Below are 46,859 nucleotides of genomic sequence, written 5' to 3' on the forward strand. Positions count from 1 at the left end.
CGCCGTATTTGGCAAGAAGAGCAACGAATTCCGGCACCTTGAAGGAATCATGCCGCACTTCGACCACGTGACGGAGCGCTAGCCCATCCTGTTTCGCCGGCAGCAGCTTCAGGAAAGCCTCGAAATCGTCCGGATCGAATTTCTTCGTAGGCGCGAATTGCCAGAGCAGCGGCCCGAGGTGATCGCCGAGCTCGCTGATTCCGGATGTGAGGAACCGCTCCATCGATTCACCGGCTTCCGCGAGCACCCGCCGATTGGTGACGAAGCGAGTGGCCTTCAGCGAAAAGATGAAACCCTCTGGCACGTCAGCCGCCCATTTGGCAAAGACCGCCGGTTTCTGTGTGCTGTAATAGGTGCCGTTGACCTCGATGACCTTCAACTGACGGCTGGCATAGTGCAGCTCGTCCTTCTGTTTCAGGTCGGCGGGAAAGAAATGCCCGCGCCAGGGCTCGAAGGTCCAGCCGCCGATGCCGGTGCGGATAGTGCCGGATTTAGTCATGTCGTCCTCCCAGTTCGCAGCGGTCAGGCCGCATGAATCTCTTTCGTCATGTCGATGAGCGTCCATCCTGGCCGATAAGGGTTCGGTCGGCGACCCGTTTTCCGGAACCCGAAGACACTATAAAGCGCGATAGTCCGTTTGGAGATCGTCGGGCGACGCCAACCTCATCGTCATTCCGCCGCGACCGCCTTCTTCGTCGGCCGCCGCTCCAGCAATTCCTTCAGGAACTGGCCGGTATAGGAGCGCTTTTCCCTGACGATCGCTTCCGGTGTGCCGGTCGCGACGATCTCGCCGCCGCCATCGCCGCCCTCGGGGCCGAAATCGAGCACCCAGTCTGCTGTCTTGATGACTTCAAGATTGTGCTCGATCACCACGACGGAGTTGCCCTGGTTGACGAGCTCGTGCAGCATTTCCAGGAGCTTGGCGACGTCATGGAAATGCAGGCCGGTCGTTGGCTCGTCGAGAATATAGAGCGTGCGTCCGGTCGAGCGTTTCGACAGCTCCTTGGCGAGCTTGACGCGCTGCGCTTCGCCGCCAGAGAGCGTATTGGCCTGTTGGCCGACCTTGATGTAACCGAGGCCGACATCCTTCAGCGATTGCAGCTTGTCGCGCACGGCAGGTACCGCCGCAAAGAAATCGACGCCTTCCTCTACCGTCATGTCGAGCACGTCGGCGATCGACTTCTGCTTGAAGGTGACGTCGAGCGTCTCTCTGTTATAGCGCTTGCCGTGGCAGACGTCGCAGGTGACATAGACATCGGGCAGGAAGTGCATCTCGATCTTGATGACGCCGTCGCCCTGACAGGCCTCGCAGCGGCCGCCCTTGACGTTGAAGGAGAAGCGGCCCGGCTGGTAGCCGCGCGCCTTGGCTTCCGGCAGGCCGGCGAACCAGTCGCGGATCGGCGTGAAGGCGCCGGTATAGGTCGCCGGATTCGAGCGCGGTGTGCGGCCGATCGGCGACTGGTCGATATCGATCACCTTGTCGATATGCTCGAAACCGTCGATGCGGTCGTGGTCGGCCGGAATTTCGCGCGCGCCCATGACGCGGCGCGCCGCTGATTTATACAGCGTCTCGATCAGGAAGGTGGACTTGCCGCCGCCGGAAACGCCGGTCACCGCCGTAAAGACGCCGAGCGGGATCGAGGCGGTGACGTTCTTCAGATTGTTGCCGCGCGCGCCGACGACCTTGATCTCGCGACCCTTCTTCGGCTTGCGGCGCTGGTCCGGAACCGGAACGCCGAGTTCGCCCGAGAGATATTTGCCGGTCAGCGACTTCGGATTGTCCATGATATCCCGCGGCGTGCCATGGGCGATGACCTGCCCCCCATGGATACCAGCCGCGGGGCCGATGTCGACGACGTCATCGGCCGTCAAGATGGCATCCTCGTCATGCTCGACGACGATCACGGTGTTGCCGATATCGCGCAGGTGCTTCAGCGTGTCGAGCAATCGGGCATTGTCGCGCTGATGCAGGCCAATCGACGGCTCGTCGAGCACGTAAAGTACGCCCGTCAAGCCCGAGCCGATCTGCGAGGCGAGGCGGATGCGCTGGCTTTCGCCGCCCGACAGCGTGCCTGAATTGCGCGACAGGCTGAGATATTCCAGGCCGACATCGTTGAGGAATCGCAGCCGGTCGCGGATCTCCTTGAGGATCCGCACGGCAATCTCGTTCTGCTTGGCGTTGAAGGTCGCCGGCAGCGTTTCGAACCAGTCGCGGGCGACGCGGATCGACATCTCGGTCACTTCGCCGATATGCAGCCTGTTGATCTTCACCGCCAGCGCTTCCGGCTTCAGGCGATAGCCGTTGCAGGCCGGGCAGGGGGCGGCCGACATGAAGCGCTCGATATCCTCGCGCGCCCAGGCGGAATCCGTCTCCTTCCAGCGGCGCTCGAGATTGGTGATGATGCCCTCGAAGTTCTTGTGCGTCGTATAGGAACGGGCGCCGTCGGCGTAATGGAATTCGATCTTGTCGTCGGTGCCGTTGAGGATCACATCCTTGGCCTCGTCGGAAAGATCGTTCCAGCGGGTGCCGAGCTTGAAGCCGTAATGTTTGCCGAGCGCCTCCAGCGTCTGATTATAATAGGGCGAGGTCGACTTGGCCCAGGGGGCGATCGCCCCGTCGCGCAAGGTGCGCTCCGGTTCGGGCACGATCAGATCCGGGTCGATCTTCTGCTGGGCGCCGAGACCATCGCAGGTCGGGCAGGCGCCGAAGGGGTTGTTGAACGAGAAGAGGCGGGGCTCGATTTCCGGAATGGTAAAGCCCGAGACCGGGCAGGCGAACTTCTCCGAAAACAACACGCGCTCATGCGTTTCGTTCAGCGACTTGTTGGCCGAGCCGCCGGCCGACGTTTCCTCCGGCGGCAGCGGCTTGTCGGCGAATTCGGCGACTGCCAGCCCGTCGGCGAGCTTCAGGCAGGTCTCCAGGCTGTCGGCCAGGCGCGCCGACACATCGGGGCGCACGACGATGCGGTCGACGACCACGTCGATGTCGTGCTTGTATTTCTTGTCGAGAACAGGCGCCTCGGCGATTTCGTAGAACTGGCCGTCGATCTTGACGCGCTGGAAGCCCTTCTTCATCAGTTCCGCCAGTTCCTTCTTGTATTCGCCCTTGCGGCCGCGCACGAGCGGCGCGAGAATATAAAGACGGGTGCCTTCGCCAAAAGCGAGGATGCGGTCGACCATCTGGCTGACGGTCTGGCTCTCGATCGGCAGGCCGGTCGCCGGCGAATAGGGAACGCCGACGCGGGCAAAGAGCAGGCGCATATAGTCATAGATCTCGGTGACGGTGCCGACCGTCGAGCGCGGGTTACGCGACGTGGTCTTCTGCTCGATCGAGATGGCAGGCGACAGCCCGTCGATCTGGTCGACATCGGGCTTCTGCATCATTTCGAGGAACTGCCGGGCATAGGCCGACAGGCTTTCGACATAGCGCCGCTGGCCCTCGGCATAGATAGTGTCGAAGGCGAGCGAGGATTTGCCCGAGCCCGACAGACCGGTCATGACGATCAGCTTGTTGCGCGGCAGATCGAGATCGATGCTCTTCAGATTATGCTCGCGCGCGCCGCGGATGGAGATCGTCTTCAGTTCGCTCATCGTCTCTGCTTTGGTTTTCTGGGTAACAGCCCTTATTTAGTGATGCCGACGGGCGAGTCGAGGCTGAATATCCGGGAAGCTTCAAGGTTTTCGATTCTGTTGACAGGATCATACGGATAAACTAGAACAAATAAAGAACAAAATTCCTGATGAATGCATGCGGCTTTCTGATGGATAAACATGTGGATGAACGACCGTTTACGCGCATTGGCGGTCCGCGATGGTTTAAGGTGCGCTGATCGATTAACGCCGCCGGGCAGGGCGGCAGGCAGGGTGAGAAGCATGGCTGGTAGCGTGAACAAGGTAATTCTGGTTGGAAACGTGGGTGCAGATCCCGAAATCCGCCGCACTCAGGATGGCCGGCCGATCGCCAATCTCCGTATCGCGACCTCGGAGACCTGGCGCGACCGCAATTCCGGCGAACGCCGCGAAAAGACCGAATGGCACACTGTCGTCGTCTTCAACGAAGGCCTCTGCAAGGTCGTCGAGCAATATGTGAAGAAGGGCGCCAAGCTCTATATCGAAGGCCAGCTGCAGACCCGCAAATGGCAGGACCAGCAGGGCCAGGACCGTTATTCGACGGAAGTGGTGCTGCAGGGCTTCAATTCGACGCTGACCATGCTGGATGGACGCGGCGAGGGCGGCGGTGCGAGCTCCGGCTTCGGCGGCGGCCGCGGCGGCAGCAGCAACAATGATTACGGCGACGATTACGGCGCCCCGGCGTCGTCCTCATCGTCGAACCGCGGCGGTGGCGGAGGCAACTTCTCGCGCGATCTCGACGACGACATCCCGTTCTGATCGATCGCGGTTCCTGACTTTATAAGCAGCTGAGAGCATGGTGTCCTGAGCGGCACCATGCTCTCTCTGCTTTCCGACTGCAATTGCTTCGGTCGGCGCCTTGTCAGTGCGGCGTCGCGCTGATCAGATTGAGCGCCGATTTTGCCCCGTCGACGACGAATTGCGCCGCAAGCGCGGCGAGGATGACGCCGAGCAGCCGTGTCAGGATTGCCCGGCCGGTGACGCCAAGGAAACGGTCGAGCCGTTCGGCGACGAGCAGCATGACGAAGGTCAGCAGCAGATTGGCGGCAAGGACGCCGATCAGTTGCAACTTTCCGATCGAGGTCGCGAGCGTCCCGGCAAGCAGGATCGTCGCCGAAATCGCGCCGGGGCCGGCGATCAGCGGCAAGGCGAGGGGAAAGACGGCGACATTTTCGATATGATCCTTGGTGATCGCCACCTCGGTCGCCTTCTCCTTGCGGTCCTGCCGCTTCTCGAAGACCATTTCGAAGGCAATCCAGAAGAGCAGCAGCCCGCCGGCGATGCGGAAGGCCCCGATCGAGATGCCGAGCACGCCGAGCACGCCGGCGCCGAACAGCGCAAAGACCGCGAGGATGATGAAGGCGATCGTCGAACCGCGCAGCGCCACCTGCGTGCGCTGGGCTCTGCTCATGCCGGTTGTCAACCCCAGGAACAGCGGCGCCAGCCCTGGGGGATCGATGGTGACGAGAAGCGTCGTGAAGGCGTTGATCAATTGGTCGGCGCTTGCCATCGTCTCTCCCAAAGCCCATATGGGTGTGTGATTTACTGCGATTGTGAAGCGGGGATTTGGATTTGGCAAATGTGCCGCGGCGGCCTGCGGCGGATTTGTCCGGTCCGGCCGCACAACTCCGGTGCTTTACCCTTTTTCGGCCGCAAAAGCCTGTTCAAAACGCGCTCAGAAATTGGCGCGGGAACAGGCTTTCCGCTATAAATCTTCAAGTGATTCTAGAAGAGATCGTGATCTGTTTTGACTGAGCAAACACCCCCCGGCGGCGGGAAGCTCCCGCCAGGCATCGAGCCCATCTCCATCATGGAGGAAATGCAGCGGTCGTATCTCGATTACGCCATGAGCGTCATCGTCAGCCGCGCGTTGCCCGACGTGCGCGACGGCCTGAAGCCCGTGCACCGGCGCATCCTCTACGGCATGTCCGAGCTCGGCATCGACTGGAACAAGAAATACGTCAAATGCGCCCGCGTTACCGGCGACGTGATGGGTAAATACCATCCGCACGGCAACGCTGCGATCTATGATGCGCTCGCCCGCATGGCGCAGCCCTGGTCGCTCAGGCTGCCGCTGATCGACGGTCAGGGCAATTTCGGCTCCGTCGACGGCGATCCGCCGGCGGCCGAACGATACACCGAGTGCCGCCTGGAAAAGGCTGCTCATTCGCTGCTCGACGATCTCGACAAGGAAACCGTCGATTTCCGCGACAACTATGACGGCACGCTCTCTGAGCCGGTCGTGGTTCCCGCCAAGTTCCCGAACCTGCTCGTCAACGGCGCCGGCGGCATCGCCGTCGGCATGGCCACCAATATTCCGCCGCACAACCTCTCCGAAGTGATCGACGGCTGCATCGCGCTGATCAACGATCCGGCGATCGAGCTGCCGGAACTGATGCAGATCATTCCCGGCCCTGACTTCCCCACGGGCGCCAAGATCCTCGGCCGTGCCGGTATCCGCTCGGCCTACGAGACCGGCCGTGGCTCCGTCATCATGCGTGGCGTCGCCACCATCGAGCCGATGCGCGGCGACCGCGAGCAGATCATCATCACCGAAATTCCCTACCAGGTGAACAAGGCGACGATGATCGAGAAGATGGCCGAGTTGGTGCGTGAAAAGCGCATCGAGGGCATCTCCGACCTGCGCGACGAATCCGACCGCCAAGGCTATCGCGTCGTCATCGAATTGAAGCGCGACGCCAATGCCGAGGTTATCCTCAATCAGCTTTATCGCTACACGCCGCTGCAGACCTCCTTCGGCTGCAACATGGTGGCGCTGAACGGCGGCAAGCCGGAGCAGCTGACCCTGCTCGACATGCTGCGCGCCTTCGTCTCCTTCCGCGAGGAAGTCGTTAGCCGGAGAACGAAGTTCCTGCTGCGCAAGGCGCGCGAGCGCGCGCACGTCTTGGTTGGCCTCGCGATCGCCGTCGCCAATATCGACGAAGTCATCCGCGTCATTCGCCAGGCGCCCGATCCGCAGTCGGCCCGCGAAGAGCTGATGACGCGCCGCTGGCCGGCCGAAGATGTCGAAAGCCTGATCCGTCTGATCGACGATCCGCGCCACCGCATCAACGACGACCTCACCTACAACCTCTCCGAGGAGCAGGCGCGCGCCATTCTCGAGCTGCGCCTTGCCCGCCTGACTGCACTCGGCCGTGACGAAATCGGTGATGAACTCAATAAGATAGGCGAGGAAATCCGGGATTACCTCGATATTCTTTCCTCGCGTGTGCGCATCCAGACCATCGTCAAGGACGAACTGTCAGCCGTCCGCGACGAGTTCGGCACGCCACGCCGCACCGAGATCGTCGATGGCGGCCTCGAAATGGACGACGAGGATCTGATCGCCCGCGAGGATATGGTCGTCACCGTCTCGCATCTTGGTTACATCAAGCGCGTGCCGCTGACCACCTACCGTGCCCAGCGCCGCGGCGGCAAGGGCCGCTCCGGCATGACCACCCGCGACGAAGATTTCGTTAGCCGGCTATTCGTGGTCAACACCCATACGCCAGTCCTGTTCTTCTCCTCCCGCGGCATCGTCTATAAGGAGAAGGTCTGGCGACTGCCGATCGGCACGCCGACCTCGCGCGGCAAGGCGCTGATCAACATGCTGCCGCTCGAACCCGGCGAGCGCATCACCACCATCCTGCCCTTGCCCGAGGACGAGGCGAGCTGGGATAATCTCGACGTCATGTTCTCGACGACGCGCGGTACGGTTCGCCGCAACAAGCTGTCGGACTTCGTTCAGGTCAACCGCAACGGCAAGATCGCCATGAAGCTGGAAGAGGAGGGCGATGAAATCCTCTCCGTCGAGACTTGCACCGAGCGGGACGACGTTCTTTTGACCACGGCGCTCGGCCAGTGCATCCGCTTCTCGGTCGACGATGTCCGCGTCTTTGCCGGCCGCAACTCGATCGGGGTGCGCGGCATCAATCTCGGCGAGGGCGACCGCATCATCTCGATGACGATCGTCGGCCATGTCGATGCCGAGCCATGGGAACGGGCCGCCTACCTCAAGCGCTCTGCCGCCGAACGCCGGGCGATAGGCGTTGATGAAGAGGATATCGCTCTCGTCGGAGAGGAGGTCACCGAGGAGGGACAGCTCTCCGACGAACGCTACGAGGAGCTGAAGGCACGCGAACAGTTCGTGCTCACCGTCTCCGAAAAGGGCTTCGGCAAGCGTTCGTCCTCTTACGATTTCCGTATCTCCGGCCGCGGCGGTAAGGGCATCCGCGCTACCGATACGTCGAAAACCGGCGAGATCGGCGAACTGGTTGCAGCCTTCCCGGTCGATGACGGCGATCAGATCATGCTCGTCTCTGATGGCGGTCAGCTCATCCGTGTGCCGGTCGGCGGCATCCGCATCGCCAGCCGCGCCACCAAGGGCGTCACCATCTTCTCGACGGCCAAGGACGAGAAGGTCGTCTCGGTCGAGCGCATCAGTGAGCCGGAGGAGGATGAGACGGAAGGGGCCGTCGAAGGCGCCGATGAGACGCCGGTCGCCGATGGTGATCCGGGCGGTGCTGCCGAAGAATAATCGAATGAACGGGGCGGCTTCGAGCCGCCCTTTTCTGTTAGAGCCCGGCTTTCAGGCTGAAGCATTCAGTTGGCTCACTCACTGGCCAAGAAAAAAAGCCGGACGCTGGGTGCATCCGGCTTTGAAAGCACCAGGAGCGGAACGGTGCCGCTCATGGGAGGGAAAGAGAGGAATGTCAGAACGCGCTATGCTTTTCGTTCAGCGCCTTCACCTCTTCGCCTTCACGCCGCAGCGCTGATATCGTCGAGGCCACAGACACGATGAACATGACGCTGATGAGGGCGGTGAGCACTGTCAAGATCGTGAACATAGGCATTCCTTTCCTGGGGAGTTGCGTACTCGCTCCTCAGTACTGGCCCAGTACGGCCGTGCGAGCCGAAGCATAAGGGCCATAAACTTTGGAGGCATCGACCTTCTGGTCATAAAGAGCGACAGTTGCGGTGAGCATGCCCGTGACCATGACCATCCAGAGCACGTTAATCATCGTAATCTTGCCGGGCATTATTAGTCCTTCCTGCCGCGCTTTGACGCATTTCTGTGTCGGTTGAGTGAACGCATCCGTTTAAAAATGGTTCCGCCGGATGTTGAGCGGGTGTTTACCAATGGCGATCTGAAGCATCCTTGAATGTCTCGTTCATCTGGCGTTCAGATTCGAAATCCGATTTTTTCTCGCAGCCGACCCTCATTTCCGCGCAGGCGGCCTTGGGCGCGTACAATCGCCGCATGTTCGGCAAGCTCCGGCCGCACCCAGTTCACCTCGTAGCGATCGGCGAAGTAGCCATACGCCATCTCGGCGGCGAGGGAGAAAACAATGGCAAGCGCAACGAGCACGATCAGCATGGATTTCGATCTTTTGGGAGCGCCGGCTGCCGGAATGGCATCGGCTTTGTTGATGATCCGAGTTAAACAGATCCCGCCTGAAACGGCCTTGAATGGCATGTTCATCCGTTGTTCAGCCGAGCGGCGCGGCCGGGTAAATCACTTGCGACAAGTCCGCATCCGTGACAAAAGGCGTCAAACCAATGGCCGGGCCAGATGACGACAGCTTTTTATCCTGGGTCCTTCGACCCGATCACCAACGGACATGTGGATGTTCTGGTCCAGGCGCTGAACGTCGCCGAAAAAGTCATCGTCGCGATCGGCATCCACCCCGGCAAGGCGCCGCTCTTTTCTTTCGAAGAGCGAGCCGAGCTGATCCGCCTGTCGCTGGCCGAAGCCTTGCCCGGCAAGACCGGCGACATCACCGTCGTCGCCTTCGACAATCTGGTCGTCCATGCCGCCCGCGCCCATGGCGCCACACTTCTGATCCGCGGCCTTCGCGATGGCACGGATCTCGACTACGAAATGCAGATGGCCGGCATGAACAGAACGATGGCGCCAGATATCCAGACCATCTTTTTGCCGGCCGGCACGGCGTCGCGGCCCATTACCGCCACATTGGTCCGCCAGATCGCCGCCATGGGCGGCGATGTCAGCGCTTTCGTCCCGGCCGCGGTCTTGCAAGCCCTCACATCCAAGCGCCCAAACTAGCAAGCGCAAAGCCTAGGCGGATAACGCCGCAACGGAGCTCACATGAAACTCTTTTATCTCGCATTTGCCGGCGTGCTATATCTTGCCTCCTTCGCGGGGGATGCCTTGGCCCAGTCGGCCGATCATTATCTCACCATTCAGCTGAAGAACGGCCCGGTGGTGATCCAGCTGATGCCGGATGTGGCGCCGAAGCATGTCGACCAGATCGAGGCGCTCGCCAAGAAGGGCGAATATGACAACGTCGCCTTCCACCGCGTCATCGACGGCTTCATGGCCCAGACCGGCGACGTCAAATACGGCAACATGGAAAAGGGCTTCGATGCCAGCCTTGCCGGCACCGGCTTCTCCGACATGCCCGACATCCCGGCTGAATTCTCTAAGACCCCGTTCGTGCGCGGCACTGTCGGCATGGCTCGTTCGCAGGATCCGAATTCCGCCAATTCGCAGTTCTTCATCATGTTTGCCGACGGTTCTTTCCTGAACGGCCAGTATACCGTCGTCGGCAAGGTCGTTTCCGGCATGGAAAATGTCGACAAGATCAAGCGTGGCGAAGGCCAGAACGGCGAAGTCAAAAATCCCGACCGGATGATCAAGGTCACCCTGGGCAAGAAGTAAGTTACAAGAGAAACAAGAGGAGAAGACAATGGCCGAGATCAAGGATCCCGAAAACACCATCATTCTGGAAACCACCAAGGGCAAGGTTGTCATTCAGCTGCTGCCGCAGGTCGCTCCGGAGCACGTTGCCCGCATCAAGGAACTCGCCCGCGAGAAGGCCTATGACGGCGTCGTTTTCCACCGCGTCATTCAGGATTTCATGGCCCAGACTGGCGACGTCGAATATGGCAAGAAGGGTTCTGAAACCTTCAATCCCGGCCGGGCCGGCATGGGCGGCTCCTCCAAGCCGGACCTGAAGGCTGAATTCTCCGCGACCTCGCATGTTCGCGGCACCTGCTCGATGGCCCGTTCGCAGAACCCGAACTCGGCCAACTCGCAGTTCTTCATCTGCTTCACCGACGCGCCGTGGCTGAACAAGCAGTATTCCGTCTGGGGCCAAGTGATCGAAGGCATGGACAATGTCGACAAGATCAAGCGCGGCGAACCGGTCTCCGATCCGGACTCGATCGTCTCGATGCGGGTTGCCGCCGACGTCTGATTGTGATGTTTGCTGAAACCCGCCCTTGCGCGAGAGCGCGGGGCGGGTTTCGCTTTGCCTGAAAGTACACTTATGCGCGTTGACCTTTTCGATTTCGATCTGCCCGAGGAGCGCATCGCCCTGCGGCCCGCCGAGCCGCGTGACAGCGCACGGCTGCTCGTCGTGAATGCAAATGCGGCAAGCGCACTATCGGATCATCGTGTTTCCGATCTGCCGTCATTTCTGCGCGCCGGGGACGCGCTTGTCTTCAACGACACGAAGGTCATTCCCGCCCAGCTCGAGGGCATCCGTCATCGCGACGGCGCTGGCGGGCAGCAGGTCTCAGCGACGCTGCACATGCGCGTCGGTCCCAGCCGCTGGAAGGCCTTCGCCAAGCCGGGCAAGCGCATCAGGGAGGGCGATCGCATCGCCTTTGGCCACAGTGGCGAAAGCTGCATGATCGGCTCGCTCGATGCGACGGTGGAGGAAAAGGGCGAAGCCGGCGAAGTGACCCTCGCCTTCGATCTTTCCGGTCCGGCGCTCGACGAGGCGATTGGCGCCGTCGGCCATATTCCGCTGCCGCCCTATATCGCCGCCAAACGCCCCGAGGACGAGCGCGACCGCATCGACTACCAGACGATCTATGCCCGCGAGGAGGGCGCCGTTGCAGCCCCCACCGCCGGCCTGCACTTCACGCCTGGCCTGTTTGAGACCCTCGACAAGGCCGGTATCGAACGCCATTTCGTCACTCTGCATGTCGGCGCCGGAACTTTCCTGCCTGTGAAGGCTGACGATACCGCCGATCACAAGATGCATCTCGAAAGCGGTTACGTCAGCGCAGAAACTGCTGCCCGGCTGAACGCGGTAAAGCAAAGAGGCGGGCGTATCGTCTGTGTCGGCACCACCTCGCTGCGGCTGATCGAGAGCGCCGCCGAGGAAAGTGGAGAGATCAAGCCCTGGGCCGGCGCCACGGGGATCTTCATCACGCCCGGCTACCGTTTCAAGGCGGTCGACATGCTGATGACCAATTTCCACCTGCCGCGCTCGACCCTGTTCATGCTGGTCTCGGCCTTCGCCGGCTTCGAAACCATGCATGCGGCCTATGAACACGCTATTTCCATGGGCTACCGCTTCTACTCCTACGGCGACGCGAGCCTTCTTTTCCGGAAAGACTAGATGACAGAGAACTTCCAATTCACGCTCGAGAAGACCGATGCCGGCGCCCGTCTCGGTGAGATTTCCATGCCGCGCGGCGAAATCCGCACACCGGCCTTCATGCCGGTCGGGACGGTCGGAACCGTCAAGGCCATGTATCTCGACCAGGTGCGCGAGACCGGCGCTGACATCATTCTCGGCAATACCTATCACCTGATGCTGCGCCCGACAGCGGAGCGCGTCGCCCGCCTCGGCGGCCTGCACAAGCTGATCCGCTGGGAACATCCTATCCTGACGGATTCGGGCGGCTTCCAGGTCATGTCGCTGTCCGGCCTGCGCAAGCTCGACGAGCAGGGTGTCACCTTCAAGTCGCATGTCGACGGCAGCCTGCACCACATGTCGCCGGAGCGCTCGATCGAAATCCAGGGCCTGCTCGGCTCCGACATCCAGATGCAGCTCGACGAATGCGTGGCGCTGCCGGCCGAGCCGAAGGAGATCGAGCGCGCCATGGAAATGTCGCTGCGCTGGGCCGAGCGCTGCAAGGTGGCCTTCGGCGAGCAGCCCGGCAAGGCCATGTTCGGCATCGTCCAGGGCGGCGACATCCCGGCGCTGCGCGTCCGTTCGGCCGAGGAGCTGACCAAGCTCGACCTCAAGGGATACGCTGTCGGCGGTCTTGCCGTCGGCGAGCCGCAGGATGTCATGCTGCGGATGCTGGAAACGACGTTGCCCGTGCTTCCGGGTGAGAAGCCCCGTTACCTCATGGGCGTCGGCACGCCTGACGATATCCTCAAATCTGTCGCCCGTGGCATCGACATGTTCGACTGCGTCATGCCGACCCGCTCCGGCCGCCATGGCCTGGCCTTCACCCGCCGCGGCAAGGTCAATATCCGCAACGCCCGTCATGCCGAGGACATGCGTCCGCTCGACGAACAGTCGAACTGCCCGGCCTCGCGCGATTATTCCCGCGCCTATCTGCACCATCTCGTCCGCGCCAATGAGGCGCTCGGCGGCATGCTGCTCTCCTGGCACAATCTCGCCTATTACCAGGAACTGATGCAGGGCATCCGCAAGGCGATCGCCGAAGGCCGCTTCGCCGACTTCATGGCGGAGACCATGGAGGAATGGGCAAGGGGCGATCTCGACCCGGTTTGAGGCTAGCTCGCCCCCGCGGGAAGCTCAGATGCTGGTCTTGGCGCAGTCATTGTCTTGAGCTTTTTGCGCACTGGCTCGTCGAAGTGAATGGCGACGATGCCCGCCATGATGATAATCGCTATCACGACGACCATCCCAGCTGCCGGAGAGGCCGGGAGGTCAAAGCCCTTTTGCCGCAGTAAATGCAGCAACTCGAAGATGGGGGCGTGCAGTATATAAATCGGATAGGAAACGATCCCCAGCCAACGGAATGCCAGCCCGATTAGGCCGGTCTGCCTCGTGCGCATTGCGACCCAGACAATGGCCGGGAAAATCACGAAGCATACGAAAAGATCAAAATAGGGAAAACCGTAGAATGTGCTCGCGGGTATATTCGTGATCACAATCAGCAAACCACAGAGGAAAATGCCGATGGTATTGCCTCTATTGACCGCATTCGGCCTCCGAAGTTCGTGCAACCTCCGAAGGCAGATCCCGAGCGAGAACGAGAACAAAATTCTCGAGAAGCCAAATCCGAAATAGCCCGCCTGATGGCCAATGTCGAAATTGCCCCCAAGGGCACCGTACAAGGTGATAGCCGCTGTTGCGAGGGCGATGGCGAGCAAGATTCTGGACGATAGTCGCACCAGAAGAACGGAAAACAGCACTCCGGCCCAGAGTTCGAAGAAGAGCGACCAACTGGGCCCGTTCAGAGGAAAGGCGCCGCCCGTGCCTGCGTTTGGAATGAACAGAACCGCCTTCAGAAGAAGTCCGGCCAGGGTGAGGCAATCGAAGCCGAATTGAATTCCATAGCTGACAAGGCCAACAGGCAGAGAAAGCAGATATACAGGATAAAGCCGAATGATACGCTGCAGCAGAAATCCTGCAGGCGAAATCTGTCCCGTTGCCAGTTGCCATTCGTATGAATTCGCAAGCACGACGCCGCTCAAAAGAAAGAAAAGGTCAACGGCAAGGTAGCTGATGTTGACAGGTATCGGACCAAGCGTGCCGCCAGTGTGTAGGAACATGACCACGATGGCCGCGATTCCTCGCAACGCTTCAAGTGCCGTGAAAAACTGCTTGCCTGTATTCAACCCGCCAATCCCCCGCTGACGGATTTTTACTCCAGCACGATTTCAAAATGGTTAGTGCAACGAATCCAAGTGCCGGGCAGTGTTTCATCCAGCCAAGAACAGCGCTTCAAATGCCTTTGCTGTCGGCATCCGGCATCATCTGCACGCCGTTGATCCGGTAGCTGCCGTCCGGCTGTCGGGTCATCTGATAGATCGCCGTCCAATCCCTGCCGTCGCGGCCCGATATCAGCACCTCGTGGTAGATCAGAGCGCCGTTATCGATCGAGCGGCTGCGGCCAAAGGCGTAATTGCCGGGATGATAGACCGGCTCGTAGCTCTTCTTCACCATGGCGAAGAACAGGTTCTTGTCGGGATACATCGCCTTAATGGCGGGAGCGGCGAAGGAATAGGCGGTCTCGGCATCCTCGTTGAGGAAGGCTTTGATCTGCTCCTCGATCATCGTCCGTGTCGTGTCGATCGGGTCTTCGGCGCGGGTTGAGACGGTGGAGACGAGGGACGCGGCACACAGGATGAGAACTGCGAAGAAGGCGCGCATGGATGATCTCCGGCTCTGTCGGAGAAAGATCCCCGACAGTGCGGAAGTGTAGGCGATTTCCGGCGCAATTCCAGCAAAACTGCGCAGCCGTGTTACGACCAGCGCCGGAACAGGGCGCTGGCATTGACGCCGCCGAAACCGAAGCCGTTGGTGATGGCATAGTCCATCGCCAGCGGCCGCGCCGTCTTGCCGACGATATCGATGCCGTCGGCGGCCGGATCGACTTCATTGAGGTTGCGGGTCGGCGGCGCGAGTTGATCGCGCAGCGCAAGAATGGTGAAGATTGCTTCCAACCCGCCGGCCGCGCCGAGCAGATGGCCGGTCGCCGACTTCGTCGCGCTGACGGCAATGGCGCCGTTGCGGCCGAAGACCGTGCCGATCGCAGCGATTTCGCCTTTGTCTCCGACCGGTGTCGACGTCGCGTGCGCATTGAGGTGCCGGACCTCCGAGGCCGGAATCTTCGCCTGCCTGAGTGCTGCCTCCATCGCCCGGCGCGCGCCATTGCCATCTTCTGGGCCTGCGGTCATGTGGTAGGCATCCGCCGCCGTGGCGTAGCCGACGAGTTCTGCAAGCGGTGTGGCCCCGCGGGCCAGCGCATGGTTCAGCGTTTCGATCACCAGGATGCCGGCGCCTTCGCCCATGACGAAACCGTCGCGCGCTGTGTCGAAGGGCCGCGAGGCCAGTTCCGGCGTCTCGTTGAAGCCGGTGGAAAGCGCACGCGCGGCGGCAAAGCCGCCGAGGCTTACCTTGTCGATGCAGGCCTCGGCACCGCCGCAGATCGCCACATCGGCTTCGCCGGAGCGGATCAACCGCGCCGCATCACCAATAGCCTGGACGCTGGCGGCACAGGCCGTCACCGGCGCGCCGAGCGGACCCTTGAACCCATAGCGGATGCTGACCTGGCCGGCGGCGAGGTTGACGAGGAAGGAGGGCACGGTGAAGGGCGATAGCCGCCGCACGCCTCGCGTCTCGCCGATCCGCACTGCTTCGGCGATCGCAGGAAAGCCGCCGACGCCCGAAGCGATGATCGTTGCGGTGCGTTCACGGCTGCCTTCATCGGTCGGCATCCAGCCTGCCTGCTTCACCGCCTCCTCCGTCGCCGCCATGGCGAACTGGATGAAGCGATCCATTTTTTTCTGGTCCTTCGGCGTGATGGAGCGGTCGGGGTCGAAACCAGCCTCGACATCCTCGATGAGGCCGGGGACGACACCGCCAACCTTGGCCGAAAGCTCGCCGACGACATCGGCCGGCAGCACCCTCAGACCGGAGGCGCCGTCGACGAGACGTTTCCAGGCAGGCTCGACGCCGGTGCCGAGGGGCGAGACAAGTCCCATGCCGGTGACAACGATGCGATCCATGGTATTTTCCTCTCTATGCGTCGATGCCGAGATACCAGGCGCGCATGCGGGCGATCCGCGCACGCACCTCGTCGTCGGCGGCTGGTCCAGCGAGCAGGCTGGTGTTTTGGGGCGTTACTTCTTCGCCGGTTCGTGCGTCCACAAGGACCGTCTCGCGCGCTTTGCCGGAGGCGGCGTCGCTGAGTAGAAAGGCGAGATCCTCTTCCGGAATGTGCCGACTTCCCCAGGAAAACAGCGCCATCAGCACCGGAAAGAAATCGCGCCCCTTTTCTGTCAGCAGATATTCGTAGCGGGCAGGGCGCTGCTGGTAGAGCCGTCGTTCGAACAGCCCTTCATCCGTCAGGTGTTTCAGCCGTCGCGTCAGGATGTTCGGGGCCACGCCGAGGCTTTTTTGGAAGTCGTCGAAGCGCGACAGCCCCTGGAAGGCGTCGCGCAGGATCAGGATGCTCCACCAGTCGCCGACGCTGTCCAGCGCGCGCGCCGCCGGGCATTTGAATTGGCTGAAACTTGTCCGCTGCATGGCAGATGTCAGTACAGGAGTGACTATCATCATGCAAGTAACATATGCGTAGGAAAGCTCTATATCCCGTCACCTCCGAAGAAGCGGGCGAGCAGGATGCCGGTGACGAGCATGCCAGCCGCGGCGAAGATCGTATCGCCCGGAGTGCCGATATAGAGCGGCCCGATATTGGCAAAGAGCAGGAAGGCGATGAGGAAGTTCGCCCAGCCCCATATGACATTCACCGTCGGCGAACTTGGATTGGCGAACGGGGTGCGGAAGCGCCGGCCGCTGGCGCCGTTGACGAAATGCGGGATGCCGTTGACCAGAAAGGCCGCGGCGATGAAATGGGCGATGTAGGCGATCCAGGGCAAAGGGTTCTCCTGACCTGCGCGAGTGGCGTCACAGGAGAATGTGGCCGGGATCATCCGGCCGGCAAGAGGAGGTTATGGCCTTCCGCAGGCTGCTTAGACGAAGCCGAGCGGCAGTTTTTCCAGTTTTCTGTCGGCGCCGTAATCGCGTTCATGTGGGGAACGACGGCGGCCGTCACCGCGCGACGAAAGGTCGATGCGGTTTTCGGCGAAGATCCCGTCGGAATAGGTGCCGGTATCATGGCAATCGGCGTCGATCTTGGGAGCAAGGATTTTCAGGATCATCGAGGTTCCTCCACGGCGCAGCAACAACATGCGGAAAGGCCGCCTGGTTCCAATATAAACTCCGAATTATTAATAAATTAACCATAAAAGCCAGCCGAGTTTCAGCGGATCTGACCCTCGGCGCAGCATGCACAGCATGGAAATGGCGTCGTTGTGGAACTCCTGCTGCTGATCGCCGTTGGTTTGGCATGAACACAGGAGGCTCCCATGCAGTTGATCGATACGCGCGTGACACAGTCCGGCAACTTCTTCATTGTGGAATTCCTGGGCGAGGGAGGAGAGTCGATTGCCGTCAAAATCAACAATTCCCATGGCGAGCTCGACAGTTCGACGGCGCTCGACCACGCCAAGGTGATGATGGTTCAGCTGACCGCCTTTCCGGGCCGCAACGCGGACGGCAGCATCAACCGGTACGACGCCCTGAGCAACGGCAATTTTGACGAAGGCAGCAAGGGCCTCGTCGGCCAGCCGAGCGCGCGTTCCACCCACGATAGCGAAACGCTGGAAGAGGAGCTTAACGAAGGTCTCGAGGACACCTTTCCGGCAAGCGACCCCGTTTCGGCGACGGTATCGTCCATTCCCGCCAACGCGCCGCGGCATTGATCTCCATCCGATCCCGCAGGTTAGCCGGCTCCCGATGCGGGAGCGGCCTGCGCCTGTGTGACGGATTGACGTCAAAACTGAAAAACAGCTGAAAACCGCAGCTGTCTGATTGACATGGGAGCCCTCTAGAGAGGGGCCGAGAAGGGAGCGTCCAGGAGACGCTTCCGAGGTTCTCGGAGACGCGCGCGCCCCATGAAAATCATTCAGATCACCGACACGCATTTCAGCCCCGGCAAGCCGCATTTCAACGGCAACTGGGCACCACTTTTAAGCTGGATCGAAGAGACCGGCGCCGATCTGATCGTCCATACCGGTGATCTCACCGTCGACGGCGCCGACAAGGACGAGGACATCGTCTTCTCGATGGATCTCATGCGCCAGGTATCGATCCCGATGCTAATCGTTCCCGGCAATCACGATGTCGGCCACCTCAAGGGTTCGGACCAGCCCGTCAATGCCGAGCGGCTGGCCCGCTGGCGCAGCGTCGCCGGCCCCGATCGCTGGCTGGAAGATGGAGCCGGCTGGCGCTTCATCGGCTTGAACGCGCTGCTTCTCGGTCATGAGGACGATGAGGAGCAGGCGCAGTTCGAATGGCTCGAGCGGGCGCTTGCCGACAGGGCCGGGCGGCGCGTGGCCCTGTTCGCGCATAAGCCGCTGTTCGTGGATGCACCCGACGAAGGCGATACCGGCTATTGGAGCGTCCGGCCGGCTCAGCGCCAGCAGCTCTACGAGCTGATCGCCGCCCATGACGTGGCTCTTTTCGCCAGCGGCCACCTCCATTGGGCCTGGCAGGGCGGCTTCGGCAACACCCAGCTGACATGGGGGCCGTCGGCGGCCTTCATCATCGATAAGATGGAGCGGGAAATGCCGGGCGAGCGCCTGATCGGCGCCGTCGTCCACGAGTTCGATACGTCGGTCGCAAGCGCGATCGTCGCCGTGCCCGGCATGACCGCGCATGTGCTCGATGACGTCGTTCACGAGGTCTATCCCCAGGCGGTCAAGCAGCGGGAACCGGTGGAATGAGCGCGCTCTCGCTTCGCGGCATCACCAAGTCCTTCGCCGGTAACCAGATCCTGAATGGCGTCAGCCTCGATGTCGGCGGCGGCGAATTCATCGCGCTGGTGGGTCCCTCCGGCTGCGGCAAGAGCACGCTCCTGCGCGTGCTTGCCGGCCTCGACCACGCCAACGGGGGCGAGATCCTGATCGGCGGGAAAGATATGTCGGGCGTGGCAGCCGCCGACCGCAACATCGCCATGGTCTTTCAGTCCTACGCCCTCTATCCGCATCTGACGGCGTCGCAGAATATCGCCGTGCCGTTGGCGATGCGCCGGCTGTCGAACATGCAACGGCTGCCCTTCATCGGTTCGTTGATGCCGAGCCAGCGCGCCATCCGCGCAGCGATCGCCCGCGACGTCAGGGAAATGGCGACATCACTCAAGATCGAACACCTGCTCGACCGCAAGCCCGGCCAGATGTCCGGCGGTCAGCGCCAGCGCGTGGCGCTCGCCCGCGCCATGGTGCGCCGGCCGAGCATCTTCCTGATGGACGAGCCGCTGTCCAACCTCGACGCCAACCTGCGCGTCCACGCCCGGGGCGAGATCGTCGACCTGCATCGCCGCGCCGGCGTGCCGACGCTCTACGTCACCCATGATCAGGCGGAAGCGCTGTCGATGGCGGATCGCGTCGCCGTGATGATGGGCGGCCGGTTGCTGCAGATCGCAAGCCCCGAGGTCATCTATGACGATCCCGCCCATATCGAGGTCGCCCGTTTCATCGGCCAGCCGCGCATCAATCAACTGCCGGCGGAAGCCGAAGACGGTGTGGTTGCCTTTGGCGACCTGCGCCTGACGCTGGAAAACTCGCCCGCCGGCAAGATGCCGGTCACGCTCGCCATTCGCCCCGAGTTCGTCTCTCTCGACCGGAACCGCCAGGACGGGCTTGCCGCCCGGATCGAGCGCGTCGAGTTCCTGGGATCGGAGGTCATCCTCCATTGCCGTCTCGATGCGATCGGCGAGACCGTGATCGCCAAGGTTCAGCCGCCGGAGGCTGCAGGCCTCGCCGCCGGCGATCCGGTCGGGCTGCGGCTTGCCACAGGCCGGACGATGGCTTTCGCCAAGGATGGCAGCCGGCTGGCCGCTCGCGCGGAGGCCGGCAATGAGCTCGCCGCAGGCGATATCGCGCGGGAGAGGGCGCATGGCTAACGTCGTTTCCATGGGCGTAGTTGGCAATCCCGCCGTTGCACATCGGAGCAGCGAGGCCCGCATCGCCTGGATGCTGGTGCTGCCGGCGATCGTGCTGCTGTTCCTCTTCGTGCTTTTGCCGGTCGCGGCTGTCATCTTCCTCGGCTTTACCGATTTCGAACTCGGCTACGGCAAGTTCCGCTTCGTCGGCTTCGAGAATTACGCGCATCTGATCACCGACCGCACGTTCCGCAAGTCGCTCTGGAATACGACGGTCTATACGGCGATCGTCGCGCCCGTCTCGATCCTTCTCGGCCTCGGTATCGCCATGCTGATCGAGAGCGAGACGGCGGCGCGCAGCTTCTTCCGCACCGCTTATTTCCTGCCGGTCGCCTCACTGATCGTCGCTATGGCGACCGTCTGGCAATATATGTTTCATCCGACCATCGGACCCATCAACGCGCTTCTGGCATTGGCGGGATTGCCAGGGCCGAACTGGCTGGGCAGTTCCGGCACGGTGCTCTACAGCCTCTCGATCATCGGCGTCTGGCAGTCGGCCGGCTTCAACATGGTGTTGTTCCTGGCCGGGCTGACGGCGATCCCGCGCGAACTTTACGCGGCAGCCGAAGTGGACGGCGCCAAATCCGCCCTCGATCGCTTCCTGCTCGTCACCTGGCCAATGCTCGGGCCGACGACGCTCTTCGTCATCACGATCAGCATCACCAACGCGGTGAAGGTCTTCGAGACGGTCAAGACGCTGACGGAAGGCGGGCCGAACAAGGCGTCGGAGGTGCTGCTCTTTACCATCTACCAGGAAGGTTTCGTCTACCTGCGCGTCGGCTACGCCTCGGCGATGACCGTTGTCTTTCTCCTGATCCTCGTGGTGCTGATGTTCCTGCAGTTCCGCATCCTCGATCGGCGGGTGCATTACACATGACGCGCGCTTTTTCCCTCGGCCGGATCATCCGCCTGACGCTGCTTTCCCTGGGCGCGATCATCTTCCTTTCGCCCTACGTCTTCATGATTTCGGCGGCAGGCAAGGCGCAGAGCGATATTTTTACCTCGTCGCTGTCGTTGATCCCGGCGCACCTCACCTATGCGGAGAATTTTGCCAGGGCCCTGAGCCGGGTGCCGATGGCGCGGCTCCTGTGGAACGGCGTCGTCGTCTGTGGGCTGATCTTCTTCTTCCAGGTGCTGGTGGCGATCCCTTGCGCCTATGCGATGGCGAAGCTGCGCTTTGGGGCCGCACGTGCCATGATAGTGCTGGTCATGCTCGGCCTGCTGGTGCCGATCCATGCGACCGCCTTGCCGCTCTATGTCGCCTTCGACCACGCCTCGCTGCTCAACGGCTACGCCGCCCTCGTTGCGCCCTTCACCATTTCGGTCTTCGCGATCTTCATGTTTCTGCAGTTCTTTCGCGCCATGCCGGATGATCTCATCCATGCTGCGCGTCTCGACGGCATGTCCGAGCTCGGCATCGTCGCTCGCGTCATCGTGCCGAATGCCTGGCCTGCAGTCACTGCCTTCGCCATCTTCTCGGTCGTCGCGCACTGGAATGACCTCTACTGGCCGCTGGTCGTCATCAGCAGGCAGGACTACGCCACGCCGCCGCTCGGGCTGATGTATTTTCGCGCCGCCGAAGCCGGCGACGACTACGGCGCGCTAATGGCCGCCACCCTCATGATTACCCTTCCCCTCGTCATCGCCTTCCTGCTTGCGCAGAAGCGTTTCGTCGAGGGCATCACCATGACCGGTCTCAAAGGCTGATCGGTTCAACTCAGGAGAACGAGCGATGAAACATATCACCCAGCTTCTCGCCGCAGCGGCCGTATCCCTTGCAATCGCGCTTCCGGCGCATGCCGAGACGACGCTGACGGTTCATTACCCGATGCCGGGCTTCTTCAAGGACGTGATGGACACGATCTCGAAGAAATTCATGGCTGAGAACCCCGACATCAAGATTCAGTTCGCCAGCCCGTCCGCGACCTATGAGGAAGGCATCCAGACGATCCTTCGTCAGGCCGGCACCAGCGAAATGCCCGACATCACCTTTATCGGCCTGAACCGCCTGCGCATGCTCGACGAGCGCGACGTCGCCATCGATCTCGGCCCGCTCGTCCAGAAGGACGGCAACATGGCCGAGCAGGGCTTCTCTGACACGATCCTCAAGCTCGCCCAGGTCAAGGGCAAGCAGGTCGGTCTCGCTTTCGCCACTTCCAACCCGATCATGTATTACAACGCCGATCTCGTGAAGGCGGCCGGCGGCAATCCCGATAATCCGCCGAAGACCTGGGACGAGGTCATCGCGCTCGGTGGTAAGATCAAAGCGCTCGGCAACGGCGTCGACGGCATCGATTTCCGCTGGCAGGGCGATGACTGGATGTTTTCCGCGCTCCTCTTCGGCGCCGGCGGCAAGATGCTGAGCGACGACGAAAGCAAGGTCGCCTTCAACGGTCCGGAGGGCAAGAAGGCCGTCGAAGTCCTGCATCGCCTCGTCACCGAAGGCGGCATGCCGGTTTTCACCAAGCCCGCCGGCGAACAGGCTTTCGCGGCCGGCAAGGTCGGTTTCGAATTCCAGACGACGGGCGCCTTGCGCAATACGATCAAGAACGTTGGTAACAAGTTCGATCTGCGCACCGCCAAGATCCCGCTGATCGATCCGCTAAGCGGCCGCTTGCCGACGGGCGGTAACGCCGTCGTCATCGTAACGCATGACGCCGCCAAGCAGGACGCCGCCTGGAAGTTCGCCAAATTCGCTGCCGGCCCTTGCGGCGCCTCGGTCGTCGTGCCCGGCACCGGTTATGTCCCGAACAACGAGCTCGCCGCCAAGTCGCCCGAATATCTCGGCGATTTCTACAAGCAGAACCCGCTGTTCCAGGCTGGCCTCAGCCAGATGCCGGTGATGATCCCCTGGTATGCCTTCCCCGGCTCGAACGGCGTCAAGGTCACCCAGACGATCGTCGACAACCTCTCGCGCATCGTCGACCAGTCGGCCGAGCCGAAGGAAGCGCTCGACGACGCGGCCGCTGATGTCGAGGGCATGCTGCCGCGCAGTTGATCGCTTTTCCGATAAGGAAAGAGTTGGGCCGCTACGCCGAGCGCAGGGCGGCCCTTCTTGTTTTCAAGCGTCTCAGATGGGCCGCACCGTGCCGCCGCGGCGCAGCGTAAAGGCGACATCGAGATGGCGGGCAGGGGCGGCATTCTCCGCCATGTCGAGAAGCAGCGAGGCCGCCGTCGCCCCCATGCTGGCATCCGGCATTTCAATGGTCGTCAGCGGCGGATCGATCAGCCGGCCGATGGCGATGCCGTCGAAGCCGGCGACCGAAATATCCCCAGGCACCGAAAGCCCCTCACGCTTCAGCGCGCCAATGACGCCGAGCGCCAGAAGATCGTTGGAGGCGATGATCGCCGTCGGCGCAAGCGCGGTCATGATGGTGCTGAGATCGAGCTGGTCGTAACTGCCGACGAAGGGGATCTGCACGGCATCGAGTGGTGCCAGCCCGGCCTCGGCCAGCGCGTCGAGATAACCCTGGTAGCGAAGCCGCGCCCGGTCGGAGGCGGCGAAATTGCCGGAGAGGAAGAGAATGCGGCGATGGCCCCTGCCGATCAGGAAGGTGGCGATCTCCCGGCCGGCGCCGCGATTGTCGGCGGTGACCGCCGCCGGAAACTGTGCCGTCGGCCGGTTGTGGAGCAGCACGGTCGGCGGCAGCCTGGCAAGCAGCGCCTCGCTGGTCGACGGATCGCAAACAGTCAGGATCAGCCCTGTCGGTCGGTCGTTCAGCAGCGCCGCGACGGCATCGGCCTCGCGTGCCGGATCGTAATTCGACTGGGCGATCAACACGCCATGGCCGGCGACCAGCATGCGGTTCTGGATGCTTGACAGCGACGAGGCAAAGACCGGATTGGTGATGCTTGGAATTAAGACGCCGACCACCGGCCTGCGGCCGAGCCGTCCGGCCGCATGATAGCCGAGTTCTGCGGCGGCGCGGCGCACCCTGCGCACCATCAGATCGCTGGCTGGTCCGTTGCGGCTGAGAACTCTGCTTGCGGTCGCCAGCGAACATCCTGCCCGGAACGCGACCTGCTGCAATGTCGCCATCAAAAGCACCTCGCATCAATCCAATTCATTGCGGGGAGCTTTAAAGGGTTTCGATGACATTGATCTGACACTTCACTGCGGCGATCGGGGAGGGCGCCGGTCAGAGGCGGCGCCGCGCCGTTTCTCACCCCAAAGAAGCAATGCCAGGACACCGCTGAGCAGACCGAGAGATAGTGGCAGACCCTGAGGCCCGATCAGCTGCATCGCCAGTCCGGCCGCCGGCGAGCCCGCCATGCCGCCGATGCCCCATGCGAAGGCGAAGGCTGCATTGCCGGCGAGCAGGGTCCGGCCGTTGAAACGCTCGCCGAGCTCGATCAGCGATGTGGTGTAGAGCCCGAAGGAGACACCGCCCCAGACAAAAACCAGCGGCCAGACGAGCCAGGTGTTGAAGATGAACGCCAGCAGCAGGCAGCCGGTGAGGCAAGCCAGCACACAGAACAACATGGTCCGCGGCGCGCCGAACCGCTCGGCCGCCCGCCCGAGCAGGATCTGCAGTATGGCATTGCCGGCGACGAAACAAGTGATGAGCGAAGCGATACGCTCCTCGGCGCTGCCGAGTACCGTTCCATAAACGGTGAACAGGGAAAGCAGGATCTGCTCGAAGGCGGCGGCGGTGAAAACCGCAAACAGCAGCAGCGGCGCCAGCGCGAAGAAGCCGCCGACCGACGTTGCCTTGCCTTCGTCGGGCATGTCAGGCAGGTGTGGGGCAACGGCAAGCACGATCAGGCCGCAGGCAAGGAAGGCCGTGATGCCGATCGTGAAGGGGGGCCAGCCTTCCGTGCCGGCGAGGCCCAGGGATAGTGGGCCGATGCCGAAACCAGCCGAAACGATCGATGAATAGAGGCCGAGGATTCGGCCGCGGCGCGGTGCCGGCGTGATCGTGATCAGCCAGGTTTCGCTGATCACGTAGAGCGGATTGGCAAAGAAGCCGAGCAGGAAACGCAGCGGCATCCAGGCCCAGACCTGCTGGGTCCCGGCAATCGCGACCAGGGTAAGGGCAGCCAGGATCGAACAGAGGATGGCCAGCCGCGCCCCGCCTACGCCTCGCGAAAGCGCCGGAATGAGGGGCGCCGATATGATGAAACCCAGTGGCGTCATCGCTGCCGAGAGGCCGATCAGACCTGATGTTATTCCCTGTCGCTCCAGGATGAAACTCAGCAGCGGGTAGGTCAGTCCCTGCGCCGCGGCAAACACCGTCACCGTCGCGATAATGCCGGCCATCGCAATCCATGGAATCCGATCCTCGCTCTGTGATGTCGTGCTTGCGGTGGTCATGCAGATCTCCTCCTTGATCAATGGTGGGTCGAGCCCATGAGTTGAAAGAGGATGGAATTCTGCAGGATAGGGGGAGCGGCGTAATTAAGCCTCGCCAAAACGTTCTCAAAAACTTCCAAACGGACTATAGATACGCTTTATGCAGGGATCGCGCTTTGCCTTTGGTCCGTTCGTGCTTGATCCGGATGCGGGAACGCTGCTTCGGAACGATGATCCCGTTGCCATCAGCCACCGCGGGCTGAAGCTGCTTGCGGCGCTCGTCGGGCGAACGGGAGAAATCCTCGCGAAGACCGATCTGATGGACGCGGCCTGGCAAGGCATGGCGGTCGAGGAAGGCAACCTCACCGTCCAGATCGCGCGGCTGCGCAAGCTGCTCGGCTCGTCCGCCGGCGGCGGTGAATGGATTGCAACGGTTCCGCGCGTCGGTTACCGCTTCACGGGAGCCGTGCATCGGCTGAGCGGCATGAGGCGAAAAACCTTGCCGCTGCCTGATAAACCGTCGATCGCCGTGCTGCCCTTCCTGAATATCGGCAACGATCCCGAACAGGAATCCTTCGCGGACGGGCTGACGGAAGACCTTATCACCGACCTCTCCAGGATGCCCGGGCTGTTCGTCATCGCCCGCAACTCGGTCTTCGCCTACAAGGGCCGAGCCACGCACGTGCGAGAAATCGCCGAGGAGCTCGGTGTGCGCTACCTGCTCGAGGGCAGCGCAAGGCGTGCCGCCGGGCGCGTGCGCATCAACGCCAAGCTGATCGACGCGGCGAGCGGCGATCATCTCTGGGCGGATCGCATCGATCGCAGCCTGGACGATATCTTCGCGGTTCAGGACGAGGTGACGGCCAGGATCGTCGAAGCGCTGCTCGGTCGGCTGCGCGCGCCGCCGCCGCGAAATCGGCCGAAGAACCTCGATGCCTACGACCTTTGCGTGCGGGCGCGCAAGCTGATGGACGATTCCCCGCAGGCAGCCGAGGAAGCGCATCTGATGCTGACGCGCGCCGTCACCCTCGAGCCCGACTATGCCGAAGCCTATCGCTGGCTTGCCATGAACCACTGGATGGGCTGGGTCCATAGCGGCGGACCGACGGAATCGAACCGCGACGCTGCTCTGGAACTGGCGCGCAAGGCTGTTGCGATCGATCCGAACGATGCCGGCTGCCGTTGGGTTCTCGCCTATCTGCTTGCTTATGCACGCGATTTCGTCGAGGCGGATGCTCAATTCGCCAAGGCAATCGAACTCGATCCGAATGAGGCGGACACCTTTGCCGCATTATCCGATATCTCGGTCCTCGCCGGACGGATCGACGAGGGGCTGGAGCATATCGGCAAGGCATTCCGGCTGAACCCCTTTCCGGCAAGCTGGTATTATCTGGCGCTCGGCCAAGCGCAGTATGCGGCGGGGAAATACGAGGCCGCTATCGAGACGCTGCGGCGGGATGAGACCTATCGCACAAGCTCACGCCGGTTCCTGGCGGCCAGCCTGGCCCAGCTCGGCCGGCTCGACGAGGCGCGTGCCGAAGCCGAACTGTTCCTCGTCGCCAACCCCCATTTTTCAACCAGTCACTGGGCGACGATGGAGCCTTTCCGCGAGGCGGCTACGCTTGAGCATTTCGTCGATGGTTACCGCAAAGCTGGGCTCCCCTGACCGCATCTCGCGTACAAGCGGCATTCGAAGGCGCCGGGCGAGCCTTAGCGTCGGGCGGCTTCCGTATTTGATTTGAATCAAGGAAGTTTGCGACGAGCGGGCAGATGATTGCGCTGTCGTCACGGCTGCAACCGCGGCCGGTCGGAGGATCGTTCGATGGCAAACACTGTTCTTCATGCTCAACCTGCAAGTTCCCCGGCGATGCCGGGGCATGTCTCCGTGCCGGTGCTCGGCGCGACGCTCGCCGCCTTCGCCACCTTCTCATTCCTGCTGTGCATGCTGCTCGGTTTCATCTCCCCGGAATGGGGTCTGCATAGGCCATGGCTGCAGTTCTACCTGGGGCTGACCGGTTTCGATGTTCGAAGCTTGGCGCTCGGCATCGTTCAAAGCCTTATCTTCGGCGGCTATGCGGGTGCGCTGATTGCCACTATCTTCAATTTCATCAGCCGACGTTTCGGCTGAGGGGGAACGGAGCCGGACAGATGGCCGCCGACCGCTGCTGTTTCGATTGGATGAGCGCATTGCAGGCCGTCCTGATCGCGCTGGCGCTTCTTTTCGTTCCGGCGTCCGGCTTGCAAGCGATGCAATGCCATGACGGTTCGGTTCATGACCCTTCGGTCCAAGAGCAGTTCGAACGCTCCCCCCTCCACAGCGATGCCCATACCTGGCGTCATACCGGCTCTCAAGCACCCGACCATAAAGCCTGCTGCTCCGCGCCATGCGGTTTTTGCATTGCCGCGGTCTTGATCGACCGTCTCGAAGCTCCGGCAGCCCAAAGTTCTTTTCTTCCTTTTGCGTGGCGCAATCAGACCGGCAGCGGCCTGGCGTCTCCTCCCACGCTAGGCCCTCCTCGTTTCCCAGTCTGAGGATGCCGGATTGCGCCTCGGCGCTATCCGGTCGTTCCGCGGGCCTCCTTGCGGACACCCAGACCAATGGTCGGCACCGCCGATCCGGATAAAGGACCAACTGCAATGAATCGCCGTAATTTCTTGAATGGTCTGATGGCCGGCGCTGCAGCGCTCGGCACATCGACCGGCCTTCGACCCCTCTGCGCCTTCGCGCAGGCCGGACCCTCATCCGCACCACAGATGACACCTCATGCACTCTCGATCGGCTATCGAACCATTGAGGTGAAGGGCAAGTCCGCCCGCGTCTTCGGCCTCGTCCGACCGGACGGAACGCCGGGACTCGCGTTGGACGCCGGAACGGAATTCGACGTCGTGCTGTCGAGCGCCATCGACCAGCCGACGCTGATCCACTGGCACGGTCTGACCCCGCCCTGGGCTGCAGATGGCGTCCCAGACAATCCGGCCGCACTGCTGAAGCCATCGGAAAGTCGCCACTACACCTTCCCGGTTGGCGCGGGCGGTACGCACTGGATGCACGCCCATACGCTACAGGAGCAGAACCTGCTCGCGGCTCCGCTGATCGTGCAGGCGGCAGATGACAAGCTGCGCGACGAACAGGAGGTGATCGTGCTGCTCCACGATTTCTCGTTTCTGTCGGCGGAGGAATTGCTGGCAAAGCTGAAAGGGAACGGCGCCTCCGGCGGCATGCCGGCTCACCTCGGCTCGATGCAAGGTATGGCCGGCATGCAGCATATGATGTCCGGCGACAACATGGCGGGCATGGCGACGCCGGCAATGGCCATGGATGTCAACGACATCGACTATGACGCCTATCTCGCCAACGACCAAACGCTCGACGATCCCGAGATCGTAAAGGTCGAGAAAGGCGGCCGAATCCGCCTGCGCATCATCAACGGCGCCACCGCCACCGCATTCACCATCGACACGGGGAGCCTCTCCGGGGAACTGTTTGCCGTCGACGGGCAGGGCGTGCAGCCGGTCGCCGGGACGTCCTTCCCGGTGTCGATGGGACAGCGCCTCGACATTCGCCTCAGCATTCCGAAGGATGGCGGCGCGTTTCCCGTCCTTGCTCTGCGCGAAGGAGCATTGGAACGCACAGGCGTGATCCTTGCCACGGCTGGCGCGGACGTTCGTAGGGTCGCGGACGCGGGTGACGCCAAGGGGCCAGTCCTCGGGCTCGGTCTGGAACAGCGACTACTTTCCCTGAGACCGCTGGCTGCTCGCGCCACAGACCGCCTCTTCAAGCTGTCGCTGGGCGGCGACATGGCCTCCTACGCCTGGGGCATCGACGGCGCGGACGGTCTGGTGGTCAAACGCGGCGAGCGGATCGAGATCGCCATCACCAATTCCTCGATGATGGCGCATCCGATGCACCTGCACGGGCATCATTTCCAGGTGGTCGGCATCAACGGAACCCCCGTCGCCGGCGCGGTCAGGGACACGGTTCTGCTGCCGCCGATGGCGAGCGTCGTCCTGGCGTTCGACGCCGACAATCCCGGCCGCTGGCCGCTGCACTGCCATCACCTCTACCACATGGCGTCGGGCATGATGGCCTTCGTCACCTACGACGGCATCGGTTGACGCGGCTCCGAGAACCGCGAAGCCTCCTGCGAATTCATTAGAACGAGGCATCCTCATGAACGACAATCATCCTCCGTCGGCCTGGAGCAGCTACAGCCGAACCGTCTTCATCGCCTTCGCCGCGATCGCGCTGGCCCTCATCGCATACGAACACCGTGTGCATGTCCTCGGCATCCTGCCATGGCTCCTCATCCTGGCCTGCCCGCTGATGCATCTCTTCATGCATCACGGCCACGGCGGTCATGGCGGCCATTCCGGCCAGGACCATGCCAACTATCGGGCTGGCATGAGCAAGCAGGACCGGAAGGAGGCCGACGATGTCTGACACCCCTGCCTACGGGCTCTGGAGCCTGGTGATGATCAATTCCGTGGTGTTCATCGTCTTTGCCGCGAGCTTCACGAAGCTCGGGACGAATCGGGACTGGCGGTCGCTCGGTCCTTTCTCCGCCTTCGTCGTCGCGCTCTTCACGGAGATGTACGGCTTCCCCCTGACGATCTACCTGCTGTCCGGCTGGCTCGGGCGCCAGTTCCCGGGCGTCGACTTCTGGTCGCACGACGCCGGCCACCTTCTCGAGATGATGTTCGGCTGGCGGGTCAATCCGCATTTCGGGCCGTTTCACCTCGCCAGCAATGTGCTGATCATCGCCGGCTTCTGGCTGCTCGCCTCGAGCTGGCACGTGCTCTATGCCGCTCAGCGCGAGAATCGCCTGGCGACCACAGGTCCGTACGCTCGCGTCCGGCATCCGCAATACGACGCTTTCGTTGTGATCATGATTGGATTCCTGCTGCAGTGGCCGACGCTCGTGACGCTCGCGATGTTCCCGGTGCTGGTGTGGGTGTACGTGCGACTTGCGAGGCGGGAGGAGGAGGCCTCCAGAGCGGAGTTTGGAGCTGCGTGGGACGCGTATGCCAGAACCGTTCCGCCATTTATTCCGAGGCTTGGTCATGGCGCGGATGCAGCCGGAAGCAGTCGAGGAGGAGCGGTCCATGACTGATCATCACTCGCATGAAGCCCACGCGCACGCCCATAACGATCATTATCGTCATCAGGAAGACAAGAAGCCTGTCGTGCAGGTGGGCACTGCTCCGAGGCCTCTGGAAGGCGTTATCTATACCTGCCCGATGCATCCGCAGATCCGGCAGGTCGGACCCGGCACCTGCCCGATCTGCGGCATGACGCTGGAGCCCGAGGTCGCGACCGAAGCGGCAGGACCGAGCGCCGAGCTCGTCGACATGACCTGGCGGTTCTGGATCGGTCTCGTGCTGACCTTACCGGTCCTAGCCCTGGAGATGGGAGGTCATCTCACCAACCTGCACATGCTGCTCGGCGCGCAGCTTTCCAACTGGATCCAGCTCGTGCTGGCAACGCCGGTCGTGCTCTGGGCGGGATCGCCGTTCTTCAAGCGGGCCTGGGCCTCGCTCGTCAACCGCAGCCTCAACATGTTCACGCTGATCGCGATGGGAACGGGCGTCGCGTGGGTCTACAGCGTCGTCGCAACGGCGGCACCGGACATCTTTCCTGCCACGTTCCGCGCCGCCGACGGTTCGGTTGCGATCTATTTCGAGGCGGCCGCAGTCATCACCGTGCTGGTGTTGCTGGGCCAGGTGCTTGAGCTCAGGGCGCGGGAGCAGACCGGCGGCGCGATCCGGGCGCTGCTTGATCTTGCCCCGAAGACCGCCCGCCGCATTCGGGACGATGGTACGGACGAGGACGTCGTGCTCGATGTTGTCGCAGTTGGCGACCGCCTGCGCGTCCGTCCGGGCGAGAAGGTCCCGGTCGACGGGGAGCTGCTAGAGGGGCGTAGCTCCGTAGACGAATCCATGATCACCGGCGAATCCATGCCGGTCACGAAGGAGGTAGGCGCCAGGCTGATCGGCGGCACGATGAACCAGAGCGGTGGTTTTGTCATGAAGGCGGGCAAAGTTGGACGCGACACGATGCTCTCGCAGATCGTCCGCATGGTAGCCGAGGCCCAGCGCTCCCGCGCGCCGATCCAGCGGCTCGCCGACCAGGTGTCGGGCTGGTTCGTCCCAGCGGTGATTTTGGTCGCAGTCGCTGCCTTCGTGGCCTGGGGCGTCTGGGGGCCGGAGCCGCGCTTCGCCCACGGCCTCGTCGCCGCCGTCGCCGTGCTGATCATCGCCTGTCCGTGCGCGCTGGGGCTGGCGACGCCGATGTCGATCATGGTCGGGGTCGGACGTGGCGCGAGGATGGGTGTGCTGATCAAGAACGCCGAGGCGCTGGAACGCTTCGAGAAGATCGATACGCTCGTCGTCGACAAGACCGGCACGCTGACGGAAGGCAGGCCGAAGGCGACTGCATTGAAGGCCGTCCAAGGATTCGACGAATCCGAACTCCTGCGGCTGGCCGCAACGCTCGAACGTGCCAGCGAACACCCACTCGCCGCGGCCATCGTCGCCGCGGCGCAGGAGAGGAGCCTTGCCCTGGGCGAGGCCCGCGAGTTCGACAGTCCCGTCGGCAAGGGCGTCACCGGTACGGTCGACGGGCGGAATCTCGTCATCGGCAGCCATCGGATCATGGCCGAGGCCGGCGTCGACTTGTCGTCGCTCGCGGCCGAGGCCGAGACGCTGCGCGGCGAGGGTGCGACGGTGATCTACGTAGCCATTGACGGCAAGGTGGGCGGTCTCATCGCCATTGCCGATCCAGTCAAGACGACCACGCCCGCCGCGCTGCGTTCGCTGAAGGAGGAGAACATCCGCGTCGTCATGCTGACCGGAGACAACAGGACGACGGCGCAGGCCGTGGCGAGAAAGCTCGGCATCGACGAGGTCGAGGCCGAGATCCTGCCGGAGGACAAGGGCAAGGTGGTCGCGCGGCTCCGAAGCGAAGGACGCGTCGTCGCCATGGCAGGAGACGGGGTCAATGACGCCCCTGCACTTGCCGCCGCCGACGTGGGCATCGCCATGGGAACGGGGACCGACGTGGCGATCGAGAGCGCGGGCGTCACGCTGCTGAAGGGCGACTTGCAGGGGATCGCAAAGGCCCGCAAGCTCAGCCATGCGACCATGAGCAACATTCGCCAGAACCTGTTCTTCGCCTTCATCTACAACGCGGCGGGCGTGCCCATCGCTGCAGGCGTACTCTATCCCGCCTTCGGGCTGCTGCTCTCGCCGATCATCGCGGCCGCGGCCATGGCGCTGTCATCGGTCAGCGTCATCGGCAACTCGCTCAGGCTGCGCCGTTCGGCCATCGACTAGGTGACCTGCGGCTCGCCCGCTGGACACGGCATTCGCATCCATCCTGTTCCCGGCAAGCGGGCGCGGATAGAACCAGCCAAAGGAGAAACGACATGGGAATGACAATGCCAAATGTTATCCTGCTGGCCGCGGCGATTGCCGTCGGCAGTGCAGAGCTCGCCCTTGCGCAGACGAGCGGGGCGGATCCCCATCATCCTGCGGACCCGGCGCAGGCGACTCAGCCGTCGGGAATGGAGGACACGACCGTGCAAGGCCAGGGCGCGATGCCGGGCGGATCAGGCATGATGCAGTCCGGCATGATGGGACAAGGCAAAGGCAATACGATGCCAATGCAGTGCATGATGATGCAGCCTGGCGCGGCCGGGGGCATGCCGATGCAGCCCGGCATGATGGGGGCGATGCCAACGATGGCTATGCGCGGACCCATGATGAAGATCATGTTCGCGATCGCCGACACCGACGGGGATGGCGCGCTGTCCTTCGAGGAGGTGACGGCGATCCACAAGCGGATCTTCGGTAGCGTAGACGCCAACAAGGACGGCAAGGTCACACCCGAAGAGATGCAGACGTTCTGGAGGCCATAGCGGAGGCGACCCCGAAGGCCCTGTCGCGAAGCCTCCAAGGATATGATAGGATCGAAATGCATTCACCACGGGAGGGGTAAATGCGCCGTGTCCTTCTGACTTTGCTCCTTTGCGCGCAGTCCGCATCGATGCCGGCGGCGGCCGAGCTTGCCGTATTCCACACCGCTTCGTTCGGCGGCAGCCGGTCGGTCAGCCTCAGTCTAGCGGAGGGAACTGCGTCCCGCGATCACGCCTTCGACTTCGACGTCGTCATCACGCTGTCGGAATTCGACGGTGGCGGGGCTGTGCTCTATCAAGACGGAGGAAGACACAAGGCGAGGGTGCGATGCGTTTCGCCCGCCATGGTCCGGATCAATTCCGCCGACTATGCGGTTGACGTTTCGGCGCGGCCGGGAACCGACTGGAAACACGATCTCTGGTCAGCGCTCTGCAACGCCCCGCTCTCCTGATCGGCATTGCGGCATGCTTTGTTCAATCGACGCGTTAACCCTTCGGCGGGCGGATTTCCATGAACACGTATGAGGCACCGATCCCCGACGGGATCGCATAAACGTCGTAGGACGCCTGCGGCTCGTCGCCCATTCCCAACGAACCGGACGGCATGCCCGGCACGGCCAGTCCCCGGAGCGGCGGCCGCTCCCGCAGCAGTCGCTGGACGGCCTCGAGTGGCACGTGTCCCTCGAGGTAGTATTCCTCGACGACGGCGGTGTGGCATCCCACCAAGTCGGCGGGAACGCCCAGCCGAGCCTTTACCGCGGCGAGGTCGTCGGTGTTGTGGGCATCGACGGAATATCCCGCCGCAGCCATAGCCTTCAACCATTCGTGACAGCAACCGCAGTTCGGATCCTTGTAGACCGTCATTCTCGCCGTTGTGGCGGCGAAGGCCCCTCCGCCACGAAGCGCAAGGGCGGACGCCGCCATTGCGATGAAGCTTCTCCTGTGCATCGTCTCCACTCCTCGATGCCCTGTCGCCCGGATGTATCCGAGCGACAGGGAGTGCGTTATTTTACTTCGGTGACGGTCAGCTTGCCATTCACGCGTTCGGCAACGAACTCGATGCTCGATCCTTCCTTCAGCTTTTCGAGCAGAGCCGGGTCCTCGACGCGGAAGACCATCGTCATCGCCGGCATGTCGAGGTTCTTCAGGTCCTCGTGCTTGATGGTGACCTTCTTCGCCTTGGCGTCGACCTTGTTGACCACGCCCTTGGTGAACTCCGCAGCAAACGCACCGAAGGCTGCACTGAAAGAGAGCAGGGCGGCTAGGCTGATTTTAATCATTGCAGTTTTCATTTCATGGCTCCTTTTGCGCGTTACTTCCCGGCGACGGTGACGTCGCCGTGCATGCCGGCTTCGTAGTGGCCGGGAATCAGGCAGGCGAACTTGAACTCGCCGTCGGTGGTGAACTTCCAGACGATCTCGCCGGATTGACCGGCCGGAAGGCGGATGGAGTTGGCGTCGGCATGTTCCATTTCCGGGAACTTTTCCATCACCTTCTTGTGCTCCAGGATCTTTTCCTCCTGATCGAGCACGAATTCGTGGTCGACGGTGCCGGCGTTCTTGATCGCGATCTTGATGGTCTGTCCCTTGCGAACGTTGAAGACCGCGGGCGTGAACAACATCCTGCCGTCGTCGGTTTCCTTCATCGTGACGCGGATCGTCTGTGTCGCCTTGGCCTTGTCGCCAGGCTCTCCGACAGCCATTTTCTCGCCGTGACCGCCGGCGTGATTGCCGGAGGCGAGGGCAGGGGTTGCAAGCGCGGCGAGTGCCAGTGCCATTACATAATTCTTCATGCGTAGATCCTTTTTGATGTGGGATACTGAATCTCAGCCGTTCGTCGGCTTCGGCGTGATTTGCGTCTTCGCGTCTTTGGCCCTGGCGGCGTCCGGCAGCTCGCCAGTCCACTCCCAGGCCTGCGTTCCGGGCGGGTTCTCGTACCAGCCCGGATCGGAGTAATCGTCCGCCGAGATGCCCTCGCGGACCTTCACGACCGAGAACATGCCGCCCATCTCGATCGGGCCATGCGGCCCCCAGCCGGTCATCATCGGAACAGTGTTCTCGGGAATGGGCATTTCCATTTCGCCCATATCGGCCATGCCCTTGGTGCCCATTGGCATGTAATCCGGTTGCAGCTTCCTGATCTTCTCGGCGAGCTTCGACTTATCCGCGCCGATGAAGGTCGGGATGTCGTGGCCCATCGCGTTCATCGTGTGATGCGACTTGTGGCAGTGGATCGCCCAGTCGCCGAGGTATTTGGCGTCGAACTCATAGGCGCGCATGGCGCCGACGGGGATATCGATGCTCACCTCCGGCCATCGAGCCTCGGGCCGCACCCATCCGCCATCCGTGCATGTCACCTCGAAGTCATAACCATGCATGTGAACCGGGTGGTTCGTCATCGTAAGGTTGCCGACCCGCACTCGCACGCGGTCGTTCCTGGAAACGACCAGCGGGCTGATGTCCGGAAACACGCGGCTGTTCCAGCACCACATGTTGAAGTCGGTCATCTCCATGACCCTCGGCACATACGAGCCGGGATCGATGTCATAGGCGTTGAGCAGGAAGACGAAGTCGCGGTCGACGCGCATGAACGCGGGGTCCTTGGGATGGACAACGAAGAAGCCCATCATGCCCATGGCCATCTGCACCATCTCGTCGGAATGCGGGTGGTACATGAAGGTGCCCGACTTCACGAGATCGAACTCGTAGACATAGGTCTTGCCGACCGGAATGTGCGGCTGCGTCAACCCGCCGACGCCATCCATGCCTGACGGCAGAATCATGCCGTGCCAGTGAATCGTCGTGTGTTCCGGCAGCTTGTTGGTGACGAAGATGCGCACCCGGTCGCCTTCGACCGCCTCGATGGTCGGACCCGGAGACTGGCCGTTATAGCCCCAGAGATATGCGGTCATGCCGTCGGCCATCTCGCGTTCGACCGGCTCTGCGACGAGGTGGAACTCCTTGACGCCGTTGTTCGTCCGGTGGGGCAGGGTCCAGCCGTTGAGGGTGACGACCGGCTGGTAATCCGGGCCGGAAGTCGGATGGAGCGGCGGCTGCATGTCCGCCGACTCCATTGTCGCGGCGTCGGGCAGACCCATCGCCGAGGTTTTCGTCCAGGCGCCGGCCGCCAACAGGGATGCGCTCGCACCGAACAGTTGTCGTCTGTTGAACATGGTGGGTTCCTTTCTCAATGGCCGCCGCCGCTGCTGCCGGAAGCAGCGGCGACTTCGGTCTCTGCCGGCGCGCTGGTCGCACCGCCGCCGTAAATCGCAGGCGCAAGGTTGGCTTCGGCGAGCCAGAAATCGCGCTTGGCGTTGACGGAGAGCAGGATGGAGTTGATCTTGTCGCGCGTGTCGGTGAGCAGCTCGAAGGTGTTGGAGATCATGCCGTTGTAGGTCAGGAGGGATTCCTCCTCGACCTTGGTGCGCAGCGGCACGACATTGTTGCTGTAGTGCCGCGCGATGTCGTAGTTCGAGCGATAGGCCTCGTATGCCGAGCGTGCTTCCGAGCGGACGTTGACGGCCTTCTCCGCGAGCTGGTTTGCCGCCCGCATATAGGCCAGCTCGGCCTTGCGCATCCGCGCCTTGCCGGTGTCGAAGATCGGGATCGCGAACTCCAGCTCGACCTGGCCGGTGGTTCTGGTGATCTTCTCCTCGTCCTCGATTTCCCGTTCCGTTTCGAAGCCAGTCAGGATCTCGAGATCGGTGACATAACGCGTCGCTTTGGTGAGCCCGTACGACCTTGCGGTTGCCTCCAGCTCAAGCTTCGCCACCTGAAGATCGATGCGGTTCCTCAGAGCCTCGGCCTCGATCGTATCGCGTCGGGCGACGGCCTTGGGCAGCGGCGGCAGGCTGTTCGGAATCTGGTAGTCCAGGTCGGCCCCCCAGAGACCCATCAGCCGTGTCAGTTCCTCCTTGGCGAGACGAGCTGCGAGGCGCGCCTTCGCGGTCTCGCCGGCGAGCTCGGCGACGAACACATGTTCGCGCGCCTGGGCGCCCTTGGTCATCGCGCCAGTCTCGCCAAGTTTCTCCGCAAGTTCGGAAGCAGCGTCCGCCGTCGCCTGGGCGCGTTGCAGCTGCCCGACATTCTCCCAGGCGGCCACCGCCCCGATCCAGGCGCCCCGCGTCTCGGCGGCGACCTGTAGCGTTCTTACGGCAGCGGTCAGTTGCGCCTGGCGGAAGCGGGTGTCGGCGATCGCCACGTCACGGTTCCTCGTCGCAAGCGCCAGGATGTTCGTCGTGATCATCCCCTCGATGGTCTTGAAGGCCTCCAATCCAGGTGTGCCGAAGCCTGTCGTGCCGATGGAGACTGTCGGGTTGATGAGCATGGTCGACTGCCAGGCATCGGCCGCACTGTCGCCGAGATCGGCGTAGGCAGCCTGAAGGCCCTTATTGTTGAGCAGGGCGATCTGAACCGCCGTCTCGACGTCGAGGATTCTCCGTCGCGCGAGCAGATTTTTGACCTCTGCGGCGACAGAGCGCGCCTGAACCTGGTTCTGGATCCAAACCGTTTGCTTTGCCGTCGCTATTGCGGTCTTGTCGGCAACGGAAGCGAACCCTGCTTGCTTGCTGGAATATTCGGCGCCCGTGACGCAACCGCTCAGCACCAGCGGGACCGCCAGCACGGACGTTAATTTTCTGAGGCCGATCATGAGGCGTCTCCTTTCGCGGGAGACTGCAGATCGTTCTGTCTACGCCACGGCTTGGGATCGACGGGCTGCCTGCCAACATAGCCCGAAACCGGCGACCGATATGCGATAGGGCGCGGCGAGGGCTGTTCGATCGCGGCGGAAGATGCCACCACGTCGGGAGGAAGCGTGGATGCGCAGCCGCCGATGACAAGCGGCAGCCCCACCACGAAAAACGAGCGTTTCATTATGAAATTTCCGAATAAGAGATAACCTACGGGCGCTCGCCCGAAGCCAGGCGGCGACCGAATGGACCCGATCGAGCGGGCGCGTCTCTATTCAGATATTCGGAGGGCGGTGGAGCGGCGGCTGTTCGCCGAAGGTCGTGCGGTCGTCCAGGAACTGCCGGATCGAGGTTACAACTGGCCCACCGACGTAGGGGCTTTCACAAATGATGCCGAGGCCGCCGCAGAAATCCTTGCAGCATTCCTGCTTGACGAGCTTCGATGGACCTCCATCGTCATCGGGCATATCGATGCGCGAATGGTCGTGGTGGCCCGCTTCCGCCAAGTCGTGGCCTTCATGGGACGGCATCATCTCTGCGGCGGCGACGCGCAGTTCCGGGAATGCTGAGCCATGCATCGCCGCACTGGCGTTCGCCAACGAGTACCCGGCCAGTGATACAACGATCACCAGCCGCATCATAACGAGCAACATGCTCACTGTGATTCGGTACATCTTTGCCATTCCCGAAGAGCTACAGGTAATGCAGCCCGTTTTCAATCGCGGACCTAGCTATTGCCGACATGAGTCCTTAATATGACGCATCCCGCGGGGTTGAGGTTGGCCACTTAGACGTTTTTTTGCTGGCCGCGGCAGCAGCATCCGGTCCACTGTCTCGTCACGGGCGACCAGCGTGTGCCAGGCCGCTGCGGCAAGATGCAATGCCACCATCGCCAGGATGATCTTCGAGCCCACGACATGGTAGTGTGCGATTCCGAACCAGAAATAGCTGGCGACGCCCCCCATGCAGGCCTGTCCGATGATTGCGGCGTAGAAGACGTGATGAAGCGCCGTGGCGATCCGTCCGGTCCATGTGCCGGGCGCGGCAGGCTCGGGCGGCTGAAATATGCGGAGAACGAGCCGCACGCCCATCAGCAGGCCAATGCCGATCCCCGCGTAGTTGTGGAGCTGATGCTGGACGACGTCCCACGCAGACGGCGTCATCCCCATGTGGACTGCATGATGAATTCTCTCGATGCTGCCGCCAGTCAGATACTGCACCGGCACCATGAAGGCGACCAGCCAGTGAAGCCCTATCTGAACGAGCGAATAGCCGCCTCTCATTAATCCACTCCGAGCCAGAGCCGCAGATTATTCGGCGGCGGTTAACGCTTCGTCATCGGCCCATTGCCGAGAACATCGGGGAGGGTATCCGCCCTCTTGCTGCCCAGATGAGAAGGGATATGCGTGGAAGCGGGATCACGTCGGCTTGGGAAATAACTCTATGAGACGGACCTTTTTCGTGACGACTTTTGGACTGCTCCTTGCCATGGGAGCCGCTCTCTTGACGACAGTCCCGTCGCCGGCCGCCGAGGATGTCGTGGCGCTTCGGCAGGCGGACATGAAGGCCATGGCCGCCGCGGCAAAGACAATTTCCGGCATGTTTAAGGATCCGGCGAGCTACAAGGCAGCCGAGTTCCGATGGGCAGCAGACACCATCCGCGACAGATCCGGCGTCGTTCTTTCCGAACACTTCGTATCCGAGGCGACCAGCCCGCAATCAAAGGCCAGGCCGAACATTCTTGAGGAGCGCGAGCGGTTCGACCGCATCGCAAACGACCTGCGCGACTACGCCATCGCGCTCGACGCCGCTGCGCAGAATAATCCGGGACCGATGCCTGCCGACATGCGCATGAAGCCTGGAGAGGCCATGGGCAGCGGCCCGCTCGGCACTCACGTCCGAAGCGAGCAGGAGCTGTCGGCAATGCCGGCGGAGCACGCCTTTCACCTCATGCTGCAGACCTGCACGACGTGCCACGCCCGCTTCAGGGCGCAATAAGCACAACTGGTGTCAAGCAGCCATATTCGAAGCCGCCGACATCACATCCCGAGGCGCGGGACCGCCGAACAAGTTGCGCCCACCTTCCTCGACTTCCGTGAAACACCAGCGCACGACGCCATCGCGGTCGAGCAGGAATTCGCCGACAAGCTGGCCATGGCCGGTGGCGATCATCCGCGTATCGTCCTCCGTGAATTCGTAGCCGTCGGCCTTGTCGAGATAGTCGATCGCCGCCATCACATCCATGGGCTCCGGCAGCTCGCCCGGCATGTCGATCCGCATTGAGGACATCGTGCTCATGCTGACCTTGTGCGGCCATTCGTTCTCGGATTCGGTGAACTCGATATTCGGCAGGCCGAAGGCTCTGTGCGATACCCGTTCGGGGTCGGAGGCGGCCAGTAAATTGGGAAGCGGGTGGTAGCGGAAATAGAGGCGCGCTCGCTCGATTGGCGTATTGACGACTGTCAGGCTGTCGATGCCTTTCTCCTGCAACGCACCGGTGAGTTCGGCCATGGCGGCGATCTGCCGGCGGCAGAAGGGGCAGTGTAGGCCACGAAACAAGCCGACGAGCACCGGCTTCTGACCGCGGAAATCATCGATGGCGATCTTGCCATGGCGGGTGATCGCATCCAGCACCACGTTGGGCGCGCGATCTCCAGGCTGTAATGGTTTATCGGCGTGGTTCTCCTGCATTGTTAGTTCCTCCCTGTATGTTTCTGAATTATCTGGTCTAATTGATGCAGAGCTAGATACGAATCCTTCAGTCGAGAAACGGCAAGACGACGAATGTGCCGGGGTCGAGCTTGTGGCGGATGCACACATCCTGCGCCAGCGCGAAATACCGTTCCGCTTCATCCATGTCGTCGTGTTCAAGGCTCAGTGTCGCCAAGCCATCATAACACGGAAAGAGCAGTTGCGGCTCGTCAATTTCCTTCGCAACCTCAAGGGCTTCCTCGTAATACTTACGAGCTAGCTTCGGCTGCCCATGACATTGGTGTATCTGACCGAGCACGATCAGCGGTACGGAGAGATGGTCGCGCTGATCGAGCGCCCGGTCGATCTCCACCGCCTTTTCCGCCGCCGGCACGCCCTCCGCTCCGCAGCGATCTGTGAAGGTGCAGCAGGAGACCGCGAGATTGGCGAGAAGACGCGCCTGGAAGCCGAGATCGCCGATACGAGTGGCGACCTCCAACCCGCGCCGGCAGATTCTGATGGCGTTGGCCGGATCGACGATTGTGTAGAGAACGCCGAGGTTGGAATAGGCGCGGCAGGCGGCACTTTGCAGATCGGCCTTTTCGGCGACCGAAAGGCTGCGCTCCACTTCCTGCACGGCATCACGGCGGCGTCCGAGCCGCGCCAGCGCTGCACCCTTGGTGTTCAGCGCCTCTGCCATCGCCCGCGCCGCCTCCCGTCCGGCCTCCGTCGTTCCATCGATCGGCAGCGTTTGCAGGCATTGCAGCGCCTGTGTCGCCCATTCGGCGGCAGCAGCCTGGTCGCCGGTGCGGAAGGCGAGGTGGCCGCGTTCCTGCAGGAGATGCGCATGTTCGACCGGCGCATCGATCGGCGCGATCATCGCTTCGGCTTCGGCGCAATGGGCCTCCGCCTGATCGCGACGTCCCGCATCGAGATGCAGGCGGCTGATCTTGCGCAAGATTCTCGCCACGGAGATCCGATCATCTTTCACGCGGTGGGTCGCAAGTGCTCGCTGATAATGGTTCAGGGCGGCCTCACGCCGGCCGGCAGGACCGCAGAGATCGCCAAGGCGCTCCAGCAGCGCCGATTGCTCCGGCGTCACCTCCGGCTCGTCGGCAAAGGCAGCAAGAGCCTGACGGTAGAGACGCATGGCATCGTCATTGGCGTAAATCTTGCGGGCCATATCGCCCGCCGCCATGAGATAGCTGGCGCCCTTGGCCTTTTCGGTGGTCAGGCTAAAATGATGGCCGAGCTGCGCCAGATGCTCCGCCCGATCCGGCGCCACGCCATATTGGCGTTCCAGCGCCCGGCCGATCCGTCGGTGAAGCTCCATGCGCCGTTGCAGCAGCAGATTGTGGTAGATGACATCGTGCATCAGCGTCTGGCTGAAGCGATAGCCCGGCGCTATCTCGGCGTCCGGCCCGCGCAATTCCTCGATGATATTGGCATCGCAGAGATAATCCAGCGCCGCATCGATGCCGCCCGGGTCGGTCGCGACGGTGCGGAGCAGGGCGGTATCGAACTTCGGGCCGACGACCGCCGCCTCTTGCGCCAGACGCCTGATCTCCTGCGGCAGCCGGTCGACGCGGGCAAGCAACAGGGCCTGCAGATTGACCGGTATATCGACATCCGCGTCTTCGGCCGCGACATGCCAGCGCTGGCCGTCATTGTGCAGCGTGCCCATGTCGATCAGCCCGCGCAGGATTTCTTCGATGAACAGCGGATTGCCGCCGGCGCGATCGAGGATGCGCTTGCGCATCGGCGCCGGCAGCTTGCCGTGACCCTCGCCAAAAAAGGCGGCAAGCAGCGTCTGCCCATCGGCAGCGAGGAGGGGGCCGAGACGCTGGACGGTGACGCTGACGCGATTGGAGTCCAGCGGGTCCGTCTGCGACGTCGGCCGATAGATCGCGAGCAGCATCAGCCGGCTGCGCTCCAGCCGGTCCATCATGAAGCGCAGCACCTCCAGCGAGGCCGCATCCGCCCAGTGGAGATCCTCGATGACAAGAAGGAGAGGGCCTTGCGCCAGCCGCCGCTCGAAAACGGTGCGGACCGCATAGAAGATCTGCCGCCGCAATTGTTCCGGCTCGATGTGCCGGAGCGCGCCATCGGGATCGCCGAAGCCGAGAACATGCAGAAAGAGCGGCAAAAGCGCCTCGATGTCGTCAGGCCTGAGATCGAGGGCGCGGAACCCTGTTGTCAGCAGTTGCCGTGTCTTGTCGGGATCGTCGCGCTCGCCGATTCCGTAGGCGCTCCGCACGACCGCGGCGAGCGTGCCGTAGGATTGTTCGCCGAGGGGAGAACAGCTGGCTCTGCGGATGGCAAGGCCGGGGAAACGATCCGCATCGGCGGCGGCCCCGACGAATTCGCTGGCCAGACGCGATTTGCCGATTCCTGCTTCGCCGATCAGGCGGACAAGCTGCGCGGCGCCGCCACAGGCAAGGTCGAGGCCGGTCAGCAGGCGCGACAATTCCGCGTCCCGTCCTACCATCGGCGCCTGAAGGCCGAAACTTTCGAGCCCGCGCGCCCTATGCGGCGCTTCCAGCAGCCCGGTCAGCCGATGCACGAGCACGTTTCCACTCTTGCCGCGCAAGGCCTGCGCGCCGAGGCTGTCGAAGGCAAAGGCGTGGCGGGTGAGGCGATAGGTCAGCGGACCGACGAGAATATCGTTTTCGCCGGCCATGGATTGCAGCCGTTGCGCGGTGTTCACCGTGTCGCCGGTCACGGAATAGGATTTCGCACTGGCGGCGCCGAAACCGCCGGTGACGACAGGGCCGCTGTTGATGCCGATATGCAGACGCAGCGGCACGCCGGCGCGCGATTGCCAGCGTTTGCCGACTGTAGCGGCACGGTCGATCATATCAAGTGCGGCGCCAAGCGCCCGCACCGGGTCGTCCTCATGGGCGGCTGGCGCACCGAACAGCGCCAGAAGCGCATCGCCGACAAATTTGTCGACGAAGCCGCCATAGGCTTCCACCGCCCGGGTCATCTCTTCGAACAATTCGTTCTGCAGCGCCCGCATGACTTCAGGATCGATCTGCTCGCTTAGCGAAGTGAACCCGCAGAGATCGGCAAAGAGCACCGTCACCGGCCGCCGGTCGGCATCGCTATCGGCTTCACCCGGTGCTGTCTCGATGGCCGGTTTCGCGGCGGGCTGGGTCTTGCTTGAGATCGATGCGCCGCATCTCGGGCAGAAGGCAAAATCCGGCTGACATGGATAGCCGCAGGCCGCGCAAGAGAGAGGTTGCTTTGAGCCGCATCGCGGACAGAAAGCAAAACCGCTCTGAATATCGAAACCGCAGCCGGCGCATTCCATCGCAGGCATCTCACAAAAACCCGATATGCGACAGCGATATCGGCCGCTGCCGGCGGGCTTCTCAACGGCGATAAGAATGAACCTGCTGACGAAGACCCGCAAGCACAAACAGCCGCCGGCCAACCTTATCGGCCTGCTGCGGTTCCCTTATCCGTCCGACGGCAAAATTCGATCAGTTGCTCCGAGGTCATTGGCCTTGCCAGAGCGTAACCTTGCAGCAGATGGCAGCCGAGATCTTTCAGGATCTTCGCGTGCTCCATTGTCTCCACTCCTTCGGCAACGATGTCGATGTTCTGTGACCGGCCGATTTCGATAATCGAGGAGACCAGACGGCGTTGAGAAGGCGAGGCGATGATCGGCTTGACAATCTCTCGATCGATCTTGAGCCTTCGGGGTTCAAATCGAAGCAAGCTGACGATACTGGCATGTTCCGTGCCGAAATCGTCAATTTCAATTTCTATGCCGAGCGCCTTGATTGCTGGAATCACCTCATTGAGAGCGGGCTGAAGCTCGTCGAAGGAGATTGTTTCAAGCAGCTCGAAACACAGGCGCCCCCTCGCTGCGGGAAGCGCCGAAAGCTCGGCAAGGAGATTCGCCTGCGCCAGTCGGCGCGCCGAGATATTCACTGAGACCCGTGGGATTTGGAGTCCCAAACCGTCCCATCTCGTCAGCTCGAAGAGTGCCTTTTGCAGGATCAGCTTATCCATGTCGCCACTACGGCCGAGCCTTTCCGCAGCATCAAGAAACTCGGTCGGGCCGAGCAGACCTCTTCGCGGATGGTCCCAGCGGGCGAGGGCTTCGACGCCTGCGACTGCCAATGTGGATGCGTCGAACTGCGGCTGGAAGAACGCTACAAACTCGTCGCGTTCGAGCGCTTGATTGAATTCATCCGCCAGTTCTTTCGAATGAATTGCGGCGCTGCGAAGCTCTTCCGTGAAAATGGCCGCGCGACCGCGACCCGCCTTCTTCGCCTCGTAGAGAGCCAGATCGGCATTCAGAAGCAATTGGCTGAGGTCCCGACGAGAAGGTTCAGCCTCCCAGGCGACACCGACGCTTGCTCCGACCACATATGCTGCTCCATCGATAAAGATGTTGCGCTGAAGCGCGTCGACAATCTGCCTGGCCAATTCGGCTGCTTTAGGCTCCGGATTGGCGCTCCAGCTGGCGAAAATGAACTCGTCTCCACCGATGCGGGCCGCGACGTCGTTCGGGCCGGCCAAATCGGCGAGCCGCAAAGCCGTGGTCTGGAGGACGATGTCACCGCCAGCATGGCCTTTCGTGTCGTTGATCTCCTTAAACCGGTCAAGATCGATATGAATGAGGATCAGGCAATCTTCCGGAGCGGGCCGCGGCGGCTGCGAGATCATCTGGTCGACGAACCGCCGATTGGGAAGTCCCGTCAGTGCGTCGTGCAGTGAGAGGTATTCCAGGCGCTGACGGGCGCGAACGAGCTTCTTCTTGTGCAGGCGAAGTTTTTCGATGGTCCTTTGGCGCGACCTGGTCAGAAAGCCGACCCAGACGATGGGGGCAACGACACAGAAGGCCAATAAACTTGCATAGAACTCGAAGGCGCCGATCCCGTTATTTCTACCCCATCCATGCTTCGGACGCGCGGCGAGGGTCCATCGGCCGTAGGTCATATCCACGTTTGCCACGACCGGTTGCCTTTGAAAGGTCTCCAGGCTGCCGAGAAAAACCTGTTTGGGCGATTCCGGCTCCGGTTCGGTGCTGATGGCAACCTCAAGGTCGGTCGAACGAAGACCGCTATCGCCGTAAAGCCTTGGAATATCGATGATTCCGGAAAGAAGGCCCCAAAAGATCTGGCTATTTCCATCGGTGACATAGACAGGGCACCTGACCACGAAGGCCATTCCGCCTTGGACAAGCTCCACCGGGCCGGTCAAGACGATATTGTGGGTGTTGCGCGCCAGCATCGCGGCAGCCCGTTGCTTCTCATTCTTCCGGTAGTCGAGCCCGATGGCTCTTTCATTTTCCATTTCCGGATAAACCCATCTGACGACCATGTCCGGCGCCGCGGCGAAGCTTCGCAATTGTGAATCGGGCTGCAGGATCCGTGCTGCAAGTTTGGAGAACCCGTTCTGACCCATTGCGGGATCGACGGAGATACCCGCCGCCAGCCCTTGCAACAGTTTCACATTGCTGTTCAGGTTCGTCTGCAGCCGAGATGATATCGTGGCAAGCTCGCCGGCAACGACCGAGCGTTCATCGGCCAAAGAGCGCTCCAGCCGCCAATTCGTTGCCACCCAGACGACGATGACTGCAATAATGGCCGCAAATACCGCTGGCGCGAAGGCGCTCACATGGCCGGTTAGGCAGCCCGCGCGGCTGCGCGCTATCTCTGGGTCTTTTCGAAACGTCATCAGCTCGCCGGTGTGGTGGTAAGAGCGTATCCTTGCACAGCTTCTTTAAGGCAACGCTAAACCGACCAATACGGTTCGAATGTCGTCAGTCCGGCATGCACGAATGGCTAGATTTTTGCAGGGCCGGGGACACACCGCGCGGCGCTATCAGTCCCATCCGCCTATCTCCCAGGTCATCAAACCCGGGGAGAGTGACATTCTTACTTTGCAGATACAGGACACTTTAACTTTGCGGCTACAGGTGATTGTCAAAGCTGATTAGAGATGCGGCGCCCCTGGCCAGTTAGAAATGCGACGCTCTGGCTGTCCCGGCCCTGCCGGTCAGCCCCCGATCCGACCGGCTGGGCCGGATTGCAGGGAGGAGCGGGGGCGGGTAGGACGCACCCCTTCGGCTTTAGCTTTGAGACTATGTCCCTCACCCTTCATTCCGCAGCTTCCATCCGCGCCAGCGCCTTCTGTCGTTTGGCAATCACCTCCG

At 62.2% G+C, this 46,859-nt stretch carries 48 protein-coding genes and 1 pseudogene (1 of these 49 cut by a window edge); 23 read left to right on the plus strand and 26 right to left on the minus strand.

Annotated features, from left to right (window positions below; translation table 11 throughout):
- The 3 genes and pseudogenes from HJB91_RS14390 to uvrA form a co-directional block, all read right to left on the minus strand.
- A protein-coding gene (locus HJB91_RS14390; protein ID WP_221155068.1) for a DUF72 domain-containing protein crosses the window boundary here: on the minus strand, positions 1–499 show its 5' portion. The gene continues 308 nt to the left of window position 1, outside the view; the window shows 499 of its 807 coding nt (coding positions 1–499); the start codon lies at positions 497–499; the stop codon falls past the left edge of the window.
- 23 nt (positions 500–522) lie between these two features.
- A pseudogene (locus tag HJB91_RS30685) lies at positions 523–639 on the minus strand (GNAT family N-acetyltransferase); the annotation flags it as partial.
- A 30-nt stretch (positions 640–669) separates the two neighbouring features.
- Positions 670–3,591, minus strand: coding sequence for an excinuclease ABC subunit UvrA (uvrA, locus tag HJB91_RS14395; protein ID WP_221155070.1), 2,922 nt, complete (start codon positions 3,589–3,591; stop codon positions 670–672).
- 282 nt (positions 3,592–3,873) lie between these two features.
- Here uvrA and HJB91_RS14400 point away from each other — a divergent pair, with 282 nt between their 5' ends.
- On the plus strand, positions 3,874–4,389 hold the full coding sequence (locus HJB91_RS14400) for a single-stranded DNA-binding protein (RefSeq protein ID WP_210631370.1): 516 nt from the start codon (positions 3,874–3,876) through the stop codon (positions 4,387–4,389).
- Positions 4,390–4,492: 103 nt separating this feature from the next.
- On the opposite strand, the gene HJB91_RS14405 is transcribed toward HJB91_RS14400, so the two are convergent.
- On the minus strand, positions 4,493–5,140 hold the full coding sequence (locus tag HJB91_RS14405; RefSeq protein WP_210631369.1) for a MarC family protein: 648 nt from the start codon (positions 5,138–5,140) through the stop codon (positions 4,493–4,495).
- Between the two features lie 237 nt (positions 5,141–5,377).
- Here HJB91_RS14405 and gyrA point away from each other — a divergent pair, with 237 nt between their 5' ends.
- Positions 5,378–8,167, plus strand: coding sequence for a DNA gyrase subunit A (gyrA, locus tag HJB91_RS14410; protein WP_221146608.1), 2,790 nt, complete (start codon positions 5,378–5,380; stop codon positions 8,165–8,167).
- A 175-nt stretch (positions 8,168–8,342) separates the two neighbouring features.
- Here the strand turns inward: gyrA and HJB91_RS30690 are convergent, their stop codons facing one another.
- The 3 genes from HJB91_RS30690 to HJB91_RS14420 all read right to left on the minus strand — a co-directional run bounded on the left by HJB91_RS30690 (position 8,343) and on the right by HJB91_RS14420 (position 9,112).
- A complete protein-coding gene (locus tag HJB91_RS30690; RefSeq protein ID WP_010056528.1) occupies positions 8,343–8,477 on the minus strand; it encodes a hypothetical protein in 135 nt (44 codons plus the stop codon).
- 36 nt (positions 8,478–8,513) lie between these two features.
- Positions 8,514–8,669, minus strand: a complete 156-nt coding sequence (locus HJB91_RS14415) for a hypothetical protein (protein WP_210631367.1) — start codon at positions 8,667–8,669, stop codon at positions 8,514–8,516.
- Between the two features lie 143 nt (positions 8,670–8,812).
- Positions 8,813–9,112 carry a hypothetical protein gene (locus HJB91_RS14420; protein WP_210631366.1) on the minus strand — a complete coding sequence of 100 codons (300 nt, stop codon included), beginning with the start codon at positions 9,110–9,112 and terminating at the stop codon, positions 8,813–8,815.
- 90 nt (positions 9,113–9,202) lie between these two features.
- On the opposite strand from HJB91_RS14420, the gene coaD reads away from it, so the two are divergent.
- The 5 genes from coaD to tgt all read left to right on the plus strand — a co-directional run bounded on the left by coaD (position 9,203) and on the right by tgt (position 13,136).
- Positions 9,203–9,697 (plus strand): pantetheine-phosphate adenylyltransferase, encoded by a 495-nt coding sequence (gene coaD / locus HJB91_RS14425; RefSeq protein WP_210631365.1) that lies wholly within the window; start codon positions 9,203–9,205, stop codon positions 9,695–9,697.
- A 42-nt stretch (positions 9,698–9,739) separates the two neighbouring features.
- On the plus strand, positions 9,740–10,312 hold the full coding sequence (locus tag HJB91_RS14430) for a peptidylprolyl isomerase (protein ID WP_221155072.1): 573 nt from the start codon (positions 9,740–9,742) through the stop codon (positions 10,310–10,312).
- Positions 10,313–10,340: 28 nt separating this feature from the next.
- Positions 10,341–10,850, plus strand: a complete 510-nt coding sequence (locus HJB91_RS14435) for a peptidylprolyl isomerase (protein ID WP_010029525.1) — start codon at positions 10,341–10,343, stop codon at positions 10,848–10,850.
- Positions 10,851–10,922: 72 nt separating this feature from the next.
- Positions 10,923–12,005, plus strand: coding sequence for a tRNA preQ1(34) S-adenosylmethionine ribosyltransferase-isomerase QueA (gene queA, locus HJB91_RS14440; RefSeq protein ID WP_210631363.1), 1,083 nt, complete (start codon positions 10,923–10,925; stop codon positions 12,003–12,005).
- Entirely contained in the window at positions 12,006–13,136 is a 1,131-nt protein-coding gene (tgt, locus tag HJB91_RS14445) for a tRNA guanosine(34) transglycosylase Tgt (protein ID WP_221146610.1), read from the plus strand.
- 2 nt (positions 13,137–13,138) lie between these two features.
- Here tgt and HJB91_RS14450 read toward each other — a convergent pair whose 3' ends face one another.
- The 6 genes from HJB91_RS14450 to HJB91_RS14475 form a co-directional block, all read right to left on the minus strand.
- Positions 13,139–14,209 (minus strand): acyltransferase, encoded by a 1,071-nt coding sequence (locus tag HJB91_RS14450; RefSeq protein ID WP_221155074.1) that lies wholly within the window; start codon positions 14,207–14,209, stop codon positions 13,139–13,141.
- 106 nt (positions 14,210–14,315) lie between these two features.
- Positions 14,316–14,744 carry a DUF4864 domain-containing protein gene (locus HJB91_RS14455; protein WP_210631360.1) on the minus strand — a complete coding sequence of 143 codons (429 nt, stop codon included), beginning with the start codon at positions 14,742–14,744 and terminating at the stop codon, positions 14,316–14,318.
- A gap of 92 nt (positions 14,745–14,836) precedes the next feature.
- Positions 14,837–16,102, minus strand: coding sequence for a beta-ketoacyl-ACP synthase II (gene fabF / locus HJB91_RS14460; protein ID WP_221155076.1), 1,266 nt, complete (start codon positions 16,100–16,102; stop codon positions 14,837–14,839).
- Positions 16,103–16,115: 13 nt separating this feature from the next.
- The gene (locus HJB91_RS14465) at positions 16,116–16,622 is read right to left on the minus strand and encodes a helix-turn-helix domain-containing protein (protein WP_210631358.1); all 507 of its coding nucleotides are present in this window, start codon (positions 16,620–16,622) and stop codon (positions 16,116–16,118) included.
- Positions 16,623–16,681: 59 nt separating this feature from the next.
- Complete coding sequence (locus tag HJB91_RS14470) at positions 16,682–16,975, minus strand: hypothetical protein (protein ID WP_210631357.1); 294 nt, start codon at positions 16,973–16,975, stop codon at positions 16,682–16,684.
- 93 nt (positions 16,976–17,068) lie between these two features.
- Positions 17,069–17,257 (minus strand): hypothetical protein, encoded by a 189-nt coding sequence (locus HJB91_RS14475; RefSeq protein WP_221146612.1) that lies wholly within the window; start codon positions 17,255–17,257, stop codon positions 17,069–17,071.
- A gap of 207 nt (positions 17,258–17,464) precedes the next feature.
- Here HJB91_RS14475 and HJB91_RS14480 point away from each other — a divergent pair, with 207 nt between their 5' ends.
- From HJB91_RS14480 to HJB91_RS14505, 6 genes are all read left to right on the plus strand, one after another.
- Positions 17,465–17,860 carry a hypothetical protein gene (locus HJB91_RS14480; RefSeq protein WP_210631355.1) on the plus strand — a complete coding sequence of 132 codons (396 nt, stop codon included), beginning with the start codon at positions 17,465–17,467 and terminating at the stop codon, positions 17,858–17,860.
- Positions 17,861–18,052: 192 nt separating this feature from the next.
- Complete coding sequence (locus tag HJB91_RS14485; RefSeq protein ID WP_221146613.1) at positions 18,053–18,883, plus strand: metallophosphoesterase; 831 nt, start codon at positions 18,053–18,055, stop codon at positions 18,881–18,883.
- Entirely contained in the window at positions 18,880–20,061 is a 1,182-nt protein-coding gene (locus HJB91_RS14490; protein WP_221155078.1) for an ABC transporter ATP-binding protein, read from the plus strand. The genes HJB91_RS14485 and HJB91_RS14490 overlap by 4 nt, the downstream gene beginning before the upstream one ends.
- Complete coding sequence (locus HJB91_RS14495) at positions 20,054–20,977, plus strand: carbohydrate ABC transporter permease (protein ID WP_210631352.1); 924 nt, start codon at positions 20,054–20,056, stop codon at positions 20,975–20,977. Before HJB91_RS14490 ends, HJB91_RS14495 begins: the two co-directional genes overlap by 8 nt.
- A complete protein-coding gene (locus tag HJB91_RS14500) occupies positions 20,974–21,807 on the plus strand; it encodes a carbohydrate ABC transporter permease (protein WP_221146614.1) in 834 nt (277 codons plus the stop codon). The genes HJB91_RS14495 and HJB91_RS14500 overlap by 4 nt, the downstream gene beginning before the upstream one ends.
- 25 nt (positions 21,808–21,832) lie before the next feature.
- Positions 21,833–23,098 carry an ABC transporter substrate-binding protein gene (locus tag HJB91_RS14505; RefSeq protein WP_221155080.1) on the plus strand — a complete coding sequence of 422 codons (1,266 nt, stop codon included), beginning with the start codon at positions 21,833–21,835 and terminating at the stop codon, positions 23,096–23,098.
- A 72-nt stretch (positions 23,099–23,170) separates the two neighbouring features.
- Here the strand turns inward: HJB91_RS14505 and HJB91_RS14510 are convergent, their stop codons facing one another.
- Positions 23,171–24,139 (minus strand): substrate-binding domain-containing protein, encoded by a 969-nt coding sequence (locus tag HJB91_RS14510; RefSeq protein ID WP_221146616.1) that lies wholly within the window; start codon positions 24,137–24,139, stop codon positions 23,171–23,173.
- A 72-nt stretch (positions 24,140–24,211) separates the two neighbouring features.
- Positions 24,212–25,414 (minus strand): MFS transporter, encoded by a 1,203-nt coding sequence (locus HJB91_RS14515; protein ID WP_259669919.1) that lies wholly within the window; start codon positions 25,412–25,414, stop codon positions 24,212–24,214.
- A gap of 139 nt (positions 25,415–25,553) precedes the next feature.
- Between HJB91_RS14515 and HJB91_RS14520 the strand changes: the two genes are divergently transcribed.
- From HJB91_RS14520 to HJB91_RS14560, 9 genes are all read left to right on the plus strand, one after another.
- Positions 25,554–27,059 carry a winged helix-turn-helix domain-containing protein gene (locus HJB91_RS14520; RefSeq protein WP_221155083.1) on the plus strand — a complete coding sequence of 502 codons (1,506 nt, stop codon included), beginning with the start codon at positions 25,554–25,556 and terminating at the stop codon, positions 27,057–27,059.
- A gap of 156 nt (positions 27,060–27,215) precedes the next feature.
- Positions 27,216–27,521: a hypothetical protein gene (locus tag HJB91_RS14525; protein ID WP_221155084.1), complete on the plus strand. Its 306-nt coding sequence runs from the start codon at positions 27,216–27,218 to the stop codon at positions 27,519–27,521.
- A gap of 20 nt (positions 27,522–27,541) precedes the next feature.
- The gene (locus tag HJB91_RS14530) at positions 27,542–27,925 is read left to right on the plus strand and encodes a hypothetical protein (RefSeq protein ID WP_210631346.1); all 384 of its coding nucleotides are present in this window, start codon (positions 27,542–27,544) and stop codon (positions 27,923–27,925) included.
- Positions 27,926–28,030: 105 nt separating this feature from the next.
- Positions 28,031–29,509, plus strand: coding sequence for a multicopper oxidase family protein (locus tag HJB91_RS14535; protein WP_221155086.1), 1,479 nt, complete (start codon positions 28,031–28,033; stop codon positions 29,507–29,509).
- A 55-nt stretch (positions 29,510–29,564) separates the two neighbouring features.
- Positions 29,565–29,834, plus strand: coding sequence for a DUF2933 domain-containing protein (locus HJB91_RS14540; RefSeq protein WP_210631344.1), 270 nt, complete (start codon positions 29,565–29,567; stop codon positions 29,832–29,834).
- A complete protein-coding gene (locus tag HJB91_RS14545) occupies positions 29,827–30,504 on the plus strand; it encodes an isoprenylcysteine carboxylmethyltransferase family protein (RefSeq protein ID WP_221155087.1) in 678 nt (225 codons plus the stop codon). The genes HJB91_RS14540 and HJB91_RS14545 overlap by 8 nt, the downstream gene beginning before the upstream one ends.
- Complete coding sequence (locus HJB91_RS14550; RefSeq protein ID WP_210631342.1) at positions 30,497–32,725, plus strand: copper-translocating P-type ATPase; 2,229 nt, start codon at positions 30,497–30,499, stop codon at positions 32,723–32,725. Before HJB91_RS14545 ends, HJB91_RS14550 begins: the two co-directional genes overlap by 8 nt.
- A gap of 92 nt (positions 32,726–32,817) precedes the next feature.
- Complete coding sequence (locus HJB91_RS14555) at positions 32,818–33,309, plus strand: EF-hand domain-containing protein (protein WP_405047655.1); 492 nt, start codon at positions 32,818–32,820, stop codon at positions 33,307–33,309.
- 80 nt (positions 33,310–33,389) lie between these two features.
- The gene (locus tag HJB91_RS14560; protein ID WP_221155089.1) at positions 33,390–33,758 is read left to right on the plus strand and encodes a hypothetical protein; all 369 of its coding nucleotides are present in this window, start codon (positions 33,390–33,392) and stop codon (positions 33,756–33,758) included.
- A gap of 34 nt (positions 33,759–33,792) precedes the next feature.
- Here HJB91_RS14560 and HJB91_RS14565 read toward each other — a convergent pair whose 3' ends face one another.
- The 8 genes from HJB91_RS14565 to HJB91_RS14600 form a co-directional block, all read right to left on the minus strand.
- Positions 33,793–34,254, minus strand: coding sequence for a DUF411 domain-containing protein (locus tag HJB91_RS14565; RefSeq protein WP_221155091.1), 462 nt, complete (start codon positions 34,252–34,254; stop codon positions 33,793–33,795).
- A 56-nt stretch (positions 34,255–34,310) separates the two neighbouring features.
- Entirely contained in the window at positions 34,311–34,598 is a 288-nt protein-coding gene (locus HJB91_RS14570; RefSeq protein ID WP_210631339.1) for a copper-binding protein, read from the minus strand.
- Between the two features lie 20 nt (positions 34,599–34,618).
- A complete protein-coding gene (locus tag HJB91_RS14575) occupies positions 34,619–35,098 on the minus strand; it encodes a plastocyanin/azurin family copper-binding protein (RefSeq protein WP_221155098.1) in 480 nt (159 codons plus the stop codon).
- A 33-nt stretch (positions 35,099–35,131) separates the two neighbouring features.
- Positions 35,132–36,478 carry a multicopper oxidase family protein gene (locus tag HJB91_RS14580; protein WP_210631337.1) on the minus strand — a complete coding sequence of 449 codons (1,347 nt, stop codon included), beginning with the start codon at positions 36,476–36,478 and terminating at the stop codon, positions 35,132–35,134.
- Between the two features lie 14 nt (positions 36,479–36,492).
- On the minus strand, positions 36,493–37,956 hold the full coding sequence (locus tag HJB91_RS14585; protein WP_221146622.1) for a TolC family protein: 1,464 nt from the start codon (positions 37,954–37,956) through the stop codon (positions 36,493–36,495).
- On the minus strand, positions 37,953–38,180 hold the full coding sequence (locus tag HJB91_RS14590) for a hypothetical protein (RefSeq protein ID WP_210631335.1): 228 nt from the start codon (positions 38,178–38,180) through the stop codon (positions 37,953–37,955). The genes HJB91_RS14585 and HJB91_RS14590 overlap by 4 nt, the downstream gene beginning before the upstream one ends.
- A 91-nt stretch (positions 38,181–38,271) precedes the next feature.
- Positions 38,272–38,670, minus strand: a complete 399-nt coding sequence (locus HJB91_RS30695; RefSeq protein ID WP_247241736.1) for a hypothetical protein — start codon at positions 38,668–38,670, stop codon at positions 38,272–38,274.
- Positions 38,671–38,727: 57 nt separating this feature from the next.
- Positions 38,728–39,279, minus strand: coding sequence for a cytochrome b (locus HJB91_RS14600; RefSeq protein ID WP_221146623.1), 552 nt, complete (start codon positions 39,277–39,279; stop codon positions 38,728–38,730).
- 160 nt (positions 39,280–39,439) lie between these two features.
- On the opposite strand from HJB91_RS14600, the gene HJB91_RS14605 reads away from it, so the two are divergent.
- Positions 39,440–39,994, plus strand: a complete 555-nt coding sequence (locus HJB91_RS14605) for a cytochrome c (protein ID WP_210631332.1) — start codon at positions 39,440–39,442, stop codon at positions 39,992–39,994.
- Between the two features lie 12 nt (positions 39,995–40,006).
- On the opposite strand, the gene HJB91_RS14610 is transcribed toward HJB91_RS14605, so the two are convergent.
- From HJB91_RS14610 to HJB91_RS14620, 3 genes are all read right to left on the minus strand, one after another.
- Positions 40,007–40,687 carry a peroxiredoxin-like family protein gene (locus HJB91_RS14610; protein ID WP_210631331.1) on the minus strand — a complete coding sequence of 227 codons (681 nt, stop codon included), beginning with the start codon at positions 40,685–40,687 and terminating at the stop codon, positions 40,007–40,009.
- 67 nt (positions 40,688–40,754) lie between these two features.
- A complete protein-coding gene (locus tag HJB91_RS14615; RefSeq protein WP_210631628.1) occupies positions 40,755–44,000 on the minus strand; it encodes an adenylate/guanylate cyclase domain-containing protein in 3,246 nt (1,081 codons plus the stop codon).
- A 125-nt stretch (positions 44,001–44,125) separates the two neighbouring features.
- A complete protein-coding gene (locus tag HJB91_RS14620) occupies positions 44,126–46,381 on the minus strand; it encodes a bifunctional diguanylate cyclase/phosphodiesterase (RefSeq protein ID WP_221102537.1) in 2,256 nt (751 codons plus the stop codon).
- Positions 46,382–46,859 lie beyond the last annotated feature (478 nt).

Origin of the sequence: Rhizobium sp. NLR10b (assembly GCF_019685435.1) — a bacterium.
Taxonomy (GTDB): Bacteria; Pseudomonadota; Alphaproteobacteria; order Rhizobiales; family Rhizobiaceae; genus Rhizobium.

Coding starts and splice junctions, on each gene's coding strand:
- uvrA (WP_221155070.1), bottom strand. CDS start 3,591: ATGAGCGAACTGAAGACGATCTCCATCCGCGGCGCGCGCGAGCATAAT.
- HJB91_RS14400 (WP_210631370.1), top strand. CDS start 3,874: ATGGCTGGTAGCGTGAACAAGGTAATTCTGGTTGGAAACGTGGGTGCA.
- HJB91_RS14405 (WP_210631369.1), bottom strand. CDS start 5,140: ATGGCAAGCGCCGACCAATTGATCAACGCCTTCACGACGCTTCTCGTC.
- HJB91_RS30690 (WP_010056528.1), bottom strand. CDS start 8,477: ATGTTCACGATCTTGACAGTGCTCACCGCCCTCATCAGCGTCATGTTC.
- HJB91_RS14415 (WP_210631367.1), bottom strand. CDS start 8,669: ATGCCCGGCAAGATTACGATGATTAACGTGCTCTGGATGGTCATGGTC.
- HJB91_RS14420 (WP_210631366.1), bottom strand. CDS start 9,112: ATGAACATGCCATTCAAGGCCGTTTCAGGCGGGATCTGTTTAACTCGG.
- coaD (WP_210631365.1), top strand. CDS start 9,203: ATGACGACAGCTTTTTATCCTGGGTCCTTCGACCCGATCACCAACGGA.
- HJB91_RS14430 (WP_221155072.1), top strand. CDS start 9,740: ATGAAACTCTTTTATCTCGCATTTGCCGGCGTGCTATATCTTGCCTCC.
- HJB91_RS14435 (WP_010029525.1), top strand. CDS start 10,341: ATGGCCGAGATCAAGGATCCCGAAAACACCATCATTCTGGAAACCACC.
- queA (WP_210631363.1), top strand. CDS start 10,923: ATGCGCGTTGACCTTTTCGATTTCGATCTGCCCGAGGAGCGCATCGCC.
- tgt (WP_221146610.1), top strand. CDS start 12,006: ATGACAGAGAACTTCCAATTCACGCTCGAGAAGACCGATGCCGGCGCC.
- HJB91_RS14455 (WP_210631360.1), bottom strand. CDS start 14,744: ATGCGCGCCTTCTTCGCAGTTCTCATCCTGTGTGCCGCGTCCCTCGTC.
- fabF (WP_221155076.1), bottom strand. CDS start 16,102: ATGGATCGCATCGTTGTCACCGGCATGGGACTTGTCTCGCCCCTCGGC.
- HJB91_RS14465 (WP_210631358.1), bottom strand. CDS start 16,622: ATGCAGCGGACAAGTTTCAGCCAATTCAAATGCCCGGCGGCGCGCGCG.
- HJB91_RS14475 (WP_221146612.1), bottom strand. CDS start 17,257: ATGATCCTGAAAATCCTTGCTCCCAAGATCGACGCCGATTGCCATGAT.
- HJB91_RS14480 (WP_210631355.1), top strand. CDS start 17,465: ATGCAGTTGATCGATACGCGCGTGACACAGTCCGGCAACTTCTTCATT.
- HJB91_RS14485 (WP_221146613.1), top strand. CDS start 18,053: ATGAAAATCATTCAGATCACCGACACGCATTTCAGCCCCGGCAAGCCG.
- HJB91_RS14490 (WP_221155078.1), top strand. CDS start 18,880: ATGAGCGCGCTCTCGCTTCGCGGCATCACCAAGTCCTTCGCCGGTAAC.
- HJB91_RS14495 (WP_210631352.1), top strand. CDS start 20,054: ATGGCTAACGTCGTTTCCATGGGCGTAGTTGGCAATCCCGCCGTTGCA.
- HJB91_RS14500 (WP_221146614.1), top strand. CDS start 20,974: ATGACGCGCGCTTTTTCCCTCGGCCGGATCATCCGCCTGACGCTGCTT.
- HJB91_RS14505 (WP_221155080.1), top strand. CDS start 21,833: ATGAAACATATCACCCAGCTTCTCGCCGCAGCGGCCGTATCCCTTGCA.
- HJB91_RS14510 (WP_221146616.1), bottom strand. CDS start 24,139: ATGGCGACATTGCAGCAGGTCGCGTTCCGGGCAGGATGTTCGCTGGCG.
- HJB91_RS14515 (WP_259669919.1), bottom strand. CDS start 25,414: ATGACCACCGCAAGCACGACATCACAGAGCGAGGATCGGATTCCATGG.
- HJB91_RS14520 (WP_221155083.1), top strand. CDS start 25,554: ATGCAGGGATCGCGCTTTGCCTTTGGTCCGTTCGTGCTTGATCCGGAT.
- HJB91_RS14525 (WP_221155084.1), top strand. CDS start 27,216: ATGGCAAACACTGTTCTTCATGCTCAACCTGCAAGTTCCCCGGCGATG.
- HJB91_RS14530 (WP_210631346.1), top strand. CDS start 27,542: ATGGCCGCCGACCGCTGCTGTTTCGATTGGATGAGCGCATTGCAGGCC.
- HJB91_RS14535 (WP_221155086.1), top strand. CDS start 28,031: ATGAATCGCCGTAATTTCTTGAATGGTCTGATGGCCGGCGCTGCAGCG.
- HJB91_RS14540 (WP_210631344.1), top strand. CDS start 29,565: ATGAACGACAATCATCCTCCGTCGGCCTGGAGCAGCTACAGCCGAACC.
- HJB91_RS14545 (WP_221155087.1), top strand. CDS start 29,827: ATGTCTGACACCCCTGCCTACGGGCTCTGGAGCCTGGTGATGATCAAT.
- HJB91_RS14550 (WP_210631342.1), top strand. CDS start 30,497: ATGACTGATCATCACTCGCATGAAGCCCACGCGCACGCCCATAACGAT.
- HJB91_RS14555 (WP_405047655.1), top strand. CDS start 32,818: ATGGGAATGACAATGCCAAATGTTATCCTGCTGGCCGCGGCGATTGCC.
- HJB91_RS14560 (WP_221155089.1), top strand. CDS start 33,390: ATGCGCCGTGTCCTTCTGACTTTGCTCCTTTGCGCGCAGTCCGCATCG.
- HJB91_RS14565 (WP_221155091.1), bottom strand. CDS start 34,254: ATGCACAGGAGAAGCTTCATCGCAATGGCGGCGTCCGCCCTTGCGCTT.
- HJB91_RS14570 (WP_210631339.1), bottom strand. CDS start 34,598: ATGAAAACTGCAATGATTAAAATCAGCCTAGCCGCCCTGCTCTCTTTC.
- HJB91_RS14575 (WP_221155098.1), bottom strand. CDS start 35,098: ATGAAGAATTATGTAATGGCACTGGCACTCGCCGCGCTTGCAACCCCT.
- HJB91_RS14580 (WP_210631337.1), bottom strand. CDS start 36,478: ATGTTCAACAGACGACAACTGTTCGGTGCGAGCGCATCCCTGTTGGCG.
- HJB91_RS14585 (WP_221146622.1), bottom strand. CDS start 37,956: ATGATCGGCCTCAGAAAATTAACGTCCGTGCTGGCGGTCCCGCTGGTG.
- HJB91_RS14590 (WP_210631335.1), bottom strand. CDS start 38,180: ATGAAACGCTCGTTTTTCGTGGTGGGGCTGCCGCTTGTCATCGGCGGC.
- HJB91_RS30695 (WP_247241736.1), bottom strand. CDS start 38,670: ATGTACCGAATCACAGTGAGCATGTTGCTCGTTATGATGCGGCTGGTG.
- HJB91_RS14600 (WP_221146623.1), bottom strand. CDS start 39,279: ATGAGAGGCGGCTATTCGCTCGTTCAGATAGGGCTTCACTGGCTGGTC.
- HJB91_RS14605 (WP_210631332.1), top strand. CDS start 39,440: ATGAGACGGACCTTTTTCGTGACGACTTTTGGACTGCTCCTTGCCATG.
- HJB91_RS14610 (WP_210631331.1), bottom strand. CDS start 40,687: ATGCAGGAGAACCACGCCGATAAACCATTACAGCCTGGAGATCGCGCG.
- HJB91_RS14615 (WP_210631628.1), bottom strand. CDS start 44,000: ATGGAATGCGCCGGCTGCGGTTTCGATATTCAGAGCGGTTTTGCTTTC.
- HJB91_RS14620 (WP_221102537.1), bottom strand. CDS start 46,381: ATGACGTTTCGAAAAGACCCAGAGATAGCGCGCAGCCGCGCGGGCTGC.